The 57,671-nt window shown below is 66.4% G+C and carries 46 protein-coding genes (2 of these 46 running past the window's edge); 4 read left to right on the forward strand and 42 right to left on the reverse strand.

Annotation, left to right across the window (positions count from 1 at the left end; all coding sequences use genetic code 11):
- From putA to LPA45_RS17305, 20 genes are all read right to left on the reverse strand, one after another.
- A protein-coding gene (gene putA, locus LPA45_RS17210) for a trifunctional transcriptional regulator/proline dehydrogenase/L-glutamate gamma-semialdehyde dehydrogenase (protein ID WP_367394667.1) crosses the window boundary here: on the reverse strand, positions 1 to 1,562 show its 5' end (the start). The gene continues 2,428 nt to the left of window position 1, outside the view; only the first 1,562 of its 3,990 coding nucleotides appear in the window; it begins with the start codon at positions 1,560 to 1,562; its stop codon lies beyond the left edge, outside the window.
- A 196-nt stretch (positions 1,563 to 1,758) separates the two neighbouring features.
- On the reverse strand, positions 1,759 to 4,086 hold the full coding sequence (locus LPA45_RS17215; RefSeq protein WP_233528153.1) for a primosomal protein N': 2,328 nt from the start codon (positions 4,084 to 4,086) through the stop codon (positions 1,759 to 1,761).
- A 522-nt stretch (positions 4,087 to 4,608) separates the two neighbouring features.
- A complete protein-coding gene (gene hemE, locus LPA45_RS17220; protein ID WP_317923452.1) occupies positions 4,609 to 5,700 on the reverse strand; it encodes a uroporphyrinogen decarboxylase in 1,092 nt (363 codons plus the stop codon).
- A gap of 112 nt (positions 5,701 to 5,812) precedes the next feature.
- Complete coding sequence (locus LPA45_RS17225; protein ID WP_367394668.1) at positions 5,813 to 6,763, reverse strand: alpha/beta hydrolase; 951 nt, start codon at positions 6,761 to 6,763, stop codon at positions 5,813 to 5,815.
- Positions 6,764 to 6,813: 50 nt separating this feature from the next.
- Positions 6,814 to 7,251 (reverse strand): CoA-binding protein, encoded by a 438-nt coding sequence (locus LPA45_RS17230; RefSeq protein WP_317923448.1) that lies wholly within the window; start codon positions 7,249 to 7,251, stop codon positions 6,814 to 6,816.
- Between the two features lie 771 nt (positions 7,252 to 8,022).
- Complete coding sequence (locus LPA45_RS17235; RefSeq protein ID WP_010811262.1) at positions 8,023 to 8,439, reverse strand: F0F1 ATP synthase subunit epsilon; 417 nt, start codon at positions 8,437 to 8,439, stop codon at positions 8,023 to 8,025.
- Between the two features lie 96 nt (positions 8,440 to 8,535).
- Positions 8,536 to 9,939 (reverse strand): F0F1 ATP synthase subunit beta, encoded by a 1,404-nt coding sequence (gene atpD / locus LPA45_RS17240; protein WP_116320010.1) that lies wholly within the window; start codon positions 9,937 to 9,939, stop codon positions 8,536 to 8,538.
- Between the two features lie 33 nt (positions 9,940 to 9,972).
- Entirely contained in the window at positions 9,973 to 10,848 is an 876-nt protein-coding gene (gene atpG, locus LPA45_RS17245) for a F0F1 ATP synthase subunit gamma (RefSeq protein ID WP_116320011.1), read from the reverse strand.
- Positions 10,849 to 10,922: 74 nt separating this feature from the next.
- Entirely contained in the window at positions 10,923 to 12,464 is a 1,542-nt protein-coding gene (atpA, locus tag LPA45_RS17250; protein ID WP_116320012.1) for a F0F1 ATP synthase subunit alpha, read from the reverse strand.
- Positions 12,465 to 12,502: 38 nt separating this feature from the next.
- A complete protein-coding gene (locus tag LPA45_RS17255) occupies positions 12,503 to 13,048 on the reverse strand; it encodes a F0F1 ATP synthase subunit delta (protein ID WP_116320013.1) in 546 nt (181 codons plus the stop codon).
- A gap of 2 nt (positions 13,049 to 13,050) precedes the next feature.
- Positions 13,051 to 13,521 carry a F0F1 ATP synthase subunit B gene (locus LPA45_RS17260; protein WP_116320014.1) on the reverse strand — a complete coding sequence of 157 codons (471 nt, stop codon included), beginning with the start codon at positions 13,519 to 13,521 and terminating at the stop codon, positions 13,051 to 13,053.
- Between the two features lie 99 nt (positions 13,522 to 13,620).
- Positions 13,621 to 13,887: a F0F1 ATP synthase subunit C gene (gene atpE, locus LPA45_RS17265; protein WP_010811268.1), complete on the reverse strand. Its 267-nt coding sequence runs from the start codon at positions 13,885 to 13,887 to the stop codon at positions 13,621 to 13,623.
- Between the two features lie 79 nt (positions 13,888 to 13,966).
- Positions 13,967 to 14,833, reverse strand: a complete 867-nt coding sequence (gene atpB / locus LPA45_RS17270; protein ID WP_116320015.1) for a F0F1 ATP synthase subunit A — start codon at positions 14,831 to 14,833, stop codon at positions 13,967 to 13,969.
- Between the two features lie 243 nt (positions 14,834 to 15,076).
- Positions 15,077 to 15,580 (reverse strand): ATP synthase subunit I, encoded by a 504-nt coding sequence (locus LPA45_RS17275; RefSeq protein ID WP_367394669.1) that lies wholly within the window; start codon positions 15,578 to 15,580, stop codon positions 15,077 to 15,079.
- A 321-nt stretch (positions 15,581 to 15,901) separates the two neighbouring features.
- Complete coding sequence (locus LPA45_RS17280; RefSeq protein WP_317923440.1) at positions 15,902 to 16,816, reverse strand: ParB/RepB/Spo0J family partition protein; 915 nt, start codon at positions 16,814 to 16,816, stop codon at positions 15,902 to 15,904.
- Between the two features lie 20 nt (positions 16,817 to 16,836).
- A complete protein-coding gene (locus LPA45_RS17285) occupies positions 16,837 to 17,610 on the reverse strand; it encodes a ParA family protein (protein ID WP_116320018.1) in 774 nt (257 codons plus the stop codon).
- 85 nt (positions 17,611 to 17,695) lie between these two features.
- Positions 17,696 to 18,397, reverse strand: coding sequence for a 16S rRNA (guanine(527)-N(7))-methyltransferase RsmG (rsmG, locus tag LPA45_RS17290; RefSeq protein WP_199414600.1), 702 nt, complete (start codon positions 18,395 to 18,397; stop codon positions 17,696 to 17,698).
- A gap of 21 nt (positions 18,398 to 18,418) precedes the next feature.
- Entirely contained in the window at positions 18,419 to 20,377 is a 1,959-nt protein-coding gene (mnmG, locus tag LPA45_RS17295; protein ID WP_367394670.1) for a tRNA uridine-5-carboxymethylaminomethyl(34) synthesis enzyme MnmG, read from the reverse strand.
- Positions 20,378 to 20,596: 219 nt separating this feature from the next.
- Positions 20,597 to 21,466, reverse strand: a complete 870-nt coding sequence (locus LPA45_RS17300) for an N-formylglutamate amidohydrolase (protein ID WP_367394671.1) — start codon at positions 21,464 to 21,466, stop codon at positions 20,597 to 20,599.
- 3 nt (positions 21,467 to 21,469) lie between these two features.
- Positions 21,470 to 22,465 carry a tripartite tricarboxylate transporter substrate binding protein BugE gene (locus tag LPA45_RS17305; RefSeq protein WP_367394672.1) on the reverse strand — a complete coding sequence of 332 codons (996 nt, stop codon included), beginning with the start codon at positions 22,463 to 22,465 and terminating at the stop codon, positions 21,470 to 21,472.
- A gap of 182 nt (positions 22,466 to 22,647) precedes the next feature.
- Here LPA45_RS17305 and LPA45_RS17310 point away from each other — a divergent pair, with 182 nt between their 5' ends.
- Entirely contained in the window at positions 22,648 to 23,592 is a 945-nt protein-coding gene (locus LPA45_RS17310; RefSeq protein WP_367394673.1) for a LysR substrate-binding domain-containing protein, read from the forward strand.
- Positions 23,593 to 23,840: 248 nt separating this feature from the next.
- Here the strand turns inward: LPA45_RS17310 and LPA45_RS17315 are convergent, their stop codons facing one another.
- From LPA45_RS17315 to LPA45_RS17375, 13 genes are all read right to left on the reverse strand, one after another.
- A complete protein-coding gene (locus LPA45_RS17315) occupies positions 23,841 to 24,584 on the reverse strand; it encodes an ABC transporter ATP-binding protein (protein WP_116320024.1) in 744 nt (247 codons plus the stop codon).
- A gap of 21 nt (positions 24,585 to 24,605) precedes the next feature.
- Positions 24,606 to 26,447 (reverse strand): ATP-binding cassette domain-containing protein, encoded by a 1,842-nt coding sequence (locus LPA45_RS17320; protein WP_116320025.1) that lies wholly within the window; start codon positions 26,445 to 26,447, stop codon positions 24,606 to 24,608.
- Positions 26,448 to 26,450: 3 nt separating this feature from the next.
- Complete coding sequence (locus tag LPA45_RS17325; protein WP_116320026.1) at positions 26,451 to 27,503, reverse strand: branched-chain amino acid ABC transporter permease; 1,053 nt, start codon at positions 27,501 to 27,503, stop codon at positions 26,451 to 26,453.
- 217 nt (positions 27,504 to 27,720) lie between these two features.
- Positions 27,721 to 28,869, reverse strand: coding sequence for an ABC transporter substrate-binding protein (locus LPA45_RS17330; RefSeq protein ID WP_367394674.1), 1,149 nt, complete (start codon positions 28,867 to 28,869; stop codon positions 27,721 to 27,723).
- Between the two features lie 310 nt (positions 28,870 to 29,179).
- Entirely contained in the window at positions 29,180 to 29,938 is a 759-nt protein-coding gene (locus LPA45_RS17335; RefSeq protein ID WP_367395029.1) for a TSUP family transporter, read from the reverse strand.
- 61 nt (positions 29,939 to 29,999) lie between these two features.
- Positions 30,000 to 30,554, reverse strand: a complete 555-nt coding sequence (locus LPA45_RS17340; RefSeq protein WP_317923427.1) for a hypothetical protein — start codon at positions 30,552 to 30,554, stop codon at positions 30,000 to 30,002.
- Positions 30,555 to 30,893: 339 nt separating this feature from the next.
- Entirely contained in the window at positions 30,894 to 31,940 is a 1,047-nt protein-coding gene (locus LPA45_RS17345; protein WP_233528155.1) for a branched-chain amino acid ABC transporter permease, read from the reverse strand.
- Positions 31,940 to 32,824, reverse strand: a complete 885-nt coding sequence (locus LPA45_RS17350) for a branched-chain amino acid ABC transporter permease (RefSeq protein WP_133097865.1) — start codon at positions 32,822 to 32,824, stop codon at positions 31,940 to 31,942. Before LPA45_RS17350 ends, LPA45_RS17345 begins: the two co-directional genes overlap by 1 nt.
- A gap of 218 nt (positions 32,825 to 33,042) precedes the next feature.
- Positions 33,043 to 34,251: an ABC transporter substrate-binding protein gene (locus LPA45_RS17355; protein WP_116320030.1), complete on the reverse strand. Its 1,209-nt coding sequence runs from the start codon at positions 34,249 to 34,251 to the stop codon at positions 33,043 to 33,045.
- Positions 34,252 to 34,339: 88 nt separating this feature from the next.
- The gene (locus tag LPA45_RS17360; protein ID WP_116320031.1) at positions 34,340 to 35,071 is read right to left on the reverse strand and encodes an ABC transporter ATP-binding protein; all 732 of its coding nucleotides are present in this window, start codon (positions 35,069 to 35,071) and stop codon (positions 34,340 to 34,342) included.
- Positions 35,072 to 35,086: 15 nt separating this feature from the next.
- On the reverse strand, positions 35,087 to 35,863 hold the full coding sequence (locus LPA45_RS17365; RefSeq protein WP_116320032.1) for an ABC transporter ATP-binding protein: 777 nt from the start codon (positions 35,861 to 35,863) through the stop codon (positions 35,087 to 35,089).
- Between the two features lie 368 nt (positions 35,864 to 36,231).
- On the reverse strand, positions 36,232 to 37,896 hold the full coding sequence (locus tag LPA45_RS17370; RefSeq protein ID WP_367395030.1) for a GMC family oxidoreductase: 1,665 nt from the start codon (positions 37,894 to 37,896) through the stop codon (positions 36,232 to 36,234).
- Positions 37,897 to 37,963: 67 nt separating this feature from the next.
- On the reverse strand, positions 37,964 to 39,532 hold the full coding sequence (locus LPA45_RS17375; protein ID WP_376790649.1) for a CoA-acylating methylmalonate-semialdehyde dehydrogenase: 1,569 nt from the start codon (positions 39,530 to 39,532) through the stop codon (positions 37,964 to 37,966).
- Positions 39,533 to 39,715: 183 nt separating this feature from the next.
- Here LPA45_RS17375 and LPA45_RS17380 point away from each other — a divergent pair, with 183 nt between their 5' ends.
- On the forward strand, positions 39,716 to 40,603 hold the full coding sequence (locus LPA45_RS17380) for a LysR family transcriptional regulator (RefSeq protein WP_317922958.1): 888 nt from the start codon (positions 39,716 to 39,718) through the stop codon (positions 40,601 to 40,603).
- A gap of 4 nt (positions 40,604 to 40,607) precedes the next feature.
- On the opposite strand, the gene LPA45_RS17385 is transcribed toward LPA45_RS17380, so the two are convergent.
- The 3 genes from LPA45_RS17385 to LPA45_RS17395 form a co-directional block, all read right to left on the reverse strand.
- Positions 40,608 to 41,594: a lysophospholipase gene (locus tag LPA45_RS17385; protein WP_367394675.1), complete on the reverse strand. Its 987-nt coding sequence runs from the start codon at positions 41,592 to 41,594 to the stop codon at positions 40,608 to 40,610.
- A 94-nt stretch (positions 41,595 to 41,688) separates the two neighbouring features.
- Positions 41,689 to 42,123, reverse strand: a complete 435-nt coding sequence (gene cueR / locus LPA45_RS17390; RefSeq protein ID WP_367394676.1) for a Cu(I)-responsive transcriptional regulator — start codon at positions 42,121 to 42,123, stop codon at positions 41,689 to 41,691.
- A complete protein-coding gene (locus LPA45_RS17395) occupies positions 42,120 to 44,615 on the reverse strand; it encodes a heavy metal translocating P-type ATPase (protein ID WP_367394677.1) in 2,496 nt (831 codons plus the stop codon). The genes cueR and LPA45_RS17395 overlap by 4 nt, the downstream gene beginning before the upstream one ends.
- Positions 44,616 to 44,799: 184 nt before the next feature.
- Between LPA45_RS17395 and LPA45_RS17400 the strand changes: the two genes are divergently transcribed.
- The gene (locus tag LPA45_RS17400) at positions 44,800 to 45,000 is read left to right on the forward strand and encodes a heavy-metal-associated domain-containing protein (protein WP_116320037.1); all 201 of its coding nucleotides are present in this window, start codon (positions 44,800 to 44,802) and stop codon (positions 44,998 to 45,000) included.
- A 68-nt stretch (positions 45,001 to 45,068) separates the two neighbouring features.
- Here the strand turns inward: LPA45_RS17400 and LPA45_RS17405 are convergent, their stop codons facing one another.
- Positions 45,069 to 45,797, reverse strand: a complete 729-nt coding sequence (locus LPA45_RS17405) for an OmpW family protein (protein WP_116320038.1) — start codon at positions 45,795 to 45,797, stop codon at positions 45,069 to 45,071.
- A 281-nt stretch (positions 45,798 to 46,078) separates the two neighbouring features.
- Positions 46,079 to 48,052 carry an alkyl/aryl-sulfatase gene (locus tag LPA45_RS17410; protein ID WP_367394678.1) on the reverse strand — a complete coding sequence of 658 codons (1,974 nt, stop codon included), beginning with the start codon at positions 48,050 to 48,052 and terminating at the stop codon, positions 46,079 to 46,081.
- A gap of 165 nt (positions 48,053 to 48,217) precedes the next feature.
- Between LPA45_RS17410 and LPA45_RS17415 the strand changes: the two genes are divergently transcribed.
- Positions 48,218 to 48,835 (forward strand): TetR/AcrR family transcriptional regulator, encoded by a 618-nt coding sequence (locus LPA45_RS17415; RefSeq protein ID WP_367394679.1) that lies wholly within the window; start codon positions 48,218 to 48,220, stop codon positions 48,833 to 48,835.
- Positions 48,836 to 48,845: 10 nt separating this feature from the next.
- Here LPA45_RS17415 and LPA45_RS17420 read toward each other — a convergent pair whose 3' ends face one another.
- The 4 genes in view from LPA45_RS17420 to LPA45_RS17435 are tightly spaced (at most 59 nt apart) and all read right to left on the reverse strand, a layout consistent with a single transcriptional unit that may run on beyond the window.
- A complete protein-coding gene (locus tag LPA45_RS17420; RefSeq protein ID WP_367394680.1) occupies positions 48,846 to 49,799 on the reverse strand; it encodes a delta(1)-pyrroline-2-carboxylate reductase family protein in 954 nt (317 codons plus the stop codon).
- Positions 49,800 to 49,858: 59 nt separating this feature from the next.
- Positions 49,859 to 52,105, reverse strand: a complete 2,247-nt coding sequence (pbpC, locus tag LPA45_RS17425) for a penicillin-binding protein 1C (protein WP_367394681.1) — start codon at positions 52,103 to 52,105, stop codon at positions 49,859 to 49,861.
- Entirely contained in the window at positions 52,102 to 52,806 is a 705-nt protein-coding gene (locus tag LPA45_RS17430; protein ID WP_367394682.1) for a lysoplasmalogenase, read from the reverse strand. The genes pbpC and LPA45_RS17430 overlap by 4 nt, the downstream gene beginning before the upstream one ends.
- On the reverse strand, positions 52,803 to 57,671 hold the 3' portion of the coding sequence (locus LPA45_RS17435) for an alpha-2-macroglobulin (protein ID WP_367394683.1). It continues 1,200 nt past the right edge of the window; the window shows 4,869 of its 6,069 coding nt (coding positions 1,201-6,069); its start codon lies off the right edge, out of view; it ends in the stop codon at positions 52,803 to 52,805. The genes LPA45_RS17430 and LPA45_RS17435 overlap by 4 nt, the downstream gene beginning before the upstream one ends.

Consider the following 57,671-nt stretch of genomic DNA (forward strand, 5'->3'; position numbering starts at 1 on the left):
AGCGGCTCGCCCATGCCGTGCAGGCACTGGAACTCATACTGGCCGGGGTAGTAGCTGTGGCCGGCGATCTGGTAGATGGCCGACAGGGTATGCGCGTTGTGCGTCGCGAACTGTGGATAAATCGCGTCCGGCACCGACAGCAGCTTGCGCGCGCACGCCACGTACGACACATCGGTGTAGACCTTGCGCGTGTAGACCGGATATCCCTCCAGCCCTTCCACCTGGGCGCGCTTGATCTCGCTGTCCCAGTACGCGCCCTTGACCAGGCGGATCATCAGGCGGTGGCGGCTGCGGCGGGCCAGGTCGATCAGGTAGTCGATCACGAACGGGCAGCGCTTCTGGTAGCCCTGCACCACGAAGCCAATGCCGTTCCAGCCGGCCAGCTCGGGCTCGAAGCACAGGCGTTCGAGCAGGTCGAGCGAGATTTCCAGCCGGTCGGCTTCCTCGGCGTCGATATTGATGCCGATATCGTACTGGCGCGCCAGCAGCGTCAGCGACTTCAGGCGATCGTACAGCTCGCCGATCACGCGCTCGTGCTGGGCGCGGCTGTAGCGCGGATGCAGCGCCGACAGCTTGATCGAGATGCCCGGGCCTTCATAGATGCCGCGGCCGCGCGAGGCCTGGCCGATGGCGTGGATGGCCTGCTCGTACGAAGCCAGGTAGCGCACGGCATCGTCCTCGGTCATGGCCGCTTCGCCGAGCATGTCGTAGGAGTAGCGGAAGCCCTGCGCCTCGTACTTGCGCGCGTTGGCGAGCGCCTCGGAGATGGTCTCGCCGGTGACGAACTGCTCGCCCATCAGGCGCATCGCCATGTCCACGCCCTTGCGGATCAGCGGCTCGCCGCCCTTGCCGATAATGCGCGTGAGTGCCTTGGTCAGGCCCGATTCAGTGTGCGTGGCGACCAGCTTGCCGGTCAGCAGCAGGCCCCAGGTGGCGGCGTTGACGAACAGCGACGGGCTCTGGCCCAGGTGCGACTGCCAGTTGGCGCCGCTGATCTTGTCGCGGATCAGCGCGTCGCGGGTGGCCTTGTCGGGGATGCGCAGCAACGCCTCGGCCAGGCACATCAGCGCCACGCCTTCCTGCGACGACAGCGAGAATTCCTGGATCAGGCCCTGCACCAGGCCTTCACGGCCGGTGCCGACCTTCTGCTCGCGCAGCCGCATGGCCAGCGTCTTGGCCATCTTGATGGCGGCTTCGGCCTGCTGCTGCGGCAGGCGCGCCTGTTCCAGCAGCACCGGCACGCAATCCGTCTCGGGGCGGCGGTAGGCGGAGGTGATGGCGGCACGCAGCACCGATTGTGGCTGGATGCTCTGCGCGAATTCCAGGAACGGCTGCGGAGCGCCGTCGGCCGGGACCAGGTCGGAGGCGTCGGCACCATCGGCGTCGGCCGAACCGGCGGCGCTGGTTTCGTGCGGCAGGTGCCCGCGCTCGACCTGTTCCAGGTAGGTGAAGATGGCCTGCTTGATCAGCCAGTGCGGCGTGCGGTCGATGGATTGGGCGACACGCTTGAGGCGATCGCGCGAGGCGTCGTCGAGCTTGACGCCGAGAGTGGTGGTGGCCATGCGGGCAGTTCTCCGAAAAACTGGGGGGCGCCGCCGGTGCTACCGCGCCCATGCCACGCAGGCCAGGACGCACGACCGGCCGCAGCCTGTGAGCTGGCGCGATCTTACTCCCGAAAAACCAAAAGGTGCAACCTAGTGCAACCCTAGAGTTAACCCTGACAAGCGGGTTGCACCTATACTTCCGCCGGCGGTTGGCTCAGATCCGGAGCGGATCGATTTCCAGCTGCCAGCGCACCCCCTTCGCCTCCGTTCCTACCTCTGCGAAAGTCTGTACCCACTCGGCCACGAACCGTTGCAGCGCCGGCCTTGACGTCGCCTCGACCAGCATCTGGGCACGTTCACGGTTGGCGATGCGCACCATCGACATCGGCACCGGATCGTGCAGTTGCACCTCGGCCGCCAGCTGACACGTTTCCGCATGCCGCCGCGCCACCTGCAGGAACTGCAGCGCCCTGTCCAGCTCGCCATGTTCGGTCGTGACCAGCACCTGGAAGCAGAACGGGGGCAACCCGGCCTGGCGCCGCTCGCGCAACTGGCTGGCAGCGAATCCATCATAGTCATGGCGCGTGAGCGCCTGCAATGCCGGCGTGTCCGGGTAGCGAGTCTGGATCAGCACCTCGCCCGGCAGCCCGGCGCGGCCAGCGCGCCCCGCCACCTGCATCAGCGATGCGAACAGGTGCTCGGCAGCGCGGAAATCGTGGCTGAACATGGCTGCGTCCGGGTGCACGATCCCCACCAGCGTCACGCGCTGAAAGTCATGGCCCTTGGCGACCATCTGGGTGCCCACCAGGATGTCGACTTCGCCGGCGTGGACTTCGTCGAACATCGCCTGCGCGCTGCCCTTGCGCCGGGTGGAATCCGCGTCGATGCGGGCGATGCGGGCCTGGGGAAAACGCGACGCCAGCGCCTCCTCGATGCGCTGGGTGCCGCGGCCAAGCGGCGCGATATCGACATTGCCGCAATCCGGGCAGTGGTGCGGCACGGGCGACTCCAGGCCGCAGTGGTGGCAGCGCAGGCGGCGCTCCGGCCGGTGCAGCACCAGGTACGCCGAGCAGCGCGGGCAGCCGGACAGCCAGCCGCAGCTGTCGCAGGCGATCACCGGCGCATAGCCGCGGCGGTTCAGGAACAGCAGGCTCTGCTCGCCGCGCGCCAGCCGGGCGTCGATGGCTTCCAGCAGCGGCACCGACAGCCCCTCGAACAACGCGCGCTGGCGTTGCCGCTCATGGTTCAGATCGACCAGCCGGACCACCGGCAGCGCAGCATCGGCCTGGGCGCGCTCGCGCAACACCAGCTTGCGGTAAGTGCCCTGCCCTGCCCGCCACCACGTTTCCATCGAGGGCGTGGCCGAACCGAGCACAATCGCAATGCCGCGCTGCTTGGCGCGCCATACCGCCAGGTCCCGCGCCGAGTAGCGCAGCCCTTCCTGCTGCTTGTAGGAGGTATCGTGCTCCTCGTCGACCACGATCAATGACAGTGCCGGCAGCGACGCCATCACCGCCATGCGCGTACCCAGCACGATGCGGGCCTCGCCGCGGTGCGCGGCCAGCCACTGCAGGCTGCGCTCCTGGTCGGCCAGGCCGCTGTGCAGCACGGCCAGCGGCAGGTGCGGGAAACGCGCGGCAATGCGCGCCTGCAACTGCGGGGTCAGGTTGATTTCGGGCACGAGCATCAGCACCTGGGCGTGCGGGTCGCGTTCCAGCACGGCCTGCATCGCATGCAGGTAGACCTCGGTCTTGCCGCTGCCGGTAACCCCGTGCAGCAGGAACGGGGCAAAACCCTGCGCGTCAGTGATGGCCTGCACCGCGGCGCGCTGCTCGTTGTGCAAGGCGGGGGCCGCGGACGGCGGCTGCGCCGGAGCGGTCGGCAGCAGCGGCCGGGCGGTACGATCGGCTTCGACCCAGCCGGCTGCCTGCCATTCGGCCAGCCGCGCCGGCGCTGCCGCGCACAGCGCGCGCGCCTCGGCCAATGCCAGTGGCGTGCCGGTAGCAGCACGTTCGGCGAGCCCCTGCGCCAGCGCCCGCACGCTGCGGGCCCGCGGCGGGACGGCGGCCAGCAGGTTATCCACATGCTCAGGCAACAGGCGGTATTCGTCGGTACGGGCACGCTGCGCCAGGCCCGGCCAGCCGTCGGGCTCGCGCAACGCCGGGGGTAGCGCCGGCAGCATGACTTCGCCGAGGCGGCGCTGGTAGTAGCGTGCGGCAAAGGCGGCCAGTGCGATCCAGTCGGGCGGCAGCGGCGGCATCCAGTCCAGGCGCTGGGCCACCGCGCGCAGTCGGTCGGTGGGCACATCGGAGGCGGCGGCGCGCTCCACGGCCACGCCGACCAGGCTGCGGCGGCCAAACGGCACCACGACCAGGTCACCGGGCGCGACGTCGGGTGTGGCCAGGTAATCGAAGCAATCGTCGGCGGGCGTGTCCAGGGCGACGCGGACGATCGGAAGTCCGTTGGCATCGCCGGCCGAGGCATCGCCGGCCGTTACGGCGGATAAGGCGGATATGGCGAGTGCGCCGCTATCGTCCGCCATCGCGCCGTTCCTGGTGCACGCCCCCTGCGCCGACTCTGTGCATCGGGCAACGTGAAAACAAATGGGAGCGGTTTTGTGTGCGGCGCAACATCAACTTAAAGTAAAACTTCAAATGTGGCCCTAAGTCGATGATAGATGACTGGTTTTCCACTAATTCCAACGCCCCTGTGGATAACTTTGTTGAAAAGTCGCGCCGGAGGGCCCGGAAGGCCCGCGAATCAAGGGATCCACTGGCATCGGTCCATGCTTTGCAAATCTTCCAAAGCCTTAATAATCAAGACCTTGCAAACGTCCCCCAGATAGGTTAGGGACTAACCCGCTCTTGCACTGCGGCAAACCTATCGGTGTGCATAAGTCAAGCCCCGACAATCAACTCTGGGCACCTTTTTGGCGAATGGCGGCGAAAAAGTTAACTTGACAGGTGTAACGGCGCGGCTCCCGCAGCACCGGGTACGCGCCGGCGCGTTTCGCTGCAGCGCGAGGCGCCGCCGGCATCGTCTGCGACGGCGCATACCGCCCAGGTCACTTCTGCGCGCTGCGCAGCTTGCGGCTGTAGGCGTGCACTTCGTCGACCAGCACGGTGACATGCTCGGGCGGCGTGAACTGCGAGATGCCGTGGCCAAGGTTGAACACATGGCCGTCGCTGCCGCCAGTCGCCGCGTAGCTGTCCAGCACGCCGCGCACCTGCTCGCGGATCGCGGCCTCGGGCGCGAACAGCACCGTGGGGTCGATATTGCCCTGCAGGGCCACGCGTCCGCCGGTACGGCGGCGCGCCTCGGCCAGGTTGACGGTCCAGTCCAGCCCGATCGCATCGGCCCCGGTATCGGCCAGCGCCTCGAGCCACAGCCCGCCGCCCTTGGTGAAAACGATCGCCGGCACCTGCTGGCCGGCGTGCTCGCGCTTCAGTCCGGCCAGCACGCGGCGCATATAGGCCAGCGAGAAGGTCTGGTACATGCCGTCGGCGAGCGCACCGCCCCAGGTGTCGAAGATCATCACCGCCTGCGCGCCCGCCTCGATCTGGGCGTTCAGGTACGCCGACACGGCTTCGGCGTTGATCTCCAGGATGCGGTGCATCAGGTCCGGACGGCCGTACATCATCGCCTTGACCGTACGGAAGTCGTCCGAGCCGCCACCTTCGACCATGTAGCACGCCAGCGTCCACGGGCTGCCCGAAAAACCGATCAGCGGCACGCGCTGGCGGCCGTCCTGCACCAGCGCCCGGCGGATCTCGCTGACGGCGTCGAACACGTACTGCAGCGAGGACATGTCTGGCACGGCCAGCTTCTGCACGTCAGCTTCCGTGCGCAGCGGATGCGCAAAGCGCGGGCCTTCGCCCTGTGCGAACGACAGGCCCAGGCCCATCGCGTCGGGCACGGTCAGGATGTCGGAGAACAGGATGGCCGCGTCCAGCGGATAGCGGTCCAGCGGCTGCAGGGTCACCTCAGTGGCGTAGGCCGGGTTCTTGGCCAGGCCCAGGAAGCTGCCGGCGCGCGCGCGCGTGGCGTTGTACTCGGGCAGGTAGCGGCCAGCCTGGCGCATCAGCCACAGCGGCGTGTATTCGGTGGGCTGGCGGCGCAGCGCGCGCAGGAAGGTATCGTTCTGCAGTGCGGTCATGGTCATCCTCGTAAGACCGCCATTCTAAGGGATGGGCGCCGCGCGCCGGCGTTTTGACGCGCGCTCGGGCGTTCGCCTGGGTGTTCGCTTCGGCGTGCGCTTGTGTGTGCGCTCAGGCGTCGTCGAGCAGGTCGCGAAAGGCACCGGCGGCACGCCGCATCCACTCGCGCGCGCGCTCGGCTTCAGGCTGTAGCCGGGCAAAGCCGTGGGTCATGCCGCTTGCCTCGATGGTGATTACCGGGGCGTCGTGGCGGACCAGGAAGTCGGCGTAGGCCAGGCCGTCGTCTCGCAGCACGTCGTGGGCCGCGACCAGGATCACCGTCGCGGGCGGCCGTACCGGCGGCGCCGCCATCAGGTGGACGCGCGGGTCGGCATGCGCCGCACCTTGCGCGAGGGCGTCGGCGCCGATGAACTGGCTCCAGAACCAGGCCATTTCGTCGCGCGTCAGGCCGGGGCCGTCGGCAAAGGCGCGGTAGCTTTCCGTCGCCAGTACCGGCGCGGTGACCGGGTAGATCAGCAGTTGGGCATCGACCCGCACCGCGTTGCCGCCGTTGAGCTGCTGTGCAGCCTGCGCCGCCAGGTGGCCGCCCGCGCTGTCACCGGCCAGCGCGAGGAAACCCGGTGCCAGGCCCAGCGCCTGGCGCTGGCCTGCCAGCCACGCCGCCGCTTCCACGGCATCTTCGCAAGGCGCCGGGAACGGATGCTCGGGCGCCAGCCGGTAGTCGACGCTGGCCACCGCGCAGCCGGTATCCGCGGCGAGCAACGCCGCTACGGTGTGATGGGTCTGCGACGAGCCGATGACCCAGCCGCCGCCATGGAAGTACACGATCAGCCGCGGCGGGACTTCGCCCTGCGGCCGGAACAGCCGCGCACCAAGTGTGCGTCCTGCCAGCGGGATCGCCAGGTCATGCACGGCGATGCTTTCCGGGTCCGGCAGCAGAGAAGTTGCCGCGATCTCGGCAAAGCGTGCCCGGTGGGCGGTGACATCGGCGGGCGCCGGCACGCCGGCATAGCGCTCGGCCAGGCGGCGGTAATAGGCATGCAGTTCGGGATCGATGGCCATGGTCGGCAAGGGGGCTTGTAAAAACGAAAACGGGCCAGCGCTGGCGCGGCTCAGCGCGCCAGTGCGCGCGTCAGCTCGATCTTGCTGCAGCAGTCCTGGACCGCCAGTAGTCCGGCGGCGGCGGCGCGGCGCACGGCTTCGTCATTGACGATGCCAAGCTGCAGCCAGACCCCGCGCGCGCCGATGGCGATGGCGTCGTCGACCACACCTGGCGTGTCCTCGGCACGACGGAAGATGTCGACCCATTCGATGCGTGCTCCGCTGGCGGCCATTGCCTCGGCAGCTTGCTGCAGGCTGGCGTGGCAGGTCTCGCCAAGGATGCGCTCCCCGGCGTGGCGGGGATTCACTGGCACGATACGGAAACCATGGCCTTGCAGGAATTCCGCCACTTCATGGCTGGCTCGCTCGGGGCGGTCGGACAGGCCGACCACCGCCACGGTCTTCATCGCCAGCATGGCTTGTATCGCGGGCTGCATCTCTGGGTGCATTACGCCTCCGGCTGTGAACAACTGCGGGATAAGTCTTGGGATAACTATTGGATAGCCGCTGGACAACTGCAGGATAAGCGGGGGAAACCGTACCGCTTCCGTTGACCGGGAACCGGTCAGCGCGGCAGACGTATCGAATCGTAACCGCGAATCGCCACACCGGTCATGGTGCGAGAGCGAACACGGAAAACAGCCCGTGAATGATACGGTATAGGCACGTTACAGCGGCGAACATGACGCCAGCACGAGGAAATGTGGCGAACGCGGCGGATGGGGGCGCGAGCAGCTTTCAACTTCTTGCAAAACGATACATTTTGTTACTGCCATGCCGGGGAGTTTCCCCCACAATGCATTGACACACCCGCTATCTGGGTGCGGCGCCCCAGCAAAGATTGCTGTGCAGACCTAAAGGGGCGTGGTGAAGAAAGCCTTTTTGTAGCGTTTCTTGCAGTAACCCGATTTTCCGATCCAGCAAAAATGCCGCTGGACCGGAGCACCAGGAAGACCGTTTTAGCGCGTGGCCTTTGTGGCCTGTGTGCGGATATCAGATATCCGATGCGCCTTGATTGTCACCTGGACCGAACCCGTTCCTTCGAATTGACCCCTCGAAGGGATTTTCCCGTCCGCGCGGAGCCTCCCCGGCCCGCGCGCTTTTTTTTGTCCAGGCAGAGCGAAAGCATATCGCTGTGCCTACAAAAAAGGCAGCCTCCCGGCTGCCTTTTTTTAAATGTCGCATCGAAAAAACAACAACGCGACAGGACTGCTGATTCTTTACTTCTTACGACGCAGGCGGGCGATGGCAGCCAGCTGCGCAGCCGCCACGGCGAGCTCGCTCTGGGCACGTGCCAGGTCGAGATCGCTGCTCTGGTTCTGCATCAGCTCTTCGGCTGCACGCTTGGCTTCCTGGGCCTTGGCTTCGTCCAGGTCGCCACCGCGGATGGCGGTGTCGGCCAGCACGGTAACGTGCTTGGGCTGCACTTCGAGAATGCCGCCGGCAACGAACACGAACTCTTCGCTGCCGTCTTCCTTCTCGATGCGCACCGCACCCGGCTGGATGCGCGTGATCAGCGGCGTGTGGCCCGGCAGGATGCCCAGCTCACCCGACTCGCCCGGCAGCGCCACGAACTTCGCCTGGCCGGAGAAGATCGACGCTTCCGCGCTGACGACGTCTACAAGAATGGTTGCCATATCTGATCCTTTCTCCAATCGCTTCGCTTCTGACGGCTACACCGCTTCGCGCGATGCACCGCTGCCCCCGCGGGCGCGGGGGCACAGAAACTAGGCTTACTGGAGCTTCTTGGCCTTCTCGAAGGCTTCGTCGATCGAGCCGACCATGTAGAACGCCTGCTCGGGCAGGTGATCGCACTCGCCGTCCACCAGCATCTTGAAACCACGGATGGTTTCCTTCAGCGGCACGTACTTGCCCGGCGAACCCGTGAACACTTCGGCCACGTGGAACGGCTGCGACAGGAAACGCTGGATCTTACGCGCGCGGTTCACGGCCATCTTGTCTTCCGGCGACAGTTCGTCCATGCCCAGAATCGCGATGATGTCGCGCAGTTCCTTGTAGCGCTGCAGAGTCTGCTGCACGGCGCGCGCGACGTTGTAGTGCTCCTGGCCAACCACTTGCGGGTCCATCTGACGCGAGGTCGAGTCAAGCGGGTCCACGGCGGGGTAGATACCGAGAGCGGCGATGTCACGCGACAGCACCAGGGTCGAGTCCAGGTGCAGGAAGGTGGTTGCCGGCGACGGGTCGGTCAAGTCATCCGCAGGCACGTACACGGCCTGGATCGAGGTGATCGAGCCAGTCTTGGTCGAAGTGATGCGCTCCTGCAGCTTGCCCATTTCTTCAGCCAGCGTCGGCTGGTAGCCCACGGCGGAAGGCATACGGCCCAGCAGTGCCGACACTTCGGTACCGGCCAGCGTGTAGCGGTAGATGTTGTCGACGAAGAACAGGATGTCACGGCCCTCGTCGCGGAACTTCTCGGCCATGGTCAGGCCGGAAAGTGCCACGCGCAGACGGTTGCCCGGCGGCTCGTTCATCTGGCCGAACACCATGGCCACCTTGTCGAGCACGTTCGAGTCCTTCATTTCGTGGTAGAAGTCGTTCCCTTCACGGGTACGCTCGCCCACGCCGGCGAACACCGACAGACCGCTGTGCTGCTTGGCGATGTTGTTGATGAGCTCCATCATGTTGACGGTCTTGCCCACGCCAGCACCACCGAACAGGCCCACCTTGCCGCCCTTGGCGAACGGGCAGATCAGGTCGATCACCTTGATGCCGGTTTCCAGCAGGTCGGTCGAAGGCGACAGTTCGTCGAACTTCGGGGCCTTCTGGTGAATCGCGCGGCGCTCGTTGGAATCGATCGGGCCAGCTTCGTCAATGGGGCGACCCAGCACGTCCATGATGCGGCCCAGCGTGCCTTGACCCACCGGCACCGAGATCGGCGCTTCGGTGTTCTTCACCGGCATGCCGCGGCGCAGGCCGTCCGACGAACCGAGGGCAATGGTACGGACCACGCCGTCGCCCAGCTGCTGCTGGACTTCGAACGTCAGGCCCTTTTCGGCGAACGACGTTTCGCCGCTGTCTTCCAGCACCAGCGCGTCGTACACCTTCGGCATTGCGTCGCGCGGGAACTCGATGTCCACCACGGCGCCAATGCACTGCACAATATTTCCGATACTCATTTCGTATCTCCGATAGCTTGAATTCTTGACGCCTCAGACCGCTGCTGCACCGCTGACGATCTCTGACAATTCCTTGGTGATCGCTGCCTGCCGGGTCTTGTTGTAGTCCAGCTGCAGTTCGCCGATCACGTTCTTGGCATTGTCGGATGCCGCCTTCATGGCCACCATGCGCGCCGACTGCTCGGACGCCATGTTCTCGGCCACGGCCTGGTACACCAGTGCCTCGACGTAGCGGACCAACAGCTCTTCCACCACGGTCTGCGCGTCAGGTTCGTAGATGTAGTCCCACGAGTAGGCGCGCTTCTCTTCTTCCGTCTGCGACAGCTTGTCGGCGGCCAGCGGCAGCAACTGCTCGACCACCGGTTCCTGCTTCATCGTGTTGATGAACCTGGTGTACGCCAGGTACACCGCGTCGACTTCACCGTTAGTGAATGCGTCGAGCTGGACCTTGATCGCGCCGATCAGCTTTTCCAGGTGCGGGGTGTCGCCGAGCTGCACCACATTCGAGGCCACCTTGGCGCCGATGCGGCTCAGGAACTGCAGGCCCTTGCTGCCGATGGCAGTGGCTTGGACACCCACGCCGCGACCCTGCAGGCTCTTCAGCTCGTTGGTCACCGCACGCAGCACGTTCGTGTTCAGACCGCCGCACAGCCCCTTGTCGGTCGTGACCACGATCATGCCGATGCGCTTGACTTCGCGCTCCTGCATGAACGGGTGCTTGAACTCGGGGTTGGCCGAAGCCAGGTGCGCCGCGATGTTGCGCACTTTCTCGGCGTAAGGACGGGCGTTGCGCATCCGCTCCTGCGCCTTGCGCATCTTGGATGCGGCGACCATCTCCATCGCCTTGGTGATCTTGCGCGTGTTCTGCACGCTCTTGATCTTGGTTCGAATCTCTTTCGTTCCGGCCATATCTTCCTCTCCACCCGAACCAGCGCCGCGCCGGCATGAGCCAGGCGCGGCGGTGGTATCGGGGAATCACGCGGTTAGAACGCGGCGGACTTCTTGAAATCCTCGATCGCAGCACGCAGGGCGGGCTCATCTTCCTTCGAGAGGACCTTGGTCTCTTCGATGCGGTTGACGAGGTCGGCGTACTTGGTCTTCAGATGGTCGTGCAGGCCCTTCTCGAACGGGAGGATGTCCTTCACTTCCACGTTGTCGAGGAAGCCATTGTTGGCTGCAAACAGCGACGCCGACAGCTGCCACACCTGCTGCGGCTGGTATTGCGCCTGCTTGAGCAGTTCGGTCACGCGGCGGCCGCGCTCGAGCTGCTTGCGGGTGGCGTCGTCCAGGTCCGAAGCGAACTGCGCGAAGGCAGCCAGCTCACGGTACTGCGCCAGGTCGGTACGGATACCGCCGGACAGGTTCTTCACCACCTTGGTCTGTGCAGCACCACCCACGCGCGACACCGAGATACCGGCGTTGATGGCGGGACGGATACCGGCATTGAACAGGTCGGTTTCCAGGAAGATCTGACCGTCGGTAATCGAGATCACGTTGGTCGGCACGAACGCGGACACGTCGCCGGCCTGCGTTTCGATGATCGGCAGCGCGGTCAGCGAACCGGTCTTGCCCTTGGTGGCACCGTTGGTGAACTTCTCGACGTAGTCTTCGTTCACGCGGGCAGCACGCTCCAGCAGGCGCGAGTGCAGGTAGAACACGTCGCCCGGGTAGGCTTCGCGGCCCGGCGGGCGGCGCAGCAGCAGCGACACCTGGCGGTAGGCCCAGGCTTGCTTGGTCAGGTCGTCATAAACGATCAGCGCGTCTTCACCACGGTCGCGGAAGTACTCGCCCATCGTGCAGCCGGCGTAGGCAGCCAGGTACTGCATGGCGGCCGAGTCCGAAGCGGCGGCAGCCACGACGACGGTGTATTCCATCGCGCCGTGCTCTTCCAGCTTGCGCACCACGTTGGCGATCGTCGAAGCCTTCTGGCCAATGGCGACGTACACGCAGTACATGCCCTTGCCCTTCTGGTTGATGATCGCATCCACTGCAACAGCGGTCTTGCCGGTCTGGCGGTCGCCAATGATCAGCTCACGCTGGCCACGGCCGATCGGCACCATCGAGTCGATCGACTTCAGGCCGGTCTGCACCGGCTGGCTCACCGACTGACGCGCGATCACGCCCGGCGCGACCTTTTCGATCACGTCGGTTTCCTTCGCGTTGATCGGGCCCTTGCCGTCGATCGGCTGGCCCAGCGTGTTGACCACACGGCCCAGCAGTTCCTTGCCAACGGGCACTTCCAGAATGCGGCCGGTGCACTTGACCGTGTCGCCTTCGGAAATGTGTTCGTAGTCACCCAGCACCACGGCGCCGACCGAGTCGCGCTCGAGGTTCAGCGCGAGGCCGAAGGTGTTGCCGGGGAATTCCAGCATCTCGCCCTGCATCACGCCAGACAGGCCATGCACGCGGCAGATACCGTCGGTCACGGAAATCACCGTGCCGGTGTTGCGCACTTCAGCTTCGGCGCCAAGACCCGAGATGCGGGTCTTGATCAGCTCGCTGATTTCTGAGGGGTTCAGTTGCATCACAATGCTCCTAATTCTTCAATCCGTCGGACAGCCGCTCAGGCGGCGGTCAGCGCGGTTTGCATGGCTGCCAGGCGCGCACGCACGGAGGTGTCGAGCACTTCGTCGCCAACCTTGATGCTGACGCCGCCGATCAGGGACGGGTCCACCGCCACCTGCGCGTACAGCTTGCGGCCGAACTTGCGTTCGAGTGCAGCGACCAGGTCGCTCAGCTGACCATCTTCCAGCGGGAAAGCGCTGATGATCTCAACGTCGGACGACCCTTCGCGGGCGTTCTTGAGCGCATGGAACTGTTCGGCGATGTCAGGCATCACCGACAGGCGGCCGTTCTCCACCAGCAGCTTGACGAAGCGGCGTGCCTCGTCGCTGACCGGGGACTTCAGCACCGACAGGAACAGTTCAGCCAGCTTGTCGCCGGGAACGTTCGGATCGTCGGCGACCGCCTTCATGTCGGCATTGGCGGCAACTTGCCCCATTTCCGACACCAGCTCGGACCATGCACCCAGGTTGCCTGCGCTCGATTCACTGGCGACGCGGAACAGCGCCTCAGCGTAGGGACGGGCAATGGTTGCGGTTTCAGCCATGATTAGAGCTCAGCCTTGAGTTGATTGAGCAGGTCGGTGTGGACCTGCGCGTTCACTTCACGCTTGAGGATCTGCTCGGCACCCTTGACGGCCAGCACGGCGACCTGGTCGCGCAGTTCTTCGCGAGCACGGGTAACCTGCTGTTCTGCGTCGGCCTTGGCCTGGGCAATGATGCGTGCGGCTTCTGCCTGGGCGTTCTGCTTGATCTCGTCGGCCGTCAGCTGGGCGCGCTTCTCGGCGTCAGCGACGCGTTGAGCGCCTTCGGTGCGGGCTTCGGCCATAGCCTGGTCCACACGCTTGTTGGCGAGTTCAAGCTCGGCCTTGCCCTTCTCGGCAGCGGCGAGGCCATCGGCGATCTTCGTTGCGCGTTCGTCGAGCGCCTTCACCAGCGGCGGCCAAATGAATTTGGCAACAACCCACCACAGGATGAAGAACACGACCATCTGCGCAAAAAACGTTGCGTTCAGATTCATGGTGTGTTCCTTTCGGTAATCAAACTACAGATAAATGCACAAAAGGCGGCTGGGCTGGTGGCCCGCGCCGCCCGTCAGCATCATGCAGACCGAAAAGAATTACTTGATGACAGCCAGCAGCGGGTTGGCGAAGGCGAACAGCATTGCAACACCCACGCCGATCAGGAATGCCGCGTCGATCAGGCCAGCCAGCAGGAACATCTTGGTTTGCAGCGGGTTCATCAGCTCGGGCTGACGTGCGCAGGCTTCGATGTACTTGCCACCCATCAGGGCGATACCCAGGCAGGCGCCGATAGCGCCCAGGCCGATGATGATGCCGATACCGATGGCGGTCAGACCCTGGATGTTGGCGAGAAATTCTTGCATGACGACTCCTTTAATTTAGAGAGACTTAGAACCAAAAAATCAAAAAACCAAAAAACCTAAAACTTGAAACCTGCAGCGATCAGTGGTGATCGTGAGCCTGGCCGATGTACACCAGCGTCAGCATCATGAAAATGAAGGCCTGGAGCAGAACGATCAGGATGTGGAAGATCGCCCATACCGTACCGGCGACCACGTGGCCGACAAAGCCCAGCGCGGACAGGTCGGCACTGAACGTCCAGATCGAACCCAGCAGCGCGATCAGCAGGAACACGAGTTCGCCGGCGTACATGTTGCCGAACAACCGCATGCCGAGCGAAACGGCCTTGGCCAGGAATTCGATAAGGTTCAGGATCAGGTTGAACGGGGCCAGGTACCACTTGGCGCCGAACGGGGCCGAGAACAGTTCGTGCATGAAGCCGCCCGTGCCCTTGATCTTGAAGCTGTAGTAGATCATCAGGACCAACACCGAGCACGACATGCCCAGCGTGCCGTTCAGGTCGGCCGTGGCCACTGCGCGGTGGTGGGGCAGGTGAATGTGGAAGACGCCCAGCAGGCTGTTCAGGCCGGTGACCCAGTCGACCGGAATCAGGTCGATTGCGTTCATCATGGTGATCCAGCAGAACACCATCAACGCCAGCGGAGCGATCCACGAGCGGTCGCCGTGAATGATTCCCTTGGCCTGGTCGTCGACCATCTCGACGATCATCTCCACGAAAGCCTGGAAGCGACCCGGTACGCCGGCGGTAACGCGGCGCGCAGCCATATACAGGAACAGCACGGCGAGGGCGCCGCACAGGACCGACCAGAACACCGTGTCATAGTTGATCACGGAGAAATCGACCACCGACGACTGCTTGCCGCCGACCGAGTTCAGGTTCTGCAAGTGTTCGGCGATATAGCCGGAGGGTGTCAGCACGTGTTCCGCGCTTTGGGTAGCATCTGCCATTGTCGAATAGAACGGTATATTGCGAAATCTTCGGGCCGCGCGCCGCTACTACTGTGCAGCACCCGGTACGCGTCTTGCATTGCCTTCGGCGGATTCGCCGGTCACCGCGATGCAAGCGGGCTTCAAACCTTGACCGTGTCCGGTGTCACCGCTGTGAAACCACAGTGAAACCGCCACGGAAACATCTTGATATTCCGTTTCGGTGCCCCACCTCCGGATGAAGCACCTGTGTTGTGCAGCGGCCTAGCGCATCGCGAGGGCCACCACCCAGTAAGTCTTGAGCGCCAGCAGGAACGTGACCAGCATCGGTACCCAACGCAGATCCCGGTACAGCACCACCACAAGCACCAGCATGGCCACGGTGGCAAACACCTTGATCGCCTCGCCGAGGACCAGTCCGCCGACCGATGCACGATCCCGCGCCACCCACAGCCGGAACGCGAAGAATCCGCTCGGCACGAAGCACACCATGCCGCCGAACAACGCCGACCAGCCATACGGCCCCGCCTCTTTCCCGAACAACGCCCAGCACAATGCCGACAGCAGGGAAACGATCACCTGCGCCAGGACAACCTTGCCCGGGGTCATGCGCGAAGGACGCAGCGCGTTTTCGCCAAACAGCTTCACCGCATCGGCATGCGACAGCGGATCGACAGCTTCCTCTTCACGGTCTGCGCCTTCTTTCCAGTCGTCCCAGTCATCTTCCTGACGGGAACCGGCGCCGCGCTGCTGACGGTCTCGAACCACTACCTGCCTGCCTCATTTCAGGCCGGAACTTATCGGCCCGACCAGAATTCAAACCGCACGATTTTAAGGGGAACTACTGATTCGCGTCAATCTGCTTACAGTTACCTTGCAGTGCGTTGCGCACAACGGTTGCCATCACGATTGCATGATGGCTTTACAAAAATTGCGCGGCAATGATGTTTGACGTAATTGGATTGCGCAGCGGAAGCCGCGCATGATGATGGATTACCGGGTACGGCTCACGTATACCGGTAATCGGGCCGGCCACTGCTGCATCGATGCAACAGTCATCCCTGCAATGGCCGGTTATCGCCCGCTTTTTCAGGCTGCCTGTTGCCCTTCGCGCGATTCGCGCAGCCGCGCGAGCACGCCTTCGAGCGCATCGTTGTTGCTGAAGTGAATGGTGAGCTGGCCCTTGCCACGCGTGCCCAGCTTGATCTGCACGGACAGCCCCAGCGCATCCGACAACTCTTCTTCCAGCCGCGCCACGTCGCGGATATTGTTGACGCCCTTCTGCTTGAGCGACTTCAGGTCGAACGGCTTGAGCGTGGACGCCACCAGCTTTTCGGTCTCGCGCACCGACAGCCGTTTGTTGACGACCTGGTTCGCCAGCGTGATCTGGTTGGCGCCATCGACGGCGAGCAGCGCGCGCGCGTGGCCCATGTCGAGGTCGCCCGCCATCAGCATGGTCTGCACCGGCGCCGCCAGGTTCAGCAGGCGCAGCAGGTTGGACACCGCGCTGCGCGAGCGGCCCACCGACTCGGCTGCCTGCTCGTGTGTAAACTTGAACTCGCGGATCAGCCGCATGATGCCCTGTGCTTCTTCCAGCGGGTTCAGGTCTTCGCGCTGGATGTTCTCGATCAGCGCCATCGCGGCCGCGGCGTCGTCGGCCACGTCCTTGACCAGCACCGGCACCTTGTCGAGGCCAGCGATCTTCGACGCACGGTAGCGGCGCTCGCCGGCAATGATCTCGTAGCGATCCGGCTCGGCCACGCGCCGCACCAGGATCGGCTGCATCAGGCCCTGCGCGCGGATGCTCGCGGCAAGCTCCTGCAGCGCGCCTTCGTCCATGCGCGTACGCGGCTGGTACTTGCCCGGCTGCAACTGGTCGACGTGCAACACACTGGGCGCGCCCTCCTGCTTCGCAGTCTCGACGATCTCGGCGGGACCGCCCAGCAACGCTTCCAGGCCGCGGCCCAGGCCCTTCTTCTTTGCCGGCGTCTTTGCGGTACTCATGGTCGATGGCTCCTTCAGCTTCAGCCCAGCTGCCTGACGCGCGCGATCATCTCGGCGCCAAAGTCCAGGTACGCCTTGGCGCCCTTGGATGACGGGTCGAACGCCACGCCCGGCATGCCATAGGACGGTGCCTCGGCCAGGCGCACGTTACGCGGGATCAGGGTCTTGAACACCTTGTCACCGAAGTGCGATTCAAGCTGCGCCGACACCTGCTGCTGCAGCGTGACGCGCGGGTCGAACATCACGCGCAGCAGGCCGATCACCTTGAGCTCGCGGTTCAGGTTGGCGTGCACCTGCTTGATGGTGTTGACCAGGTCGGACAGCCCTTCGAGCGCGAAGTACTCGCACTGCATCGGCACGATCACGCCATGCGCCGCGCACAGCCCGTTCAGCGTCAGCAGCGACAGCGACGGCGGGCAGTCGATCAGCACGAAGTCGTACTCGCCGTCGACTTCGTCGATGGCCTGCTTGAGCCTGCGCTCGCGGTGATCGAGTTCGACCAGTTCGACTTCGGCACCGGCCAGCTCGCGATTGGCCGGCAGCACGTCGTACCTGCCAGTCTCCGATTTCTGGCGCGCCTGCGGGATGCTGGCCATGCCAACCAGCACCTGGTACACGCTGTGCTCCAGCGCCTGCTTGTCGATGCCCGAACCCATCGAGGCATTGCCCTGCGGATCCAGGTCGACCAGCAGCACCCGCTGACCCTGCGCGGCCAGGCCGGCGGCGAGGTTCACCGTGGTGGTGGTCTTGCCCACCCCGCCCTTCTGGTTTGCAATCACGAATACCTTGGCCATATGTTCCTGAGGCTCCTGCTTCAAATCATCCGGCCAGCCTCATGGCCGGCAGTTCGCGGTTCTGCTTGCAGCGCCGCGGCGTAAGTCATGCATGCGCGCCTGCGCGCCGCGACAGCACTACCAGGTGGCGCTCGGCGTCCAGTCCCGGCACCGTTAGGCGCGGTACATCATCGACTTGCCACTGTGTCATCAGTCCTGCCGCCTCCATCCGGTCGAGCTCGGCCTGTGGATAAACGCCCTTCATGGCGATCAGCTTGCCGTGCGGCGCGAGCAGCTGACCCGACAGGTTCACGAAATCGGTCAGTTCGGCAAAGGCGCGCGACGTGATCACGGCAAAGCCGTCCGCGTCGTCCAGCTTCTCCACCGGGCCCCAGTGCGCCGCGGCGTTGGCCAGCCCAAGCTGGGCGCGGCATTGGGTCAGGAAGGCGGTCTTCTTCTGCACGATGTCGACCATCAGCACCGATACGTCGGGGCACGAGATCGCCAGCGGCAGCCCGGGCATGCCGCCGCCCGAGCCAACGTCCAGCACCCTGCCCCGCGCGGGCGTACCTACCTCTGCAGAGCGCGCGGCCGTGGCCAGCGCGGGCACTGCGGCGAGCGAATCCAGCATGTGATGCGTGAGCATCTCGTCAGGATGACGGATCGCGGTCAGGTTATAGACGCCGTTCCATTTGCGCAGCAGCGCGAGATAGTCGAACAGCTTGTCGATCTGCGCCGGTGCCAGTGCCAGCCCGAGCTCGGCGAGACCGCCCTCGAGGCGACGACGCTGCGTGGCGTCGTCCGTCATGGTGTGTCGAGCGCCCGCCACTCAGGCCGCCTCTTCCGAGGTGCCACCAGTGGCAGCCGACTCGGCGCGGGTGCGGCCGAGCCCCTTCTTCTTCAGGTGTACCAGCAGCAAGGAGATTGCCGCCGGAGTCACGCCCGAGATGCGCGACGCCTGGCCCAGCGTTTCCGGACGGTGCTGGTTCAGCTTCTGGCTGACTTCAAAGCCCAGCCCGCGTACCTCGGTGTAGTCCAGGTTCTCTGGCAGGCGGGTCGATTCATTGGCTTCCAGCTTTTCGACCTCGGCCGCCTGGCGGGCGATATAGCCGTGGTACTTGATGCCGATCTCGATCTGCTCACGGATCTGGTCGGCCAGCATGGAGTCTGCGTCGAGCGGTGCTTCGGGCGCATGGCGCCCACCCTGCAACGCCATCAGCGCCTCATAGCGGACTTCCGGCCGGCGCAGCAAGTCGGCCAGGCTGTACTCGCGCTCGATCGGCTTGCCCAGCAGCGGCACGGCGTCTTCCGGTGGCAGCATGCCCGGGTTCACCCACGTGCACTTCAGGCGCTCTGTTTCACGTGAAACAGTGTCGCGCTTGCGGTTGAAGGCATCCCAGCGTGCGTCGTCCACGACACCCAGTTCACGGCCAATCTCCGTCAGCCGCATGTCGGCGTTGTCCTCGCGCAGGCTCAGGCGGAATTCGGCGCGGCTCGTGAACATGCGGTACGGCTCAGTCACGCCGCGTGTGATCAGGTCGTCGACCAGCACACCCAGGTAGGCCTGGTCACGGCGCGGCGTCCAGGCGTCGCGCTCGCGCACATAGCAGCCAGCGTTGATACCGGCCAGCAGGCCCTGCGCCGCCGCTTCTTCATAGCCGGTGGTGCCATTGATCTGGCCCGCAAAGAACAAGCCGCGGATAGCCTTGCTCTCGAGCGACGCCTTCAGCCCGCGCGGGTCGAAATAGTCGTATTCGATCGCATAACCCGGGCGCAGGATATGCGCGTTCTCCAGGCCGCGGATCGAATGCACCAGCTCCAGCTGCACGTCGAACGGCAGGCTGGTCGAGATCCCGTTCGGGTAGAACTCGTTGGTGGTCAGTCCTTCCGGTTCCAGGAAAATCTGGTGGCTTTCCTTGCTGGCAAAGCGATGGATCTTGTCCTCGATGCTCGGACAGTAGCGCGGCCCTACCCCTTCGATCACACCGGTGTACATCGGCGAACGATCGAGACCACCGCGGATGATGTCGTGTGTACGGCTGTTGGTATGGGTAATCCAGCAAGGCAGCTGCTGCGGATGGTGCTCTGGACGGCCCAGGAAGGAAAACACCGGCACCGGATCCAGGTCGCCAGGCTGCTCTTCCATCACCGAGAAATCGATGGTGCGGCCGTCGATGCGCGGCGGCGTGCCGGTCTTCAGGCGGCCCTGCGGCAGGTTCAGCTCTTTCAGGCGCGCCGACAGCGATACCGCCGCCGGATCACCGGCGCGGCCACCAGTGTAGTTGTCCAGGCCGACGTGGATCTTGCCGTCCAGGAAGGTGCCCGCGGTCAGCACCACGGCCCGTCCGCGGAAGGCAATACCGACCTGCGTCATGGCGCCAACGACCCGGTCGCCCTCGACCATCAGGTCGTCCACCGCCTGCTGGAACAGCATCAGGTTCGGCTGGTTTTCCAGACGGGTGCGAATCGCCTTGCGGTACAGCACACGATCGGCCTGCGCGCGCGTGGCGCGCACCGCCGGTCCCTTGCTGGAGTTGAGGATGCGGAACTGGATGCCGGCCTCATCCGTGGCGGCAGCCATGGCGCCGCCCATCGCATCCACTTCCTTGACCAGGTGTCCCTTGCCGATGCCGCCGATGGACGGATTGCAGCTCATCTGGCCCAGCGTCTCGATGTTGTGGGTCAGCAGCAGCGTCTGGCAGCCCATGCGGGCGGCCGCGAGTGCAGCTTCAGCGCCGGCATGACCACCACCGACGACGATGACATCGAATTCTTTTGGGTAAAGCATGGGACACCTCCTCCGGGAGGCTGCGGAACAAACGGGAATGCGAAATTATAGCGGCAATCGACTGGCCGCTTTTCGGCACATGCCATGTTTCACGTGAAACATGGCGCCGGCGATACCCGTGCGTGGCCGACAAGCGACGTTCCGTGTCCTCCGATGTTCCACGTGAAACAAAAAGGCCGGGCACTAGGCCCGGCCAATGTTTCACGTGGAACAAGCTGCTCAGAGGCTGGCGCGGATATACGCTGCCACCTGCGCCGTCAGCTTGCCAAGGTTGCACTGCAAGGTATCGAACCCGGCATTCCGCTCCCGCGTCGTCTCGTCCATATAGAGCGGGCGGCGGATCTCGATCTGCAGGCTGCTGCGCCGCTCGGCGGGCCGCCCAATCTGGGCGATCAACTGCACCCCTTTGTAAGGGTCGTTGCGCGCCACCGTGTAGCCCATGCCACGCAATTCGCGCTCGACCAGATCGACCAGCCCCGGCTCGCAGGTGGTGCCGTCCCGGTCTCCCAGTACGAAGTCCGCCAGCGGGTGCGGGCTGTCAATCTTCAGGCGCTCGTAGGCGTTGTTCGGCATCGAGTGCAGGTTCAGGTGCCAGACCGCGCCAAAGCGCCGGTAAGCGCCCTCCACGGCCTCGGCAAGCGCCGCATGGTACGGGCGGTAATAGCGGTCCAGGCGAGCCTGCACCTCCGTCACCTGAAGCCGGCGATCATAGATCGGCGTGCTCGCATCGATCCGGCTCCAGACCAGACCGTAGCCCAGGCTGGTCTTCGGTCCCGGCGCCAGCGCCGTGGGCCAGGCGCCGTCCAGCTGAGCCGGGTCGATATCGTCTGCCATCCGGTTCGGGTCGATGTATACCCGGGGGAACGTCGCCGCCAGCAGCGTGCCGCCGACGGCCGGCACCGCTGCCCACAGCGCATCGACGTGAGTGTCTTCACCGCCGCGCAGCCGCGCCGCCGGGATCGCCGCACCGAAATCCGCGGGGTACACAGTGCCGCTATGCGGCGAGTCGCACACCAGCGGCAGCGCCTCCCCTTCCGGCAGCCGCACGATCACCGGCGGCAACGCGCCCTGGTTGTTCGCTTCAGCCATGCCTCAATCCAGCTTGATCTCGGCCGCCTTGGCCACACGGGCATAGCGGGCCATCGCTTGCTGGATCTGGGCCTTGAACTGCTCCGGCGTGGTCGGCACCAGCGTGCCGCCCGACTCTTCCACCTTGCGCTTGAACTCGGGGTTCAGCATTGCCTTGTGGATAGCCTGGTTCAGCCTGGTGATGATCGCCGGTGGCGTTCCGGCCGGGGCGACGATACCGAACCAGCCGCCCTCGCCCATGTCCTTGAAGCCCAGCTCGGCATACGTCGGCACGTTCGGCAGCTGAGCCGAACGCGACGCGCCCAGCACCGCCAGCGCGCGCAGCTTGCCCGATTTCACGTGGGGCAGCGTCGACGACAGGTTGTCGGTGATGGCATTGACCTGCCCTGCCACGGCGTCATTCAGCGCCAGGCCCGCGCCCTTGTATGGCACGTGCAGCAGGTCGATCTTGGCCAGCATCATGAAGTTCTCGATGTTGACGTGACCCAGCGAGCCGGCGCCCGGCGAGGCAAAGCTGTACTTGCCCGGGTTGGCCCTGGCCAGCGCGATGAACTCCTGCATGGTCTTGGCCGGCACGCTTGGATGCACGGCGAACACGCTGGGAATGGCAACCACGTTGGTCACCGGGGCAAAATCCTTGATCGGGTCGTACTTCAGCCTCGGGTACACAGCCGGGTTGGAGCCGTGCGTGCTGACCGTGGCCATGCCGATGGTGTAGCCGTCCGGCGCGGCGCCGGCCACTTGCTCCATGCCCAACGAACCGCCGGCGCCGCCCTTGTTCTCGACCACGATGGACTGCCCCAGCTCGCGGCCGGCAAATTCGGCCACCAGGCGCGCCGACAGGTCGGTCGAGCCCCCTGCGGCAAACGGCACGATCAAACGAATCGGGCGCGTCGGATAGTTGGCCTGCGCGCAGGCGTTGCCGGCGAACACCATCGTCGCGGCGGCTGCGGCGCCCGACAGCATCAGCTGGCGGCGCGTCATCGTGGCTCGGTTCATAAGGCTCTTTCTCCTGTTGTTTTATCGAGGGAACCGAACGAGTGTCGGGCGTTTACCGGCTGCGCACAAACGACTATATTGCACGTTTGCATTACCAAAGCTCATCCTGCAGACGCCCCGGAACACACCTCGGCGCACCGCAGGTCTGCCCCTCCCCTCTCTCCTGCGTTGTACCCTGCGCCATGCGGCTGCGTTCCCCGTCGATGTCCGAGTTGCATGCCTTTGCCGCCGCGGCAAAGCTGGGCAGCTTTACCCGTGCCGCGGAAACGTTGTGCGTCACCCAGGGCGCGATCAGCCGCGCGATCGCCAGGCTGGAGGAACACTTCGGCCAGCCGCTGCTCCAGCGCAACGCACATCGGCTGGTATTGACCGATGCCGGCCGACGGTTGCTTGATGCCGTGACTGAGCCGCTGGCCGCGATCGAAAACGCCAGCGCTGCACTGCTGGCCGGCGACCGGCGTCATCGCCTTACGCTGTCAGTCGTGCCGACATTGGCGAGCGTGTGGCTGGTGCCGCGCCTGCCTGACTTCCATCGGCGCCATCCGGAAATCCACCTCGACTTCGTTCCCTATCAAAGAGATGAGGATCTCTCGGGAGCCACCCCCGATGCGGCTATCCTGGCGGGCGAAGCGGGCAAGTGGCCGGGCCTGCAGGCAGACTACGTGATCGGTCGTGAAATGGTGCCCGTCTGCCATCCGGACCGCGCCCGCGCGCGCCGTGAGGCGGGCCGCTGGCAAGCACCGGGGGAGCTGCTGCAGGAGCCCCTGCTCTATCACACCTCGGCGCCGGCCAACTGGCAGAACTGGCTGCGGGCAGCCGGCGTACCCGGTGCTGCGCCGATGTTATCCACAGCGTTCGACCAGGTGTCGATCCTGATCCAGGCTGTACGCGCCGACATGGGGGTCGCGGTATTGCAGCGATGCCTCGTGAGAGACGAAATTGCTTCGGGACGTGTTTTTGCGCCGTTTGATTTGCCGATTTCGCTACAGCGAGGCTATTTCTTGTGCGCTCCGCGGGAACGGCGAGACCATCCGGCGTTAAACCGGTTCCGCGAGTGGCTGTTGGAAACCGCGAAGCAGGAAGCCATCAGAGACAGCGAAAACATTCTCACGATTGCTGATCAATAGAGAATTCTACGTAAAAAATCCATCATGCGAATAACAATGCATATCTAATCCACACAATAGATTTAAACTACGAAAACTTTCGACGCCTCATTCTTTCTACGAATGAAACCGTACCCAACCCTGCGCATGTCTGCCCCACACCAAAAAACGGGCCTCCAAAACCACTTATCCCCAAAGTTATTCACACGAGAAATGAAAAAGGGCCCGCCTAAGCGAGCCCTCATTCATCTGGCTATCATCCTTATGGATTAGGCTGCCCTTTTTGCCAATCCAAGATAGGTTTCGATCACCTTTGGATTGGCCGCCAGATCTGCTGCAGGCCCTTCCATCGACATGTCCCCAGTCTCGATCACATAGCCATAGTCGGCCACCTGCAGCGCCGCACGGGCGTTCTGCTCGATCAGCAGCGTGGCCACGCCGGTCTGGCGCAGGTTGCTGATGATGTGGAAGATCTCCTTGACGATCAGCGGCGCCAGCCCGAGGCTGGGTTCGTCCAGCATCAGCAGCTGCGGCTTGGCCATCAGCGCGCGCCCCACCGCCAGCATCTGGCGCTCGCCGCCCGACAGCGTGCCGGCATCCTGGCGCGCACGCTCGCGCAGACGCGGGAACAGGTCGTAGACCACATCCATCTGGTCCAGGAAATTCTTCTCGCCGGCGCGCTTGCGGCGGAACGCGCCCAGCAGCAGGTTGTCCTCCACCGTCATCGACGCGAACAGCTCGCGCTTCTCCGGCACCAGGCACATGCCGCGCGCGACGCGGCCCTCGACGGGGATACCGGCCATGTCGTGACCGAGATAGCTGACCGAACCGCTCGCCGAGCCGTTGACCGGCAGCGCACCCATGATCGCATTGAGCATCGTGGACTTGCCGGCGCCGTTCGGTCCGATTACCGTGACGATCTTGCCGGCTTCCACCTTCAGGTTGGCGCCGTGCACCGCTTCCACCTTGCCGTAGCGGACGTGGAGGTCCTTCACTTCCAGAATCAGGCTCATGTCGCTTTCTCTGTCGCTCCGTTACTCCACGCCGCCGAGATAGGCTTCCAGCACCGCGGGGTCCTTCTGCACTTCCTCGGGCACGCCCTCGGCGATACGCGTGCCGAATTCCATCACCACCAGCCGGTCGGTCAGGTTCATCACGAAGTCCATGTCGTGCTCGACCAGCAGCACGCTCATGCCCTCGCCCTTGAGCTTGCGCAGCAGGTCGGCCAGCGCCTGCTTCTCCTTGTAGCGCAGGCCCGCCGCCGGCTCGTCGAGCAGCAGCAGCGCGGGGTCGCAGCACAGGGCGCGGGCGATTTCCAGGATGCGCTGCTGGCCCAGCGCCAGGCTGCCCGCTTCCATGTACATGCAGTCGGCCAGGCCTACGCGTTCCAGTTGCCGCTTCGCCTCGAACAGCAGCTTCTCTTCCTCGACCTTGTTCATGCGCAGGATCGCCGCCGAGACGCCGCCTTGCGCGCGGAAGTCGCCGCGCAGGTGTGCGCCGATGGCAACGTTCTCCAGCACCGTCATGGTCGGCAGCAGGTGCACATGCTGGAAGGTGCGGCCAATGCCACGCTTGACGATCTCGCGCGACGGCAGGCCGGAGATCACCTCGCCCCGATAGCGCACCTCGCCACGCGTGACCGGCAGCACGCCCGTCACCAGGTTGAAGGTGGTGGACTTGCCCGCACCGTTCGGGCCGATCAGGCCGATGATCTCCCCGGCACGCACCTGGAAGCTGACATCGTTGACCGCGACCAGCCCGCCGAACTCCTTGCGCGCCGCGCACACGTCTAGGATCAGTTCGCCGGCCTCGGGCTTCTGGCGTACGACCAGGGCCTCGGCTTGCGCCGGTGCCAGGACCGCGGGACCCGACGGAAACAGCCGGCGCAGGAACGGCCAGATGCCATCGCGCGCGTATTGCAGCAACAGCACCAGCAGCACGCCAAAGACGATGATCTCGAAATTGCCGTTGGCCCCGAGCAGCTTCGGCAGCACGCCCTGCAGCACGTCCTTCAGGATGGTCAGGATGCCGGCGCCGAGCACCGCGCCCCACACGTGGCCAACGCCGCCGACCACCGCCATGAACAGGTACTCGATGCCGTAGTTCAGGCCGAACGGCGTCGGGTTCACCGCGCGCTGCAGGTGCGCATAGAGGAAGCCCGACACGCACGCGAGGATTGCCGCGACGACGAAGATCACCACTTTCATCCACGCGGTATTGACGCCCATCGCCTCTGCCATCACCCCGCCACCCTTGAGCGCACGGATGGCGCGGCCCGGGCGCGAGTTCAGCAGGTTCTGCATCGCCAGCACGGCCAGCAGCACCACCGCCCAGATCAGGTAGAACATCGAGCGGCCCGACTGCAGCTCGATACCGAAGAACGACAGCACCGGGATGCCGTTGATGCCGTCATACTTGCCCAGGAACTCCAGGTTGCCGAACACAAAGAACAGCGACAGGCCCCACGCAATCGTCGCCAGCGGCAGGTAGTGCCCGGACATGCGCATGGTGATCAACCCGATCACATAGGCCGAGGCCACCGTGATCACCAGTCCCACCAGCAGCCCGAACCACGGCGACAGTCCGAACTGCGTGGTCAGGTACGCGGTGCTGTACGCACCCAGCCCCACGAAGGCCGCCTGCCCGAACGACGTCATGCCGCCCACGCCGGTCAGCAGCACCAGGCCGATCGCGACGATGCTGTACAGCCCGATGTAGTTGCCCAGCGTGATCCAGAATTCCGGCGTCGGCAGCACCGGCAGCAGCGCCAGCACCACGATGAAGGCGAGCACCAGCAACCGGTTCCGGTTCAGCCGCGCGCGGCTGCCCGCCGCGGCACCGGCCACGGCCGCCTGTTTGTCGGTCAGCATGGTCATGGCTTATTCCTCCTCCTCGACATGCTTGCTCGTCAGCGAGCGCCACAGCAGCACCGGAATGATCAGTGTGAAGACGATGACCTCCTTGAACGCGCTGGCCCAGAAGGACGAATAGGATTCGAGCAGGCCCACCAGCAGCGCACCGAGCGCCGCGACCGGATAGCTCACCAGCCCGCCGACGATCGCGCCGACAAAGCCTTTCAGGCCGACCAGGAAGCCCGACTCGTAGTAGACCGTGGTCAGCGGCGCGATCAGGACGCCGCACAGCGCGCCCATTGCCGCGGCCAGCGTGAACGACAGCCGTCCCGCCTGCGTCGTGCCGATGCCGACCAGGCGCGCGCCCAGCCGGTTCACCGCGGTCGCGCGCAACGCCTTGCCCTGCAGCGTGCGCTCGAAGTAAAAGTACAGCGCCCCAATCAGCAGCGCCGACACGCCCACCACCCACAGGCTCTGGCCCGAGACGCTGAGCGCGCCCACTTCAAAGCGCGCATCCGAGAACGCCGTGGTGCGCGAGCCTTCGGCGCCGAACATCACCAGCCCCAGCCCCACCAGCGCAAAGTGCACGCCGACCGAGACGATCAGCAGCACCAGCGTGCTGGCCTCGGCCAGCGGCTGGTAGGCCAGCCGGTACAGCATTGGCCCGAGCGGGATGATCACCAGCAGCGTCAGCGCGATCTGCGCCAGCATGGGCAGCGGCTGCGCGCCGTACTGCTGCACCAGCCAGTGCACCGCCAGCGGGAACGCCAGGTACTTGCCGGCCAGCACCGCCAGCCGCTGCCCCAGCGTGCGCCGCAGTTCGGCGCTGCGCAGCACGGTCACGGTTTCATAGATGAAGGTCAGCGCACCCATGGCCAGCAGCAGCCAGCTGGTCTGCGGCGCATGCCCGGCCTGCATCGCCGCCAGCGTCAGCGCGCCGTAGGCAACGAACTCCCCTTGCGGGATGAAGATGACGCGCGTCACCGAGAACACCAGCACCAGGGCCAGTGCCAGCAGCGCGTAGATCGCGCCCGAGGTGATGCCGTCCTGCGCCAGGATGGCGGCGATAGATAGGTCCATTGTCTCCCCGTATCGTTGAAATACCTGCCTGCTTCGAAGGGGGCCGACAGGGCGCTGCGCGCGGTGGGATTTACGAAATGGTAAACGGGTTGCCCATTGCAGAAATACTCGGCAACCCTAGGTATTGCGGTGCGGCAGAAAAAAAGGCGCATGGGATGACCATGCGCCCTGTTTCACATCCCTGCGTCACCGTCACTCCGTCATGTCGTGCAGCGACTTACTTCAGCAGCTTCCACTTGCCGTCAACGATCTGCACCATCACGCGTGCGCGCTGGTCGAAGCCGAGGTGGTCGGTAGTGCTCATGTTCATGATGCCATGCGACACCGGCAGGTTCCTGGTCTGCTCCATGGCGTCGCGCAGCGCCTTGCGGAATTCCTTGGTGCCGGGCTGGCCCTTCTTGAGCGCCTCGGGGATGGCGTGCTGCAGGATCAGGCCGGCATCCCAGGCATGGCCACCGAAGGTCGAGACCTGGCCGCCGAAGGCTTTCTCATAGGCCGTCTTGTAGGCCATGGCCGGCTTCTTCACCGGGTTGCTGTCGGGCAGTTGCTCGGCCACCAGCAGCGGCCCGGCCGGCAGGAACGTACCTTCGCAATCCTTGCCGCAGACACGCAGGAAGTCGGCGTTGGCGACACCGTGGGTCTGGTAGACCTTGCCCTTGAAGCCGCGCTCCTTGAGCGCCTTGGCCGGCAGCGCCGCGGGCGTACCCGAGCCTGCGATCAGCACGGCGTCGGCGTTGGCGCTCATCATCTTCAGCACCTGGCCGGTCACCGAGGTGTCGGTGCGGGCAAAGCGCTCATTGGCGACGACCTTGATCTTGCGCATCTCCGCCACCTTGGCGAACTCCTGCGCCCAGCTGTCGCCATAGGCATCCGCGAAGCCGATGAACGCCACCGTCTTCACGTTGTTGTTGCCCATGTGCTCGGCAATGGCGGTGGCCATGTGCGAATCGTTCTGCGGCGTCTTGAAGATCCAGGCGCGCTTGGCATCCATCGGTTCGATGATGCGGGCCGAGGCGGCCATGGTGATCATCGGCGTATCGTTCTCGGCGACCACATCGACCATCGCCAGCGAGTTCGGCGTCACGGTGGAGCCAACCACCACGTCAACCTTGTCTTCGCTGATCAGCTTGCGGGTGTTCTTGACCGCGGTGGTAGTGTCGGAAGCGTCGTCCAGGACGATGTACTCGATCTTCTTGCCCGCAACTTCCTTCGGCATCAGCGTGAAGGTGTTCTTCTCCGGAATACCCAGCGATGCCGCCGGACCCGTTGCCGACACCGTGACCCCGACCTTGACCTGTGCCTGGGCGGCGCCGGCAGCCAGGCAGGCCGCCGCGATTGCCAGCAAGCTGGCGCGCTTGAAATCCATCTTGTCTCCTTCGGTTCCTGAAACGGAAAGGCATCCGTCCGGCGTCCACCGGCGGATGCCCCTTTTTGTCGACCCCTCGGGCCTGACGCAGGCACATCGCCGGCACCTGCGCAACTGCCAGGAACGATGTCACACCGTTCCCCATTTCCCGTCCACGCCGAGAACCGATCGCCGCTGGCGAACCGGCCCTTTCCCCCGGAATTGGCGCTTCTGTCATTCGCCGACCGTGCGGTCGGGAATGCCGATCGAGTCTATCACAGCGACTTGTCGCGAAAAGCAGGATTAACCCGCATCGCACATACGCTGGCGCTCAGCGGGCAAAGGCATCCCAGGCCGTCTTCAGGATCAGCGCGCTCACCACCACGATAAAGACCTTGCGCACGAACGCGCTGCCATGGCGCAGCGCCAGCCGGCTCCCCACCTGGCTGCCGGCGACGTTGGCCACCGCCATCACCAGCCCCAGCTGCCACCAGATATGGCCCTTGCTGGCAAGCAGCAGCAACGCCGCCAGGTTGGTCGCAAGGTTGACCAGCTTGGTCGACGCCGCGGCGTGCAGGAAGTCATAGCCGAACACGCGCACGAACACGATCATCAGGAAGCTGCCGGTGCCGGGGCCGAACACGCCGTCGTAGAAGCCCAGCACTGCGCCGGCGAGCAATGCCGCGAACCGTTCGCGACCGCCTTTCAGCGTCGGCGCATGCTCGGCGCCGAGGTCCTTCTTTGCCAGCGTATACGCCAGCAGCGCCACCAGGATGAACGGCAGCGCCTTGCGCATCGGCTCCGCCGGGATCCTGGTCAGCGCCCATGCGCCGGCCATCGAGAAGACAAAGGCCGCAACCACCGCCGGCGCGGTCGCGCCCCAGTAGATGCGCACGCTACGGCCATAGCGCAGCGCGGCGTTGGCGGTGCCGGCGATCGAGCCTAGCTTGTTGGTCCCTAGCAGCGTTGCCGGCGCCATGCCGGGATAGGCAGAGAACAGCGCCGGAATCTGGACCAGGCCGCCGCCGCCGGCGACCGCGTCGATCATGCCGGCGAGAAAGGCGGCAACCGCCAGTAATGCGAACTCCATCATTGCAGGAACGGGAAAGGAAAAACGGGAGGAGGAAAAGGCGAGGCGCGTCGGCCGCGGCTCAGCCGAGCACCTTGGCCGCCGGCACCAGGCTGCGCAGCCACATGCCGCTGGCATGCGGGGCAAAGCCGGGCGGCGCGCCACCGTGGGCGCCGGGCAGCGCAGGGGCAAGCAGTGCGTGGCGGATGCCATGGGCACGCCCCCAGTCGGCCAGCGTGTCGCAGCTGGCGTTCAGGCAGGCGCGGGCCGTGTCGGCATTGAGCCCGGGGCGTACCCACCACTCCGTGGCCAGGGCGGCCAGACCGGCCAGCTCAAGGCTTGGCACCAGCGCCACCGGCAGGCAGGCCAGCACATTGTCCGGCGCAACGCCGTGGACTAGCAGGCAGATACCGCGCCCGGACTGCGCCAGCAGTTCGTCCAGCATCAGCCGTCGCGCGCGGGCCGCGGGCACCGGCAGCGGCTGCACCGCAGCCAGCCAGGCGTCCAGCATGGCGCCGTCGGCACTCTGGCCGGCGCGTACCCACAGCTGCGCTGTGGGCCATTGCGGCGTGGCGTCGGGACGACCCGAGCCGTCCGGAAGCGGCGGATCTTGGGAATCGGGGGGATTGGCTGGCATGACGGGCAACGGAAAGCGCCCGCATTGTCGCATGCGGCGGGGATCGGAGTGATGCAGATCCGGCATGGATGCCCCAAAATGAGGCGAATACGGCACAGATGGAAGGCTGAGGGCTCGCACCCGTTGGCGAAGCCCCAATGAAAAAAGCGTTGCCGAGGATCACCCGGCAACGCCCTTTATTTTATAACGCTGCTACCCGACACCGGGTGCGCGCCTGTCGTCTCCTCGCTTCCGCCTCCATTTAACCTGCGAAAACCGTATATGGAATGTAACGAAGCGGTGCATCGAGGACAAGCTAGAAAAAACCCTAGCCCCAGATTCGGGCATGTCGCCCCACGATCACTCGTGCTTGCGGCCGAACCGGGCCAGCAGTTCGCCCATGATGCCGCGGCGGAAGGTCAGCACGCAGATCACGAAGATCACCCCGGTCACCATCGTCACCGACTCGCCCAGCGTGTTGAACCACTGCAGGCCGGTGGCCGAGGCCAGGAAGCTGCCGATGTCGCCCAGCTTGTTCTCCAGCGCCACGATCACGAAGGCGCCGACGATCGGGCCGGACAAGGTGCCCAGGCCGCCGACCAGCGTCATCAGGATCACCGAGCCCGACATCGACCAGTGCACGTCGGTCAGCGTCTCGAAGCCCAGCACCAGCGCCTTGATCGAACCGGCCAGCCCCGACAGCGCCGCCGACAGCACGAAGGCCGTCAGCTTGAAGCGGTCGACATCGTAGCCCAGCGAGATCGCACGCGGCTCGTTCTCCTTGATTGCCTTCAGGATCTGGCCGAACGGCGAGTGCACCGTGCGCACGATCAGCGCGAAGGCCGCGACCATGATCACCAGCGCCACGTAGTACAGCGTCAGGTCACTGGACAGCGGCAGCACGCCGAACAGCTTGCCGCGCGGAATGCCCTGCAGCCCGTCCTCGCCGCCGGTGAACGGCGCCTGCAGGCAGATAAAGAACAGCATCTGCGCCAGCGCCAGCGTGATCATCGAGAAGTAGATGCCCTGGCGGCGGATCGCCAGCGAACCGACCACGTAGCCGATCAGCGCGCCGGTGCCCGTGCCCAGGAGCAGCCCGATCTCCGGCGTCACGCCCCAGGCCTTCATGGCATGGCCGGCCGCGTAGCCGGCACCGCCGAAGAAAGCCGCATGGCCGAACGACAGCAGCCCGGTATAGCCGATCAGCAGGTTGAACGCGCAGGCAAACAGCGCGAAGCACAGCACCTTGAGCACGAATACCGGATAGGCACCCGCCAGCGGCGCGGCGATCAGCGCCAGCAGCAGCAATCCGTACAACAGTTTCTTCTGCACGCCCTGTCCCTTTCCTGCCTGGCCCGCGTTGGCAGCCACCGCGGGCTGCGTCGATGATGTGGTTGGTGCGCTCATCACTTCTCCTTCCCGAACAGCCCGGCCGGGCGCAGCAGCAGCACGATCACCATGATGAAGAACACCACGGTCGACGATGCTTCAGGATAGAACACCTTGGTCAGGCCTTCGACCACGCCCAGCCCGAGGCCGGTCAGGATCGAGCCCATGATCGAGCCCATGCCGCCGATCACCACCACCGCGAACACGATGATGATCAGGTTCTGCCCCATCAGCGGCGAGATCTGGATCACCGGCGCGGCCAGCACCCCCGCAAACGCCGCCAGCGCCACGCCGAAGCCGTAGGTCAGCGTCACCATCAGCGGCACGTTGACACCAAAGGCCTCGACCATCTTGGGGTTCTCGGTGCCGGCGCGCAGGTAGGCGCCCAGCTTGGTCTTCTCGATCACATACCAGGTGGCAAAGCACACCACCAGCGACGCCACCACGACCCAGGCGCGGTAGTTCGGCAGGATCATGAAGCCCAGGTCGGTCGCGCCCTGCAGCGCGTCAGGCGTCTGGTACGGCAGGCCCGACACGCCGTAGATCGAGCGGAAGATGCCCTCGATCACCAGCGTGATGCCCAGCGTCAGCAGCAGGCCGTAGATGTGGTCGAGCTTGTAGATCCAGCGCAGCATGGTCTTCTCGATCACCACCCCGATGGCGGCAACGACCAGCGGCGACAGCAGCAGCATGATCCAGTAGTTGAGCCCGGCGTACTCCATCCCCATCCAGGCCAGCACCGCACCGAGCATGAAGAGCGCACCGTGCGCGAAATTGATGACGTTGAGCAGGCCGAAGATGACCGCCAGGCCCAGGCTCAGCATCGCATAGAAGGCGCCGTTCACCAGCCCCAGCAACAGCTGGGAAAGCATGGCAGGCAGGGGAATTCCGAAGATGTCCATGAGCGTCAATTGCTGGTGGTGACTCCCCTCCCCCGCGCGTGGGAGAGGGGTTGGGGGAGAGGGCCGGCGCGCAAGGGGCTACGAATTCCAGCACTGGCGCGGGCGCGCTTCACGCGCGGCACTTGTGCCGGCATCGCTCCTGGCGTCGCCTGCCCTCTCCCCCTGCCCCTCTCCCGCCAGCGGGAGAGGGGAGCAAACCGTCGCGGTCCCGCCGACGGTTACTTCTTCAACATCGCGCACTTCGACTCGGCCACCGTCGTGAACGCCTGGTCGCCCGGGATGGTCGCCACCACCTTCATGTAATCCCACGGCTTCTTCGACTCGGCCGCGGTCTTCACCTGCATCAGGTACATGTCGTGGATGCCACGGCCGTCCTGGCGGATATAGCCCTTGGTGTAGATGTCGTTGATCTTCATCTTCTTCAGCTCGGCCATGACCTTGTCCGGATCGTCGGTCTTGGCTGCTTCCACCGCCTTCAGGTAGGTGCTGGCCGCCGAATAATCCGCCGCCTGCAGGCTGCTCGGCATCTTCTTCATCTTGCCGAAGAAGCGGTTGGCGAACTTGCGGGAGTCGTCGTTCATGTCCCAGTACCAGCTGTCGGTCATCAGCAGGCCTTCGGTGTTCTTCAGGCCCAGGCTGTGGATGTCATTGATGAACATCAGCAGGCCGGCGATCTTCATCGACTTGGTAATGCCGAATTCCTTGGCCGCCTTGATCGCGTTGATGGTGTCGCCGCCGGCGTTGGCCAGGCCCAGGATCTGTGCCTTGGACGACTGCGCCTGCAGCAGGAACGACGAGAAGTCGGACGCCGACAGCGGATGGCGCACCTGCCCCGCCACCGTGCCGCCGTTGGCCTTCACCACCGCCGCGGTATCGCTTTCCAGCGAGTGGCCGAAGGCGTAGTCGGCGGTCAGGAAGAACCACGACTTGCCGCCCTGCTTGACCACCGCGCTGCCGGTGCCCTTGGCCAGCGCCACCGTGTCATAGGCGTAGTGCACCGTGTACGGCGAGCACTCTTCGTTGGTCAGGCGCGCGGTGCCGGCACCGATGTTGATGTAGACGCGCTTCTTCTCCGAAGCGACCTTGTTCATCGCCAGCGCGGTGCCCGAGTTGGTGCCGCCCAGCAGCATGTCCAGGCCCTGCTGGTCCATCCATTCGCGCGCCTTGGAGGCGGCGATGTCGGCCTTGTTCTGGTGGTCGGCGGAAACGATCTCGATGGGCTTGCCCAGCACCTTGCCGCCGCGGTCCTCGATTGCCATCTTGATGGCTTCCAGGCCGCCGGGGCCGTCGATGTCGGCATACAGGCCCGACATGTCGGTGATATAGCCGATCTTGACGGTGTCGCCCGATACCTGCGCGGCGGCGCCGAACGAAACCGCACCCATGGCAATAGCCGCCATCGCGGCCGCGAGCCGAGTCTTTTTCATCTCTTTGTCTCCTGATTTGCGGCGGCGATGCGCCACCCGTTCCTGCCAAACAGCAATCAACGATCCGGGTATCGGTCAGATCCCGGGATCAGACCCCGAGCAATTCATGCAGCACCGGCATCTTTGCCTGCAGCTCGCTGGCATCGAAGCGTTCGACGATGCTGCCGTGCTCCATCACGTAGAAGCGATCGGCCAGCGGTGCGGCGAAGCGGAAGTTCTGCTCCACCATCACCACCGTGTACCCCTTCTGCCTGAGCATCCGGATCATGCGCGCCAGCGCCTGCACGATCACCGGTGCCAGCCCTTCCGAGATCTCGTCGAGCAGCAGCAGGTTGGCGCCGGTGCGCAGGATGCGCCCCACCGCCAGCATCTGCTGCTCGCCGCCCGACAGGCGCGTGCCCTGGCTCTGGCGGCGCTCCTTCAGGTTGGGGAACATGTCGTAGATCTCGGCCTCGCTCATGCCTGCGGTCTTCTCACCACGCTCGCCCTTGAGCTGCGGCGGCAGCAGCAGGTTCTCCTCGCATGACAGGCTGGAGAAGATCGCGCGCTCTTCCGGGCAATAGCCGATGCCGTAGTGCGCGATCTTGTGCGTGGGCAGGCCGATGGTCTCGTTGCCGTTGACCTTGATCGAGCCCTTGCGCGCGCCGGTCAGTCCCATGATCGCGCGCAGCGTGGTGGTGCGGCCGGCGCCATTGCGGCCCAGCAGCGTCACCACTTCGCCGCGGTTCACGGTGAGGTCGACGCCGTGCAGGATGTGCGATTCGCCGTACCAGGCCTGCAGGCCCTTGATTTCGAGGGCGGGAGTGTTGTTCGTGCTCATTGTTGGTTCCCCCGCTCAGTGCGCGCCCTGCAGCTCGGCATCGGCCGTGCCCATATAGGCTTCCATTACGCGCGGGTCCTTCGACACCTCGGCGTACGGCCCCTCGGCCAGGATCGCGCCACGCTGCAGCACGGTGATCTTGTCGGCGATCGACGAGACCACGCTCATGTTGTGCTCCACCATCAAGATTGTGCGGCCGGCGGAAACCTTCTTGATCAGCTGCGTGACGCGGTCCACGTCCTCGTGGCCCATGCCCTGCGTGGGCTCGTCGAGCAGCATCAGCTCGGGCTCCATCGCCAGCGTGGTGGCGATCTCCAGCGCGCGCTTGCGCCCGTACGGCAGGTTCACCGTCAGCGTGTGCGCGAACTCGGTCAGGCCGACCTGCTCGAGCAGCTCCATGGCGCGCCCGTTGAGCACATCGAGCGAACGCTCGCTGCGCCAGAACTGGTACGCGGTGCCAAGCTGGCGCTGCAGCCCGATGCGCACGTTTTCCATCACCGTCAGGTGCGGGAACACCGCCGAGATCTGGAAGGATCGGATCACGCCACGGCGCGCGATCTGCGCAGGCTTCTCGCGGGTGATGTCGATGCCGTTGAATACGATGGTGCCGGTAGTCGGCTCGAGGAACTTGGTGAGCAGGTTGAAGCAAGTGGTCTTGCCTGCGCCGTTGGGTCCGATCAATGCGTGGATCGATCCGCGCCGCACCCGCAAGTTGACGTCGCTCACCGCGGTGAACCCCTTGAACTCCTTGGTGAGGTTCCGCGTTTCCAGGATGGTTTCCTGCTGATTCATGTCTCCTGCCCGCCCTTCGTTGTACGCCGGGTGATGCCCGGCACTGACTGATGGTCCGAACCGGCCTGTAGGCCCTGTGCCGCGTCCGTCAGTCACGTCCGTGGTGGCGGCGTGCTGCGGAGTCTTTGTTATGGCTTTGCGGGGCGGCTCCCGCGGGAGATTGGTGGCCCGCACAATGTGGCGCCAGCGCACTCTCCGAGGCGTCTATTGTGTGCGCCTGTTGCATCGCAAAACATCGGGGTTTGCACTATGAAACATGAACCAAGTGTCAGTTTTTTTGCAAGCGCACATGTTCAGCAAACGCCACCTGGCGCCCGCGCGCATTGCCACTCCGATTTCCCATGCTGCGCCACCTGCGCATAGTGCCTTCAGGCGCTTTCCGCCGCGGCCAGTGGCGCGCGCGCCAACACTTCCCCTGCCGCCGCGCCGCGCCGGCGGTCCTCGCGGATCATGTCGCTGGCGCGTTCGGCAATCATGATCGTCGGCGAGTTGGTATTGCCCGAGGTGATCAGCGGCATCACCGAGGCATCGACCACGCGCAGGCCCTCTACGCCGAACACCCGCAGCCGGCTGTCGACCACCGCCATGCCATCGTCGCTGCGCCCCATCTTGCAGGTGCCGACCGGATGGAAGATGGTGGTGCCGATGCTGCCGGCGGCTTCGGCCAGTTCTTCGTCGGTCTGGAATGCGGGGCCTGGCAGGTATTCCTCTGGCTGGTACGGTGCCAGCGCAGGCGACGCCACGATGCGGCGCGTCAGCCGCAGCGAATCGGCGGCGACACGCCGGTCTTCGTCCGTCGACAGGTAGTTGGGCGCGATCACCGGCGCGTCGCGGAAATCGGCGCTGCGCGCATGCACGCTGCCGCGCGACGTCGGCCGCAGGTTGCAGGCGCTGGCGGTGAAGGCATTGAACGCGTGCAGCGGATCGCCGAACTTGTCCAGCGACAGGGGCTGCACGTGGTATTCCACATTGGGCCGCGCCTGCGAGGGATCCGAGCGCGCGAACGCGCCCAGCTGCGACGGCGCCATGCTCATCGGCCCGCTCTGGTTGAAGGCGTACTCGACGCCGATGCACAGCTTGCCCCACAGGCTGGCAGCCCGCGTATTAAGTGTGCGCACGCCATTGACCTTGACCACGGTGCGCAGCTGCAGGTGGTCCTGCAGGTTTTCGCCCACGCCAGGCAAGGCGTGGCGCACGTCGATGCCGAGTTCGCGCAGCCGTTCCGGCTGGCCGATGCCGGACAGCTCCAGCAACTGCGGCGTATTGACCGCGCCGGCGGAGAGGATGACTTCATGCCGCGCTGCCGCGGCATGCGGCTGCCCGCCGCCGACGTATTGCACGCCGGTGCAGCGGCGCCCGTCAAAGGTGAGTGCGCTGACTTGCGCGCCGGTGACGATGGTCAGGTTCGGACGCTCCGATGCGCGGCGCAGGAAGGCCTTGGCCGTGTTCCAGCGGATGCCGCGGCGCTGGTTTACTTCGAAGTAGCCGACGCCGAAGTTGTCGCCTTGATTGAAGTCGTCGGTACGCGGGATGCCAGCCTGTTCCGCGGCATCGGCAAAGCGCTCCAGGATGTCCCAGCGCAGTCGCTGCGCTTCCACGCGCCACTCGCCGTGGGCGCCATGGAATTCGCTTGGGCCGCGGTGGTGGTCTTCACAGCGTTTGAACAGCGGGAGCACGTTGTCCCATTTCCAGCCGTCGTCGCCGGACAGGCTTGCCCAGTCGTCGTAGTCTTCGCGCTGGCCGCGCATGTAGATCATGCCGTTGATGGACGAGCATCCGCCCAATACGCGGCCGCGCGGGTAGCCAAGGGAGCGGCCGTTCAGGCCGGCCTCCGCTTCCGTGCGGTAGAGCCAGTCCGTGCGTGGGTTGCCGATGCAGTACAGGTAGCCGACCGGGATATGGATCCAGTGGTAGTCGTCTTTGCCGCCTGCTTCCAGGAGCAGGACGTTGACGTCCGGGTCCTGGGTCAGGCGGTTTGCCAGGACACAGCCGGCAGAGCCGGCGCCAACGATGATGTAGTCGAATGTCTCCATGGCTTTCTTGGTTTGCATTTGTTTGTGTATGGCCAGCCGCCGCGCAACATGAAAATCAAACCACCTCTTACTTGGCCACCGGCATCGTAAACTCCGCCCCCTTGGCAATGGAATCCGGCCACCGCTGCATCACACTCTTGTAGCGCGTATAGAACCGCACGCCTTCTTCGCCGTAGGCATGATGGTCGCCAAACAGCGAACGCTTCCATCCACCAAATGAATGCCAGGCCATAGGAACAGGGATGGGAACATTAATCCCAACCATACCTATCTGTATTTGCCGGGCAAACGCCCGCGCAATCCCCCCGTCGCTGGTGTAGCAGGACACGCCGTTGCCAAACTCATGCGCATTGATCAGCGCAACCGCGTGGGCAAAGTCTTCCACGCGCACCACCGACAGCACCGGCCCGAAGATCTCTTCCTTGTAGATGGTCATGTCGGGCGTGACGTGATCGAACAGCGTGCCGCCGACATAGAAGCCGTTCTCGTGCCCCTCGACCTTGTGTCCCCGCCCGTCGGTCACCAGCGTCGCGCCCTCTTCCACGCCCTTGGCGATATAGCCTTCGACCTTGGCCTTGTGCGCCCCGGTCACCAGCGGACCCATTTCGGCGTCGGACTCCATGCCGTTACGGATCTTCAGGGAGCGCGCCCGCTCCGCCAGCCGCGGCACCAGCCTGTCAGCGACATCGCCCACGGCCACGGCCACCGAGATCGCCATGCAGCGCTCGCCCGCCGAGCCGTAGGCCGCACCGATCAGCGCATCGACGGCTTGATCCAGATCCGCGTCAGGCATCACCACCAGGTGGTTTTTGGCCCCGCCCAGCGCCTGCACCCGCTTGCCGTGCTTCGTGCCTTCCGTATAGATGTACTCGGCAATTGGCGTCGACCCAACGAACGACAACGCCTGCACATCCGGATGCGCCAGCAGCGCATCGACCGCTTCCTTGTCCCCCTGCACGACGTTGAACACGCCATCAGGCAAGCCAGCCTGGCGCAGCAGATCGGCGATCAGCAAGCTCGGCGACGGATCCCGCTCAGACGGCTTCAGCACGAACGTATTGCCGCAAGCCAGCGCCACCGGGAACATCCACATCGGCACCATCACCGGGAAGTTGAACGGCGTGATCCCCGCCACCACGCCCAGCGGCTGGCGCAGGTTCCAGTTGTCGATGCCGCCGCCAACGTTGTCGGTGAAATCGGTCTTCAGCAGGTTGGGGATGCCGCAGGCAAACTCCACCACCTCGATGCCGCGCGTGACTTCACCCTTGGCATCGGAGAACACCTTGCCATGCTCGCGCGTGATCAGCGCGGCCAGGTCATCGTGGTGCTGGTCGAGCAGTTCCTTGAACTTGAACAGGATGCGCGCGCGGCGCAACGGCGGGGTCTCGGACCATGCCGGAAACGCGGCCTTGGCGGCGGCGACCGCATCGGAGACATCCTGCACGGTGCCAAGCGCCACGCGCGCGGCAACTTCGCCGATCGCAGGGTTAAAGATATCGGCCAGGCGTTGCGACGCGCCACGCGTCTGCCGGCCTCCGATGAAATGTCCAACGGTAGTTTGCACAGCGCTGGCTTCTGCAAGGATGTCTTCCACTTCCACTCCTGCTTGATACTGGATATCGAGGATCGGCCGCATCATCATTGCGCGCGGTAATAACATCGCCGCAACGTCGTCTGCCGCGCATGGCGCAGCAGGCCTGATGAGCGCAAGCTTGGTGCAGTTGCACCGCCTCGTCCAATGATTTATCGTCAAACGCAATATAAGCGGCGCTAAATATTGCGCCGCACCACTCGCGTCATCGAACCGCCCCCCTTTGCCTTGGACCTCCACCATCTGCGTGCATTCGTCGCCGTCGCCCGCGAAGGCAACCTCACCCGCGCCGCGCAACGTCTGCACCTGACCCAGCCCGCGGTCAGCCTGCAGCTCAAAGCGCTGCAGTCCGCGTGGCGCATCAAGCTGTTTGAACGCACCGCCGCCGGCCTGACGCTGACTGCGGACGGCACCGCGCTCCTGCCGCTGGCCGAACGCATCCTCGACGGCGTGGGCGACCTGCAGCACACCGTCAATGCGATGCACCACACCGTGCGCGGGCGCCTGGCGATCGGTACCATCCTCGACCCGGAATTCACGCGGCTGGGGCCAATGCTGCGCACGCTGGTCGAGCGCCATCCGCAGATCGGCACGGAACTGCGCCATGGCATGTCGGGCTGGGTGCTGCAGCAGGTACGCAGCGGCGCGCTCGACGTCGGCTTCTACCTGGGCCAGCCGCCCGACGCGAGCTTCCGTGCGCTCACGCTCACGCCCTTCTCTTACTACGTGGTGGCGCCCAAGGGCTGGAAGGAGCGCACCGCCCTGCGCTCATGGGCCCAGCTGGCGACACTGCCGTGGATCTGGACGCCGCCCGAATCGGCGCACAACCGCCTGCTGTGCGAGCGCTTCGCGCAGGCGGGCGTCGACGCGGCCGGCGTACCCAAGGTGGCACACGTGGATCAGGAAGCGTCGATGCTGGATTTGGTCCGTTCCGGCGTGGGACTGTCGCTGGTGCGCGATTCGATTGCGCTGCGCGAGTCGCATGCGCACGGACTGGTGATCGTCGAGGGCATGTCAGTGCAGACCGAGCTGACGCTGGTATGCCTGGCGACGCGCCGCGACGACCCGGTGGTGGCCGCGGTGTTCGGCGTGGCGGAGTCGGTGTTCCGGACCTAGGGACCTAGGCCGGTGGCGACGCAGAGGGTTGGAGGCGCCGCTTCAGCCAGTCGCTCAGCGCCGCGAACACTTCGCCGCGCAGCGGCTGTGCTTCGTTGAAGATCTCGTGGTAGCCGTGCGGATACCAGACCTCTTCGCGCAGGTCGGGCGGCGCATTGTCGAAGAAGCTGCGGCTGCCCGCCGGGTCGACCACGCGGTCGGCGCCGCCGACCAGCATCAGCATCGGCGCCTCCAGCCGCGCGGCATCGGCCTGTGACTGCGCCATGCCGCGGATAAAGCTCTCCAGCACGCTGGCGGTGATCGTGGTCTGCACCAGCGGGTCGGTGCGATAGGCCGCCACCATGGCCGGATCGTGCGACAGGTGCCGCGCGTCGATCGGGTTGGGCACGCGCAGGCGGGGCGCCAGCGTCAGCAATACGCGGTGCAGCGCCAGCATCGGCTGCGACAGCCGCAGCGCCAGCGCGGGGGATGACAGCACCAGCGCGCGCACCGGGCGCACGCGCGCTGTGGCAAAGCGCGCCGCGATCAACCCGCCCATGCTGTGGCCAAGCAGGATCGGCAGCTCGTTCCAGCCGCGCAGCGCTGCGTCGTAGACCTCGGCCAGATCCTCGAGATAGATGTCGGGATGATCGGCCACCATGCGCGCGCCGCCGCTGGCGCCGTGGCCACGCAGGTCGAACGCGCGCACCCGTAACCCTAGTCCGCACAGCAGGTCGGCGACGTGCTGGTAGCGCCCGGCGTGCTCGGCAAGCCCGTGCACCAGCAGCACCGAGCCCAGCGGTTCGGCAAAGCGCCCGGGATCGGGTTGCCAGGTGCGCAGCAGCAACTCGGTGCCGTCACGCATGCGCTGGCGGCCCTGCACGGGTGCGTGCGCGATGACGGCGGCGGTTTCCGGGCCAGCGGTGGCGCCCGTGGCCTCCGCGGCCTCCGTGGCCTCCGTGGCGCCGGCAGCGGCTGCGGAAGCGGGATCGTCCGTCGTCGGTTGTGCCATGCGCTGCGCTCTCCCCTTGCGGCCAGGCCGGCGCGTGCGCCGGCGTTGTTGTTGTGGTGGTGCGTGTTGTGCTGGGTGACTGCGCCCAAGGCGATCAGTGACAGCCGTGCCCTTCCCGCACCGGCTGCCGCACATCTCCCGGCACGTCCGCGATATCCGCGAGGATCGGGCAATCCGGCCGGTCGTCCCCGCTGCAATGCTGCGCCAGCTGCCGCAACGTATCGCGCATCGCCGCCAGCTCGGCGATGCGCTGTTCCAGGTCAGCCACGTGCCTGAGCGTCAGCGCCTTGACGTCGGCACTGGCGCGGCCGCGGTCGTGCCACAGCGACAGCAGGTTGCGGATCTCGTCGAGCGAGAAGCCCAGATTACGGGCGCGCCGCACGAAGCGCAAGGTATGCACCGCGCGTTCGTCATAGCGCCGGTAGCCGCCCTCGGTGCGCGGCGGCGCCTCCACCAGCCCGATCGATTCGTAGTGCCGGATCATCTTGGCCGACACGCCCGACGCTTGCGCCGCTTCGCTGATATTCATCGCTTGCCTCCCTCGGTCGTGGCCGCCGCGGCCGCGCCGGACTGCGGATGCCAGCGCCGCAGCAGCAAGGCATTGCTGACCACGCTGACGCTGGAGAACGCCATCGCCGCGCCCGCCACCACCGGGTTCAGCAACCCGGCCGCCGCCAGCGGGATGCCGACCACGTTGTAGAAAAATGCCCAGAACAGGTTCTGCCGGATCTTGCGCACGGTGCGGTGCGAGACCACCAGCGCATCGGCCACCAGCGCCGGGTCGCCGCGCATCAGCGTGATGCCGGCGGCATGCATGGCCACATCGGTGCCGGTCGACATCGCAATGCCGACATCGGCCGCCGCCAGCGCCGGCGCGTCGTTGATGCCGTCGCCCACCATCGCCACCACCGCGCCGCCCTCTCCCAGCGCCTGCACGCGCGCGGCCTTGTCCTCGGGCAACACCTCGGCCTGCACGTCGTCAAGGCCAAGCTCGCGCGCCACCCGCGCCGCCGCGCCAGCGTTGTCGCCGGTCAGCATCACGGTGCGAACGCCCGCCGCGCGCAGCCGGGCAATGGCCTCGGTCGCGCCCGGCTTGATCGCATCGCCAAATGCAACCAGCCCCACCACGCGCGGCGGCGTGGTCTCGACCAGCCACGACACGGTGTGGCCTTCGTCGCGCAGCCGCTGCGCCACCGGCGCCAGCGCACCCGCTTCCGCACCGAGCGATTCACGCAGCCGTTCGCTGCCGAGCTGCAGCGCCTGGCCGTCGACCACGCCGGCAATGCCGCGGCCCGGCAGCGCCTGGACGTCATCGGCCTTGGGTACTGCGATGCCGCGCGCCTGCGCCGCGGCCAGCACCGCGCGCGCCAGCGGGTGTTCGCTGCCGGCCTGCAGCGCGGCCAGCCGCGCCAGCAGCACGCCGCCGTCGGCATCGGCGCGATCCGCGGCATGCAGCGCCACCACCTCGGGCTTGCCGACCGTCAGCGTGCCGGTCTTGTCGAACGCCACCACGCTGACGCGATGCGCCACTTCCAGCGCCTCGGCGTCCTTGATCAGGATGCCGGCACGCGCCCCGGCGCCGGTGCCGGCCATGATCGCGGTAGGCGTGGCCAGCCCGAGCGCGCACGGGCAGGCGATCACCAGCACCGCCACCGCGTTGAGCAGCGCCGCTTCCCAGTCGCCGCCCAGCAGGCCCCAGCCCAGCACCGTCACCAGCGCAATGCCCAGCACTATCGGCACGAACACCGCGCTGACCTGGTCCACCATGCGCTGGATCGGCGCCTTGGCCGCCTGCGCATGCTCGACCATGCGGATGATGCGCGCCAGCACGGTCTCGGCACCCACCGCAACGGTGCGCGCCACCAGCAGCCCTTCGAAGTTGATCGCGCCGCCGGTCAGCCGGTCGCCCGGCTTCTTGGGTACCGGCACGCTCTCGCCGGTCAGCATCGATTCGTCGGCATGGCTGCTGCCTTCGATCACCTCGGCATCGACCGGGATGCGCTCGCCCGGGCGCACCACGACCTCGTCGCCGACGCGCACCGACGCCAGCGGCACGCTCACTTCCTGTCCGCCGCGGCGCACGCGAGCGGTATCGGGGCGCAGCGCCGCCAGCGCGCGGATGGCCTCGGCGGTCTGGCGCTTGGCGCGCGTCTCCAGCCACTTGCCCAGCCGCACCAGCGTGATCACCACTGCCGCGCTTTCAAAGTACAGGTGCGGCATGGCATCGGCAGGCGTGCGCCACATCAGCCAGAGCGACAGGCCGTAAGCCGCGGTCGTGCCCAGTGCCACCAGCAGGTCCATATTGCCGGCGCCGGCGCGCACGGCCTTCCAGCCGGCCTTGTAGAACCGCCAGCCAAATACGAACTGCACCGGCGTCGCGAGCAGCCACTGCACCCAGGCGGGCAGCATCCAGTGCACGCCGAACCATTCCAGCACCATCGGCGCCACCAGCGGCAGCGACAGCACGGCCGAGATCGCCACCGGCCAGGGGCCGTCCCAGAACGCAGGCGTGCGTGCGGCTTGCGCCGATCCCGCTTCACCGGCTTCGGCTCCGGCCGCCGGCGTTGCGCCATAGCCCGCGCGGGCCACGGCGGCCACCAGCGCGGCGTCGTCGGCGGTGCCGCGCAGCACCGTGACCGTGGCGCGTTCGGTGGCCAGGTTGACCTGCGCCTCCACCACACCCGGCACCGCGCGCAGCGCCTTCTCAACGCGCGTCACGCAAGACGCGCAGGTCATGTCGGTGACTTGCAACTCGACGGTGTCCTGCGGCACCGCATAGCCGGCATCGGCCACGGCGCGCGCCGCGGCCGGAAGCACGGCAGCGGATTCCGCATGCAGCGTAGCGGCCTCGGTGGCGAGGTTGACGGCCACGTCGCGCACGCCGGGCACGCGCGCCAGCGCATTCTCCACGCGGCGCACGCACGAGGCACAGGTCATGCCCTCGACCGGCAGGCGCCATTCGGGCGCATCGTCAGCGGTCTTGGCGGATTGCGGGGCGAGCACAGCGCTGGAACTGGTCATGGTCCTGGATCATCCACAGTGTCGATGTCAGCATCATGGACCTTACCATCATGGGAAGGTCAAGGTGCAATCGCATGCTTTTGGCGCCACATTGAATTTCCCCTTGCGCTTCCCACCATGGCAAGGTTCACACTACGTCTGTCGCGGCGCCGTGCCGCCAGTCATCCCCTTCAGGAGGTTTCCAATGATCCAGTTCCAGGTCGAAGGCATGTCTTGCAACCATTGCGTCGGCGCCATCACGCGTGCCGTGCAGGCAGTCGACCCGGCCGCCAAGGTCAGCGCCGACGTGCCGAGCCAGGCCGTGCGCGTGGACAGCGGCGCCGACACGCAGGCATTGCGGCATGCCATCGAAGAGGCTGGCTATCCGGTCAAGTCGGTGGCGTAGGCGGGCAGGCCTGCAGCAAAAAGGGACGCCCCCGGGCGTCCCTTTTTTGCTTGTTCGTGGCGCTGCGCTCAGAACCGGTAGCCCACCGTCAGGAACGTCACCACCGGATCGATCTTGATCTTGGTATGCGAGACGATCGTGACGGGGCCGGCCTGCGTCGTCAGCGTCGCGCGCGTCGACAGCGGCAGGTAGGAAACGGATAGTCCGAGGAACCAGTTGTCGTTGAGCGCGTAGTTGGCACCGATGTTGAACACGGGGTTCCACGACGGCTTGGCGCTGGCGGTCATCGTGGCGCCGGGAATGCCGAACGCGCCATTGACGAACTGCTGGTTCGTGATGGTTTCATCGGTAAACCACGTGTAGTTCACGCCAATGCCGACATATGGGCGGAACTTGGTCCTGGCGTCGAAGAAGTGGTACTTGACCAGCAGTGCCGGGCTCCATTGCTTGACCGAGCCCAGCTTGCCGTATTTCGCGTAATCGCCCGTGCCCGTGACGTCATGCTTGGGCGGAATCCCCGCGACCAGCTCGCCCGAGATGTTGTCGGTGAAGAAGTGCGTGAACGCCAGGCCCAGCGTATTGGCTGTCTCGATCTCGGCGCCGGTGTTGGCGCGGGTCATGTTGACCGGCCGGCCGTTGATGCTGTCGACAGTCAACGGATCCGCAGAGCTGTTCGGCATCACGCGGAACCAGCCCAGGCTGACGATATTGCTGCCTGCCGACTGTGCTTGCGCGGCTCCTGCCAGCGCCATGACAGCGCCAGCCGCGAGCATCTTCTTCTTGTTGGTCGATTTCATAGTCCTCTTACTCCTCATTCGTTTACTGCCGCATGCATTATCCGGCGTGTGGGAGCTGAACTGTTTCACCGACGATACAGATTCGTAGAGGACGCCCCCTAATGGAGGGTTAACCACTAAGAAACCCAGGCTGGACGGCGGTCAGGCCGGGTAAACGCGGCGTCGGCGCAACGCTTTATGCCGCGCGCCGGAAAAAACCCTGACTGATACGAGGGTTTAGGGGCGGGCTGCGCAATAGCGCCCCGCCTGCCCCAACCTTCGCAGCCCAGTCACGCTCAGGTTCAGGGTGTGACGATGGCGAAGCTCGGTTCGAACTTGTCCATCAGCGCCACCCATGCGGCGAGCGCCTGCGGATCGCCATCGACCTTCGCGCGGCCGGCCTGGGTCTCCGCCTGCAGCGTGGTCTGCCCCGCCAGCACGCCGGTCAGCACCGCACGCGGCATCGTCAGCGTGGCCTGCGGTGCGGCATGCTGCGCGCCGGCCTTGTAGCGGAAGACGCCGTTCTCGACCGTCAGCGCGTAGCGCTTGCCGGTGTCCGGCTGGACCCAGTTGATCGCCACGGTCTTGCCCGCGGCGCGGTCTCCGTTCAGGCTGATCGCGAGGTAGTCCAGGAACATGGTGTCGGTCATCGCGCGCAGCACGTCGGGGCTGCCGGTGCGGCGCGTGGACTTGGGCGCGCCGTCGCGCAGCTCGGCCGCACCGCTCAGGTAGGCATTGCGCCAGGTGGACGACTCGGCCTGGTAGCCGAGCTGCTCCAGCGCATCGGCTTGTAGCCGGCGCGCGGCCTGGTTGTTCGGGTCGGCAAAGACCACGTGCTTGAGCACTTCGGCTACCCAGCGGTACTCGCCGCGCGCATACGACGCGCGCGCCTGCTCCATCACGCGCGCCGCGCCGCCCATGTATTCGACATAGTGCTTGCCGGCGTCCTCGGGCGGCAGCGGGTTGAGGTTGGCCGGGTTGGCGTCGTACCAGCCCAGGTAGCGCTGGTAGACCGCCTTGGCGTTGTGGCTGACGGTGCCGTAGTAGTCGCGCAGGTGCCACTCTAGGGCCAGCGACGGCGGCAGCTTCACGCGCTCGGCGATCTCGGCTGGCACATAGCCCAGGTTGGCCAGCCGCAGCGACTGGTCGTGGATGAACTTGTAGCCATCGCGCTGCTTGCCCAGGTAGGTGACGATGTTGTCGCGGCCCCACGTCGGCCAGTGGTGCTGCGCGAACAGCACCTCGGTGCGGCCGCCGAAGCGGTCGATGGTCTCGTCCAGCGCGCGCCACCACTGGTTGGCATCGCGTACCTGCGCGCCGCGGATGGTGTACAGGTTATGCAGGTTGTGGGTGGCATCCTCGGCCGCGCACAGCGCCTTCCACTGCGGCAGGTACATCAGCATCTCGGCGGGGGCCTCGGTGCCGGGGGCCATCAGGAACTCGATCTGCACGCCGTCGATGGTGCGGGTTTCGCCGGTTTTGGTGATCAGGTCGGTCGGCGGCACCAGTGTCAGCGTGCCCTGCGCCACCGCCTTGCCCAGCCCGGCATCGACCTGGGCGGTGGCCGAACGCGGCAGGTTCGTCCCGTACATGTACTGGGCGCGGCGGCTCATCGCGTTGCCGGCAAAGACGTTCTCGCTGACCGCCTCTTCCATGAAGCCTTCGGGCGCCAGCACCCTGACCTTCCCCGCCTTGACGTCGTCTTCGCTGATCACGCCCTTGGCACCGCCGAAGTGGTCTGCATGGCTGTGCGTATAAATTACCGCCACCACCGTTTTTTTGGGGCGGTGCTTGTAGTAAAGCTCCAGGCCCGTGCGGGCGGTCTCGGTGGCGGTCAGCGGGTCGATGATGATCAGGCCGGTGTCGCCCTCGATGATCGTCATGTTGGAGATATCGAAGCCGCGGATCTGGTAGATGCGGTCGGTCACCTGGAACAGGCCGTGGTTCATGTTCAGCCGGGCCTGGCGCCACAGGCTGGGGTTGACCGTCGCCGGAGCGGCCTCCTTGTCAATGAAGCGGTATGAATCCAGCGACCACACCACCTTGCCTTGCGCATCGCGAATCTCGCCGCTATCGATGGTGCCGATGAAGCCGCGGCGCGCGTCCTCGAAATCGCGCTGGTTCTGGAATGGCAGCTGCTGCAGCACGGCGGCCTGGGCACGGGCCGTGGCCTCGCTGGCCGGATTGGCCGGTGTGGGGACGGTACCGGCGGAAGCCGAAGAAGCGGCGAAAACAAGCGCGGCGGCAAGTGCTGCGGTGGTGGCGGTCGGGTACATACGGTGCTCCTGTCAACGCTGCCACCGGCCTCACTGGAACCGGGGGAGCGATAAGATTGTACTGAACGTTCAGTACAATCTTGCAGTTTGCTAGCAGAGCGCTGCTACTGTCAAATCACTTCCGGCTGGAAAATTCTGAAATTCGCCCCCCGTATGTCGCCGCCGATGCCCCCGTCCCCCAAAACCCCGCCCGCCGCAATCAAGAACCGCCGCGGCCTGGAAACCCGCGACCGGATCCTCGCCGTCGCGCGTGCGCTGATCAGCGCGCATGGCTACTCCGAGGTCACGCTCGACCAGCTCTCCGCCGAGGTTGGCGTGGCCAAGAGCAGCCTGCTGTGGCATTTCGGCAGCAAGGAGATGCTGCTGGCGCAAGCCGCGACCAGCCTGTTCGAAGACTTTGGCCATGACCTGGGGGGTGTCGCCAGGCATGCCGGCAAGACGCCCCCGCAGCGGCTGGAAACGTTGTTTGACGAGCTCGCCGACTATTTCACGGCCAACCCCGAGGCCAAGGGCGTGGTGCTGGGCCTGTTGTTCTCCGGCGGCGTGCCGGCCAGCGTGCGCGAGCAGATCCACCACAGCTGGGACGCGCATGTGCGCGACCTGGCCGAGGTGCTGTCACTGCCGGGCCAGCCGATGCCGCCCGACATGTCGCGCCTGATCGTGGCGACGCTGCACGGCTGCTATGTCCACTGGTACGCCAGCGACCGCAGCGAGCCCATTGCGAGTTTCCTGGCGCCCGCGCGTACCTTGTTCAGCGATTGGCTGCGTATGCGGGAGCGCTGATCGGCCGGCGTCAGGCGCGGCTGGCCAGCACGCACGCCGCGAGGTCCCACAGCGCATAGCCCACGCTCTTGAACACCAGCGGGCTGCCGCCGCGCGCGCGGATCGCGTCCGCCTGCAGGATCGCGGTCTCGAACGGCTGCACGGTGCCCCAGTCGATGCCCGCCTGCAGCAGGTCGCCCGCCTCTTCCTCGATGCCGAACAGCGTATCGGCCAGCAGGCGCCCATGGTCCGCGGCGGCATGGCACAGCTGCGGCGGCAGCTCGCACATGTCTGGGCGGAAGGCGCCGACCGCGGCAATGAAGTGATCGTCGCGCCAGAGGCCGCTGTCCAGGTCCGGCAACACCGGAGTACGGCTGGACGTCACCGTGACCACCATCGACACGCGCGGCAGCACCGCTGCAACGGTCTCAGTCACCTCCGCATCGACTCCCAGCGTGCGCGCCTGCGCAGCCAGCGCCTCGGCCTTGCCGCGCGTGCGCGACTGCAGCCAGACTTTGCGCACGCCCAGGCCGGCGATAAAGGCCTCCAGGTGCGTCAGCGCCTGCACGCCGGCGCCGATGATCAACAGTTCGCCGTCGGTGCGCGCGGCGAAGCATTGCGCCGCCAGCAGCGACACCGCCGCGGTACGCCTGCCGGTTACCGTCGGTCCGTCAAGCATGGCAAGACGCGCGCCGGTATGCGCGTCGGCCACCACCACTTCGCCGAGGATATTCGGCAGCCCGCGCTGCGGATTGCCAGGATGCACGGTGATGTTCTTGGTCATCACCAGGTTGCGGTTGCGCGCCGGCATCACCAGCAGCGTGCCCTCGCCGTGCTGCGCGTCGCCGACCGGCAGCGCGATGCGCGGCGGCGCCATCGCCGTGCCATCGCGCAGCTCGGCCAGCATGTCGGCGATGGCGCGCGCCAGTTCGGGATACGGCAGGCGGGCCGCCGTGCTGGCGGCATCGAGGGGAAGCAGGGACATGCGGGCGCTCCGGCTGGATGGTGAAGCGGCAATTATGCGTTACGGCCCGTGCAGCGATGTCAGCGCCTGGCAGGCACGGACGGTGAATGCACCGAAGCACCGCGCACCTCGATGCCGATCCGGTCCACCACCCTGCCCGCAGCATCGAGCAATTCCACCTGGTGGCGCCCCGGCCACGGCAGCCACGCCACCTCGGCGCCGCGGCCGAGCGGCTTGCCGTCCATGCGCCAGTTCACCGCGCGTGCGGACTGGCCGGCGATCCCTTCGGCGTGGAACCACACGCGCTGCGACGCCGGTGGCATGTCAGGATCGAGCGCGAACACAGTGCCGTTGGCCGGGCTGGCAATCACCGGAGAGGTGCTGGCTGCCGCTGCGGGCTTGCCTACGCTGACGCGCGTCATTGCCGTGCCGGCGAGGAACACCTCTTCCCGCGCGGGCTCGAGGCCATCGTCGAAGCTCAGCGCCACGCGCTGGACGCCCGCGGGCATGTCGGGCGCGCGGCTGCCTTGCGCGCGATGCAGCGCGTCCATGACCTCGTGCCAGATCGGTGCCGCGCCGGACACCCCGGAGACATCATGCATGGCCGCGCCGCTGGCGTTACCGACCCACACGCCGACGGTATAGCGCTGCGACCAGCCGATGCACCAGTTGTCGCGCATGTCCTTGCTGGTGCCGGTCTTGACCGCGGTCCAGAAGCGCGTGGTCAGCGGACTGTCGAGTCCGAAGGTGCGGGCGCGCGCGTGGCGGTCGGCAAGAATATCGCCGATCACGTAGCTCGCGGCCGGCTGCATGACGGGCACCGCAGCGGCGAACGGCGCGCCTTCGCGCAGCCGCGGCGGCGCATAGCGCCCGCCATTGGCGAGCGCGCGATAGGCATTGGTCAGCGCCAGCAAGGACACGTCGGCGCTGCCCAGCGCCAGGCTGTAGCCGTAGTAGTCGCCGGCCTCGGTCAGCGGCAGGCCCAGCGCCACCAGCCGCTTGTGGAAGCGGTGCGGGGTCACCATCACCAGCGTGCGCACCGCCGGCACGTTCAGCGATGCCGCCAGCGCCGCGCGCGTGCTGACCCAGCCGGCGTAGCGATGGTCGTAGTTCTGCGGCACGTAGAGTCCGCCGCCCACCGGCAGGTTTACCGGCCGGTCATCGAGCAGCGACGCCGCGGTTAGCCGCCTCTCCTCCAGCGCCTGCGCGAACAGGAACGGCTTGAGCGTCGAGCCGGCCTGCCGCAGCGCAGCCGCGTGGTCGACCTGCGCGGCCGACGACAGCGCGCCGGACGATCCAACATAGGCCAGCACGTCGCCGCTGGCGTTGTCGATCACCACCACCGCGCCATCCTCGACATGGCGCCCAGCCAGCTCGCGCAGGTGACGGTCGAGACTTGCCACCGCCGCGCGCTGCAGGCGGGCATCGAGCGTGGATGTCATGCGTGCTGGCATGGGTGCGCCCGGCGCAAGCTGCGCGCGCGTGTCGCTGACCAGCCGGCGCGCGAGATGCGGAGCAAGCTGCCGACCCGCGGCGGGCGCCGACGCCATGGCGTTACGCTGCGCCACCGGTCCGGTACGCAGCAGCGCCAGCTGCGCGAAGCCTTCCAGCCCCTCGCATTCGCGCGGCAGCCGCATTTCGCGCAGGATGCCGCACGCGCGACGCGCCACCTGTGCGGCCGGCGCATTGGGCGCGCGCACCAGCGCCACCGCCAGCGCAGATTCGCGCGCATCGAGCCCTTCCGGATACTTGCCGAACAACACCTGCGACATCGCCGACAAGCCGACCAGCTCGCCGCGGAACGGCACCAGGTTCAGGTACGCCTCGAGGATCTGGTCCTTGTTCCAGCTGCGCTCGAGCACCGCGGCGCCCGCCGCCTGTCCGACCTTCTGCGTGAAGCTGCGCCCCTGCGCCGCCGCGCCGGGCCTGCGCAGGTCATCGTCCAGCAGCCCGGCCAGCTGCATGGTCAGCGTCGAAGCGCCACGCGTGCGCGTGTTCCACAGGTTGGCCCACGCCGCAGCGGCCACGCCCTGCCAGTCGACGCCGCTATGCGCATGGAAGCGCTTGTCTTCCGACAGCACGATAGCCGTGCGCAGCGCGGACGAGGTTTGCTCCAGTGCGACCCAATCGCCGCGGCGTGCGCGAAAGTCGTCGCGTACCCGCCCGACGACGTCGCCGTGGCGATCCAGCACGACCACGTCGGCGCTGCGCCAGTCGTCGCGCACCTGCGTGAAGTTCGGCATGAAGGTCGGCAGCGCGGCAGCGTGCGCGCTCCATAGCAGCGGCCACAGCGCAAGGATGGCAAGACGCCCGCTGCGCGGCTTCATGGTTGCGACCGTCCGGATACGATGCCCGCCACCAGCAGCACCTGCGCCGCGGCGTAGGTCCACCAGATCCCGAGCGCGAAGGTCTCGAACGGCACCAGGAAACGCGCGATGCCGATCATCATGTCGGACGCGGCAAAGCACAGCGCGCCCAGCGCGGCCAGTGGCGTCGGCAGCCGCGCCACCAGCGCGCTGCAAGCCATTGCCGCGAGCACGCCCACGTACAGCGACACCGGCACCGTCAGCGTGCCAAGATTTGGCCAGAAGCGGCCCAGCATCGTGCCGGCCACGCCCAGCAAGGCGCCGCATGCAATCAGCCGATGCGGGCGCAGGTCGCCCGCCAGCGGCACCAGCAGCCGCAGGTAGGCGAGGTGCGCCAGCAGGAAGGCACCCAGCCCGCCCACGAACGAGAACGACAGCGCCGGCACCGCCAGCAGGAAATCGCCGATGGCCGAGCACACCAGCGCCGTCACCAGCCAGCGCCGCTCCGCCAGCGGCCGGTGAAACCACGCGGCGCGCGCCAGCAGCAGCGCCATCGCGACCTTCCACGCGGGCTGCATGGCGATCTGGCCGTTCAGCGGCGCGCCCTCGGGCAACTCCATCGACACCTGCACCAGCAGGACGCCATAGATCAGGCCCGCCAGCGCGCCCGCGAGCCACCACTCGCGCACGCGCGCCGGCATCCTCATTGCCAGCCAGTTCATGGACGTGCCCCGACTACCAGCCGCGCGTTCGGGGCCACGCCGAACACATCGGGCGCGTACATCGCCTCGACACGCGACGGCGGCAGCGAGAACTCGCCGGCGTTGTTCAGGCGCACCGTGTACTCGACCGAGACCGTCCCCTTGGGCAGGTAGCCGAAGTACTCGCGATACGCCTGCGGCGTGCGTTCGGTGTAGGCCGGCCACGCCACGCCCTTGCGCCGCTCGCCGCGCGTGGCGATCTGCGAATCGCGGCCCAGGCCGCTGCCGAGTATGGTGGCGCCGGCGGGCACCGGATCGCTGACCACGACCCAGGTCATGTCGGCCTGCGCATCGATCTCGAGCTTGACGCGGTACACGTCGCCGCGCGACCACTTGCCCGGCACCGCCTGCTCCTGCGGCGTCACGGTGCGCATGATGCGGTAGCCCGCGGCAAGCGGCGCGGTGACCGGCACCGCGGCCAGTGCCTGCACAGTCGCCCAGGGATGGCCCGCGCCGGCCTGCTCGACATGCAGCGTGCCGCCTTCGGTGCCTGCCGGCCACGGCAGGTCGACACTGCCCTGCGCCACGCCGTCGTTGCGCTGCGCCCGGGCCCAGTCGAAGCTGCGCGTGCCATCGGCTGCGTTGCTCACAGCGACACGCGCGCTGCCCGCGACTGGCGTCTTCTCGAACACCTGCGCGAAGCGCGTCACCGCCAGCATGCCCCACGCGTTGGCAGTGGTGGTGCCCCATGCGCCGCGCACCTGACGGCCGATCAACCCGGTGGCCAGCTGTGGCGCGTCTTCCTTCCAGCCCGGCAGCTCCGCGGCCAGCGCCAGCAGGCGCGCAGCGTTGGTATCGCCACCGGCCATCATCCACCACCAGTTGTCGTTGTGCTCGGTGGAGAACGCCAGCCGCGTGCCCTGCACCGTCAGGCGCGAACGCAGCAATTGCTGGGCCTCGGCCAACCGCGGCTCGCGCTGCGGGATATCGGCCACGCGCGTCAGCAGCAGGGTCCAGTCGAGCAGCGCCGAGGTCGGCCATTGCGCCGGCAGGATCTGGATCGCATCCAGCATGCGTGCCTGCGCATGGCCGGTGCGTGACAGCGCTTCGAGCGCGGCCAGCTTGCGCACCTCCAGGTACTGCGTGCCGCCCGCCGGCGACCAGCTGTCGCGGCGGATGCGCCCTTCGACGAAGTCGGCCAGGCCGCGCTCCATCTGTGCGCGCTGCGCGTCGGGAATGCGCAACGCCAGACCGGCGCGCGCGGCCTCGTCCGTCACCGCCAGCAGGTAAGCGGTCAGCACCTCGCTGCCATAGTCGCTGTCGGAAGCCAGCGGGAAGTACGAAGCCAGCCCGTTGGCGTCGAGGTACGACGGCAGCTGTGTCATCAGTGCTTCCCACGCGGCCGTGTCGTTGAGGCCGATCGCCTTCGACGCGCGCTGCTCCAGGCAGGTGAACGGATAGTTGCGGAACCACTCGCGCACGCCCGGCATGCCGCCCGCCAGCGACGACTGGAAGTTCACCTGCAGCCCGCCGCGCACCTTGCCGGCGGGATCCGCCAGCGCACCCGGCGGCGCCTTGACCGGCACCGACAGCGACGGCGCCACCTGCGCCAGCGTGGCCTGCTGTACCGTCACCGGCACCGCTGGGACGATCTGCTGCGAGACCTTGATGCGGTCGCCGGCATTGCCGCCGCCCTGCTCGCTCGCCTGCACTTCCCACATCACGGTGCCGCTGCGCGCATACGCCAGCAGCATGGGTGCGGTCACGTCCCAGCCGATTTCGCGCGCTTCACCCGCGGGAATCTGCACGGTCTGCGCCGGCAGCGTGCCGTCGTTGCCGAGCAGCGTGGCGCGCGCGCTCGCCTGCACGGTCATCGCGCGCCTGGTGGTATTGCGCAGCGTGAACATGGCGCGGTAGCGGTCGTCCTCGCGCACCAGCAGCGGCAAGCCGGAAATCACCTGCAGGTCCTGCGTGGCGGCGATGGTGGCGCTGCCGGTACCGAAGCGGCCAACGCCAAGGTCGGCCACCGCGACGATGCGGAAGCTGGTCAGCGAATCGTTCAGCGGCACTTCCAGGCTGGCGCGCCCTTCGGCATCGAGCTGCACGCGCGGGTTCCACAGCAGCAGCGTGTCGAACAGCTCGCGCGTCGGGCTCTTGCCGCCGCCACCGCCCGCGGGCACCGCTTTGCGGCCATAGTGCCGGCGACCGATGATTTCCATCTGCGCGGTCGACGTTTCCACGCCATAGCCGCGCCGCTGCAGCATGGCGTCGAGCAGGTCCCAGCTGGTGTTGGGCATCAGCTCCAGCAGCGCCTGGTCGACCGCGGCCAGCGCGACTTCGCCATTGGCGGCGGGCTTGCCGTCGGGCAGCCTGACCTGGATCGCCACGCGTGCCTTGCCGCGCACCGGATAGCTGGTCTTGTCGGGCGTCACCGTGACATCGAGCCGGTGCCCGGCATTGCCCACCCTGATCTCGGCCAGCCCCAGCCGGAAGGCCGGCTTGGACAGGTCGACCAGCGCCGTCGGTGCGGCATATTCGCGGCCTTCGCTGCGGAAGGCGCGCCACCACTCGCCGGGCTGGCGCCAGCCCCAGGTAAAGAACGAATACCAGGGCACCTCATGCAGGCGCCCGCGCAGCGCCAGCACCGAGACGTAGACATTGGGCCCCCACTCCGGCTTGACCTGGACGCGCACCGTGGGGTCGCTGCCATGCAGCTCGACCACCTGGGTCTGGTAGACGCCCTCGCGCTCCACCGCCACCAGCGCAGTGGCGTGGCGGAACGGCATGCGCACCTGGAACACCGCGGTGTCGCCCGGCGCGTAGGACTTCTTCTCGGGCAGCAGGTCGATGCGGTCATGGTTTTCGCCGCCGAACCACAGTTCGCCCTGGCGCGTGACCCACACCGTCGAAGCGGCCTGCGCGGTGCGTCCCTCCTTGTCGCGCGCGCTCGCCACCAGTTCGACCTGGCCGGCCTGCTCCAGCGCCACCTCGCAGCGCGCGCGGCCCTGCGCATCGGTGCGGGTCTCGCACACGGTGCCGAGGTCGCGCGTCTCGGTGCGGTTGTCATAGCGGTAGAAGCCGCCGACCACGCGCTTGCGCGCCGAGGTAGTAATGCGTGCGCGCGCGTTGAGCTTGACCGGCGCATCGGCCACCGGCTTGCCGTTGAGGTCCAGCACCACGCCATGCACCGCCAGCTTCTGCTTCACCGAGACCCACCCTTCGGTACGGATGCCGACCACCACACCGGCCGGCCACAGCGGCACGGTCTGGCGCAGCGTCTGGATCTCGCCGTTGGGGTCGGCAAAGCCGGCTTCGAGCAGCAGGTCACGCGGTGCATCGGTCTTGGGCAGCTTGCGCAGCGTGACGGTGCCGTTGCCGTTCTTGTCCAGCGTCAGCGGCAGCTTGTCGGCCACCAGCTTCTGGCCGTCATCGGGCTGCTCCGAGTCATCCACCTCCTCATCGCCGCCGGCGCTTTCGCGCTGCGGGCGCGGCGGGTTGAACGAGAACTCGTCATAGCCGGGGAAGCTGACGCTCTTGTCGCGCAGCAGCGCCGACACCCGCACCGGCAGGCCGGCCGCGCCGCCGCCGGACAGGTAGTGGATTTCCACGCCGACCGGCAGCTCGGCCGGCGCGATCGCGGCGCCTGCCTTGCCGGCCAACTGCAGCGTGCCGGCCAGCACCGGCAGCCGGAACGCTTCGACGCGGAAGCTGCCGCTGGAATAGGTACGCGAACCCTCGTCCCGGCCGTTCGCCCCCCCACCCTGCTGCGCTTCCAGCTCGACGGTGTAGACGCCGAGCTTGGCCGCGGGCGGCACCTGGAACGTGCTTTCCGCGCTGCGCCCGCCGGTCGCGGTCTGGCGCCATTGCAGCGGCAGCTCATAGGCCTGGCCGCTGCCGTCGTGACGGATCGTCACGCGAGTGGGTAGCGGGCGGCTGGCCGGCGGCAAGGCAAAGCCCTGCGCGGTCTCGGCGCGGATCAGGTGCTTCATCGACACGGTCTCGCCGGCGCGCAGCAAGGTACGGTCGAAGATGGTATGCGCACGCACCGTCGGCGCGGTGCTGGTGTCGGTGGGCACGTTGAAGCGCCAGGTTTCGATGCCGCGGTTCCAGTCCGACATCACGAAGGCCATGTCGGCCTTGCCACGTGCCTGCGGATGCCCCGCGGCGATACGCGCCGACACGAAGTAGCCGGACAGTCCGTTCTGGTCGCAAGTGGATTCCGGCGCGGCTTCGAGCTTGGCAAAGCGCACCACGCCGCTGGCGTCGGTGCGGCCCTCGCCCAGCAGGCGCCCGCTGCAGTCGCGCACCGCGACGGCGGCGTCGGCCACCGGCTTGCCGTCGTCGAGCGCTGTGACCCACGCCAGGCCACTGCGGCTGCCGTCATCCTCGTTGCCCAGGCTGCGGCCCAGCTTGAAATGCACGCCCAGGTTGGTCACCAGCGCAGCGGTGCGCACGTACATCGGCGCGCGCTTGCCGAGCAGCGCCTCGCCCAGCATCGGCGAAGCGATCTCGACCACGTGGAAGCCCGGCTCGGGCAGCGGGATGCCGACCACCTCGAACGGCCGCGGGCCGTCGCCCGATGGTTTGGGTACGGCCAGCTTCTGCACGCCGGGCGCGCGCTCCAGCAGAGACACCGAGCGCGCCTCGATCGATACCGCATTGCGCGGGTTGTTGACGCGGTAAGGCGAGCGGCCCGCCAGCACCGCGTCGAGTTCGCCGCGGGTATAGCTGGACTCATGCATGCGCCGCACCAGGCCGAGCCATTGCATCACCGCTGCATCGTCATCCACGCGCAGCTTCATCACCGTGCCGGCGCGGGCCTGGATGCCACGAACGGCCAGGTCCGCCTCGACATTGCGCAGCGTCACCGGCAACAGCGGCGGATA

This window comes from Cupriavidus sp. Agwp_2 (genome assembly GCF_040784895.1).
GTDB lineage: Bacteria > Pseudomonadota > Gammaproteobacteria > Burkholderiales > Burkholderiaceae > Cupriavidus.

What these genes read in the sequence shown, in the direction of transcription:
- LPA45_RS17215 (WP_233528153.1), bottom strand. Translation starts at nt 4,086, where the DNA reads ATGGCGGACGATAGCGGCGCACTCGCCATATCCGCCTTATCCGCCGTA.
- hemE (WP_317923452.1), bottom strand. Translation starts at nt 5,700, where the DNA reads ATGACCGCACTGCAGAACGATACCTTCCTGCGCGCGCTGCGCCGCCAG.
- LPA45_RS17225 (WP_367394668.1), bottom strand. Translation starts at nt 6,763, where the DNA reads ATGGCCATCGATCCCGAACTGCATGCCTATTACCGCCGCCTGGCCGAG.
- LPA45_RS17230 (WP_317923448.1), bottom strand. Translation starts at nt 7,251, where the DNA reads ATGCACCCAGAGATGCAGCCCGCGATACAAGCCATGCTGGCGATGAAG.
- LPA45_RS17235 (WP_010811262.1), bottom strand. Translation starts at nt 8,439, where the DNA reads ATGGCAACCATTCTTGTAGACGTCGTCAGCGCGGAAGCGTCGATCTTC.
- atpD (WP_116320010.1), bottom strand. Translation starts at nt 9,939, where the DNA reads ATGAGTATCGGAAATATTGTGCAGTGCATTGGCGCCGTGGTGGACATC.
- atpG (WP_116320011.1), bottom strand. Translation starts at nt 10,848, where the DNA reads ATGGCCGGAACGAAAGAGATTCGAACCAAGATCAAGAGCGTGCAGAAC.
- atpA (WP_116320012.1), bottom strand. Translation starts at nt 12,464, where the DNA reads ATGCAACTGAACCCCTCAGAAATCAGCGAGCTGATCAAGACCCGCATC.
- LPA45_RS17255 (WP_116320013.1), bottom strand. Translation starts at nt 13,048, where the DNA reads ATGGCTGAAACCGCAACCATTGCCCGTCCCTACGCTGAGGCGCTGTTC.
- LPA45_RS17260 (WP_116320014.1), bottom strand. Translation starts at nt 13,521, where the DNA reads ATGAATCTGAACGCAACGTTTTTTGCGCAGATGGTCGTGTTCTTCATC.
- atpE (WP_010811268.1), bottom strand. Translation starts at nt 13,887, where the DNA reads ATGCAAGAATTTCTCGCCAACATCCAGGGTCTGACCGCCATCGGTATC.
- atpB (WP_116320015.1), bottom strand. Translation starts at nt 14,833, where the DNA reads ATGGCAGATGCTACCCAAAGCGCGGAACACGTGCTGACACCCTCCGGC.
- LPA45_RS17280 (WP_317923440.1), bottom strand. Translation starts at nt 16,816, where the DNA reads ATGAGTACCGCAAAGACGCCGGCAAAGAAGAAGGGCCTGGGCCGCGGC.
- LPA45_RS17285 (WP_116320018.1), bottom strand. Translation starts at nt 17,610, where the DNA reads ATGGCCAAGGTATTCGTGATTGCAAACCAGAAGGGCGGGGTGGGCAAG.
- rsmG (WP_199414600.1), bottom strand. Translation starts at nt 18,397, where the DNA reads ATGACGGACGACGCCACGCAGCGTCGTCGCCTCGAGGGCGGTCTCGCC.
- mnmG (WP_367394670.1), bottom strand. Translation starts at nt 20,377, where the DNA reads ATGCTTTACCCAAAAGAATTCGATGTCATCGTCGTCGGTGGTGGTCAT.
- LPA45_RS17300 (WP_367394671.1), bottom strand. Translation starts at nt 21,466, where the DNA reads ATGGCTGAAGCGAACAACCAGGGCGCGTTGCCGCCGGTGATCGTGCGG.
- LPA45_RS17305 (WP_367394672.1), bottom strand. Translation starts at nt 22,465, where the DNA reads ATGAACCGAGCCACGATGACGCGCCGCCAGCTGATGCTGTCGGGCGCC.
- LPA45_RS17310 (WP_367394673.1), top strand. Translation starts at nt 22,648, where the DNA reads ATGCGGCTGCGTTCCCCGTCGATGTCCGAGTTGCATGCCTTTGCCGCC.
- LPA45_RS17315 (WP_116320024.1), bottom strand. Translation starts at nt 24,584, where the DNA reads ATGAGCCTGATTCTGGAAGTGAAGGACCTCCACGTCCGCTACGGCAAG.
- LPA45_RS17320 (WP_116320025.1), bottom strand. Translation starts at nt 26,447, where the DNA reads ATGACCATGCTGACCGACAAACAGGCGGCCGTGGCCGGTGCCGCGGCG.
- LPA45_RS17325 (WP_116320026.1), bottom strand. Translation starts at nt 27,503, where the DNA reads ATGGACCTATCTATCGCCGCCATCCTGGCGCAGGACGGCATCACCTCG.
- LPA45_RS17330 (WP_367394674.1), bottom strand. Translation starts at nt 28,869, where the DNA reads ATGGATTTCAAGCGCGCCAGCTTGCTGGCAATCGCGGCGGCCTGCCTG.
- LPA45_RS17335 (WP_367395029.1), bottom strand. Translation starts at nt 29,938, where the DNA reads ATGGAGTTCGCATTACTGGCGGTTGCCGCCTTTCTCGCCGGCATGATC.
- LPA45_RS17340 (WP_317923427.1), bottom strand. Translation starts at nt 30,554, where the DNA reads ATGCCAGCCAATCCCCCCGATTCCCAAGATCCGCCGCTTCCGGACGGC.
- LPA45_RS17345 (WP_233528155.1), bottom strand. Translation starts at nt 31,940, where the DNA reads ATGAGCGCACCAACCACATCATCGACGCAGCCCGCGGTGGCTGCCAAC.
- LPA45_RS17350 (WP_133097865.1), bottom strand. Translation starts at nt 32,824, where the DNA reads ATGGACATCTTCGGAATTCCCCTGCCTGCCATGCTTTCCCAGCTGTTG.
- LPA45_RS17355 (WP_116320030.1), bottom strand. Translation starts at nt 34,251, where the DNA reads ATGAAAAAGACTCGGCTCGCGGCCGCGATGGCGGCTATTGCCATGGGT.
- LPA45_RS17360 (WP_116320031.1), bottom strand. Translation starts at nt 35,071, where the DNA reads ATGAGCACGAACAACACTCCCGCCCTCGAAATCAAGGGCCTGCAGGCC.
- LPA45_RS17365 (WP_116320032.1), bottom strand. Translation starts at nt 35,863, where the DNA reads ATGAATCAGCAGGAAACCATCCTGGAAACGCGGAACCTCACCAAGGAG.
- LPA45_RS17370 (WP_367395030.1), bottom strand. Translation starts at nt 37,896, where the DNA reads ATGGAGACATTCGACTACATCATCGTTGGCGCCGGCTCTGCCGGCTGT.
- LPA45_RS17375 (WP_376790649.1), bottom strand. Translation starts at nt 39,532, where the DNA reads ATGCGGCCGATCCTCGATATCCAGTATCAAGCAGGAGTGGAAGTGGAA.
- LPA45_RS17385 (WP_367394675.1), bottom strand. Translation starts at nt 41,594, where the DNA reads ATGGCACAACCGACGACGGACGATCCCGCTTCCGCAGCCGCTGCCGGC.
- cueR (WP_367394676.1), bottom strand. Translation starts at nt 42,123, where the DNA reads ATGAATATCAGCGAAGCGGCGCAAGCGTCGGGCGTGTCGGCCAAGATG.
- LPA45_RS17395 (WP_367394677.1), bottom strand. Translation starts at nt 44,615, where the DNA reads ATGACCAGTTCCAGCGCTGTGCTCGCCCCGCAATCCGCCAAGACCGCT.
- LPA45_RS17400 (WP_116320037.1), top strand. Translation starts at nt 44,800, where the DNA reads ATGATCCAGTTCCAGGTCGAAGGCATGTCTTGCAACCATTGCGTCGGC.
- LPA45_RS17405 (WP_116320038.1), bottom strand. Translation starts at nt 45,797, where the DNA reads ATGAAATCGACCAACAAGAAGAAGATGCTCGCGGCTGGCGCTGTCATG.
- LPA45_RS17410 (WP_367394678.1), bottom strand. Translation starts at nt 48,052, where the DNA reads ATGTACCCGACCGCCACCACCGCAGCACTTGCCGCCGCGCTTGTTTTC.
- LPA45_RS17415 (WP_367394679.1), top strand. Translation starts at nt 48,218, where the DNA reads ATGCCCCCGTCCCCCAAAACCCCGCCCGCCGCAATCAAGAACCGCCGC.
- LPA45_RS17420 (WP_367394680.1), bottom strand. Translation starts at nt 49,799, where the DNA reads ATGTCCCTGCTTCCCCTCGATGCCGCCAGCACGGCGGCCCGCCTGCCG.
- pbpC (WP_367394681.1), bottom strand. Translation starts at nt 52,105, where the DNA reads ATGAAGCCGCGCAGCGGGCGTCTTGCCATCCTTGCGCTGTGGCCGCTG.
- LPA45_RS17430 (WP_367394682.1), bottom strand. Translation starts at nt 52,806, where the DNA reads ATGAACTGGCTGGCAATGAGGATGCCGGCGCGCGTGCGCGAGTGGTGG.